The organism is Paenibacillus sp. LS1 (assembly GCF_026013365.1).
Lineage (GTDB): Bacteria > Bacillota > Bacilli > Paenibacillales > Paenibacillaceae > Paenibacillus.
This window is the reverse complement of the sequence record NZ_JAPDOE010000021.1, coordinates 1-52,852: the sequence shown is the minus strand read 5'-3', so window position 1 is coordinate 52,852 and position 52,852 is coordinate 1. Positions and strand designations below refer to the sequence as shown.

Below are 52,852 nucleotides of genomic sequence, written 5' to 3'. Positions count from 1 at the left end.
AATAGTTCAGGGTTATTTCAGGCTCTATTCCGGATAGCTCGCTTTCACCCAGCCATTGGAGAATGCCGTAGCCAATCCCACGGTTCGGTACACGGCGCAAGATTTCTTTGGTCTGCTGGATGTCTGCTCCCGGATCTTGACCGATGCCTGTTATTGCCACCGGATAGATACTTGTGAACCATCCCACCGTCCGGTCCATCACGTACTCTTCTCCAATCCGTTCCCGTCCGTGACCTTCCATCTGCAGGGCAGCTGTTCCTTGTCCTGTTACGGTCCACATGGCCTGGGCCAGCGCGGTCACCAGCAAATCATTGATCTCGGTATGGTATGCCCGGTTGGCCTGATACAACAGAGCTTCTGTCTGCTCCACATTCAGACTAATCTCCAGGTGTCCAACCCCTTCTCCGCTGCCTCGGCCGCTCCAATGCTTGCCGCTTTCTTCCATCTGTGTTTCTACGGTTTGCCAGTACCCGAGTTCCTGCTGAAGCTCAGCGCTCTTCCGGTACCGTTCCAAGGCTTGGCTCCATCCTGCATACGACCCGGTCTTCGGAGGTAAGGTTACTGCCAGCCCAGCCAGAATCGACGCATAAGCTTGCTGCAGATCTTCTAACAGAATCCGCCAGGATACCCCGTCAATCAACAGATGATGCACTATGAGCAACACATAATCCCGCTCATTGGTGTGAAACAATCCGAGCCTTACGAGAGGGCCGTTCGCCAGGTCCAGACTCCGTTGCATCTGATTGGCCTGCTGATGCATCGCTGTCCGCGCCTCTTCTTGATCCGTCATCGAGCGATAATCCAACACTGTCATTTCATAGGCCGCACCGGATGCAATAGGGCGAATGGTTTGCACACCGTCACGGTAAACTGCACGCAGCATGTCATGATGAGCAGTGATCGCATCCAGAGCTTGCCTCAATGCGGTCTCATGGATCGGTTCCACACTCTCCAGCAGGAAGGACTGATTGAAATGATGGGGTTCGCCCAACGATTCGGACCAGAATTGACATTGGATCGGCGTAGGGTTGACCTGGCCGGTTACTTCGCCTTGCTCTGCTGTACTGGCGACACTAGCCGTCACTTCTGAACTCATCCCGCGAATCGTCCGTCCTTGCATTATGGTTCTCACACCGAGATCATACCCCTGTTCCCTCATCTTGGACAGAATGCGGATGGCTTTGATTGAGTCTCCCCCCAAGGTGTAGAAGTCATCATCAATGCCGACCTGCTCCAGTCCCAGCACCTCACAGAATACAGTTGCAATGACTTCTTCCAGTGCGTTCCGCGGTGCAGTGTAGGTCTGCGTCGAAGTCCGGTCCGGTTCTGGCAGAGCTTTTTTGTCCAGTTTACCGTTCCTTGTCAGCGGTAGAACCTCCAGCTGTACCACGTAAGATGGCACCATGTATGAAGGCAGGCTGCTGCGCAGATTCTCCCGAATTTGCTCCCCGTCCAGCTCAGCTTCGCCCACGACATAAGCACACAGATAGTCATTACGAGTGTTATCCGTTTTAACAACTACAACAGCATCCTGAACGAATTCTATATTGCGTAAATGAGTCTCGATCTCACCTGGTTCTACACGGTACCCCCGGATTTTAACCTGATCTCCAATTCTGCCAAGATACTCAATCGTACCATCTGTCTTCCACCGGGCTAAATCTCCGGTTCGATATATGCGACCGCCAGAAACATAAGGATCGGGGACAAATTTTTCGTTAGTTAATTCTGTTCGATTAAGATACCCTCTGGCCACGCCCGCTCCACCGATACATAACTCGCCCGGTATTCCATACCCACATAACCAATCATCCTGTAAAATATAAATCTGCGTATTCCACAGTGGTCGCCCGATAGGGACGTTATTTTCATATTCTTCCTCAAGCTGCATATAAGTAGCACAAACCGTAGCCTCTGTAGGCCCATATAAATTCACAAGTCTGTCCGTTCCTCTACCTGTCAGTTGCGTATATTTATTTACCAAATCGGATGTAAGAGGTTCGGCACCCAAATAAATTTTCTGCAAAGACATCAACTGTTCAGCTAATTGATGCAGCTCTGCATATTCCAGAATCATTCTGAATGAAGATGGAACAATCAGAGCATGGGTTACCTGCGTTTTGGCTATCAACTCCAACAGCTCTTTCGGGTCCCTATTTTCCGATTCAGTTGCGATGACAAGTTTTCCTCCAGCAAGGAGGATTGAAAATATCTCCCATACAGCAGCATCAAAAATATAAGTGGATTTCTGTAGCATTACGCTGTCTTCATGAAGTTCGCCCGTTGCACGCTGCCATGAAACCAAATTGACCAAATTTCTATTTTCTACCAACACACCCTTGGGCTGACCCGTTGTACCGGAAGTGTATATAACATAGGCCAGATGTTCTGGCTTAGCTAAAGGCTGAGGATTTTCTTCAATTTCTTCCTGCACCTCTGCCACATTTAATAGTTGTATTGCCTGTTGTTCTTCCAGTGCAGCCGCAGTTTTTATCGTGTTCTCCTCAAAGACAATATGGCTTGTTCCACTATCTTCAATAATATATCGAATACGCTCTAACGGCTGCTCGGGATCGATTGGCAAATAGGCAGCCCCAGCTTTTAAAATGCCGTAGATTCCAATAATCATATCCAGAGAACGTGTTGCAATCAAAGCCACGATTTGATCAGGACCTACCCCTTTTTCTAGTAAAGCAGCACCAACAGCATTAGCTCTTGCATTCAGCTCACGATAAGTTAATACCCGTCCCTGAAATTCCACAGCGATATGCTCTGGAACACGCGCAACCTGCTCCTCAAACAGCATAATAGCTGTCTTTTCACAGTTTGATTCCCGAGCAGTGTTATTAAAATCGGTTAACACCCTTTTCCGTTCGTCCCAAGTAATCAGTCCAAGCTCGCTAAGTACAAGATCAGGCTGAGCCATGATCTCCCCTACAAGTTCTTTGAATTGCTGTGCCATATGCTGTAGCGTATCTGCAGCAAACAAAGCATCACAATATTCCCAATTCACGTTGTAACCCTCTTCGACCTCTTCCACACTCACGGTGAGATCAAACTTCGCTACGGTAAGACCTACATCCATAGATGTTAAGAGCGCATCGTCAAGTTTAAAGCTTCCTTGTTCATTCTTTTGCAGCACAAACATGATATCAAACAACGGGTTACGCGAGGGATCACGTTCTACACCAATTTTTTCTACCAATTCGTCAAATGGATATTCCTGATATTCATACGCTTTCAAGCATCGTTCTTTAATCTGACTCAACAACGTCCGAAACGTCATTCCGGTCCGGAATTCCCCACGTATGGCTAATGTGTTCACAAACATTCCCAACATATCTTCTGCCTCTGCATGCACACGGCCAGCTATAGGGCTTCCGATGACAATCTCGTCCTGACGAGTGTAACGATTCATCAGTACCATGAAACAAGCCAGTAAGATCATATATTCTGTCGCACCGCTATGCTGACTTAACTGTTTAACCCGCGCTTCAAGTTCCAGCGGTAATAACAGATCTATGCTTCGCCCTCCGTATTGCTGCTGCTGCGGTCTTGGATAATCGGTTTTTAAATCAAGCGTAGAGACTTCTCCAGCAAACTCTTCTATCCAGTAGCACTCCTGCTCACTCATATCCCTTGAATTTAACCACGCGCTGTAATCCTTATATTGTATACGCAGAGGAGGTATTTCCTCGTTATTATAGAAACGGCAAAGATCTGATAGGAGGACATGTTTAGATCCATCATCAAAAATAATATGGTGGATATCCAGCATCAGGATATGCTCATTGGATGAGATTCGAACTATTTTAGCTCGCATCAGAGGAGCTTCACCAAGATTAAACGGTCTTACATGTTCTTTGAATATCTGTTGTATGTGATCTTCGGATGCTTCTTCATAGTCAAGACAGATATCGCCCTCTTCCTTAACCACTTGTAAAAACTTATCTTTTTGATGCACAAAATAGGTTCTGAGAGGCTCGTGCCGTGCACAAAGCTGGAAGAAGGAGCGCTGTAAACGCTCCACATCAATCTCTCCATCAATTTTCCAAAGCATCGGGACATTATAGACAATATCGTTTCCATGCATCTCGGTAATGGCGAACATTCTTTTTTGTGCTGAACTCATTCGATACTTTTTACTCATGATTGTTAGTCCTCCTCTTCTAATGCCACTGCGATATATGAGTAGTTTGAGTCTGAAATATTCGAATCTTGAGTCTCTTTCTTAGAACTAACCAGTGCAGACAGGTTCTTTGCCGTGCGTTCCACTAAAATATCCCGTAGTGTAAGCCTGACGCCAAGAGCCTGATCTATCGCATTCACCAATTTGGTTGCCTTGAGAGAATGTCCCCCTAGTTCAAAAAAGTTATCTTCTATGCTAACCTGCTCCAAGCCTAATATTGTACCGATTGCATCGGTAATCACTGTCTCTATTGGATTGGTAGGTGCAATGTAGACCCTGCTAGATCTAAAATCAGGCGTAGGTAATGCTTTTTGATCCAGCTTACCGTTAGGTGTTAGAGGTAAACTATCCAGCTGTTCTAAATGCGATGGCACCATATAAGATGGCAGTTCCTCTTCCAAGCGTTTTCTTACATGTGACAAGTTCAGCTGATCATCACCCACAAGATAACCACATAGAAACTTTTCATCGTTATCCTGCCTTATCGTAACAACCGCATTCTGAACACCAGGACAGGATCGCAAATGGGCCACAATTTCATCCAGTTCAATTCGGAAGCCACGAATTTTGACCTGCTGATCCATTCTTCCAAGATATTCAATGTTACCATCTTCCCGCCATCTCCCAAGGTCACCTGTATGGTATAAACGCCCTCCCGAAAGCATTGGATGAGACCTGAACCGTTCCTTGGTTAGTTCTTCCAGGTTTAGATAACCTCTTGCAAGGCCATCCCCCCCTATGCAAATCTCCCCTGGTACACCTATACCGCATAGTTCTTCGTTTTCAAGAATATATACTTGGGTATTGGAAATCGGCTTACCAATCGGGATTGGCATCGTCATATCCTGACCGATATCAAAGGTAACTGCAAATGTGGTACTTTCAGTCGGACCATACCCGTTAACAATCCGAATGCTAGAGTTCGCCTCTCTTAAATGCTGAATATGCTGGAATGAAACCTGTTCCCCTCCTATGATCAATTGAGAGACAGGGTCAAATACATCCACTTGCTCAGCAACGATATGATTAAACAAGGATACCGTTAACCACATCGTATTAATTTGGTAGTGACTTACAGCCTGTTTTAGGCTTGCTGGATCAGTCAATATTTCCTCTTCAACCAGGAACAGCGCCCCCCCATGAAGCAGAGCTCCCCATATCTCAAACGTTGAGGCATCAAATGATAAAGAACCAGTTTGCAGGATTCGGGCGTCGGTAAAATCAGCATAGTTCGTCTCTTTGACCAGCCGATTAATGCTTCGGTGCTCGACCATGACCCCTTTCGGTTCACCCGTCGTTCCTGATGTGTACATCAGATAAGCAACGTCATCAGCATGAACAGGACAGTCTACACCCGTGACCTCTTCCTTTGCTTGCACCACGGTTTCAGGCAGAGAAGCGACTCTTTTCCGCGCTCCTTCGGATGTCAGCATGGACAAGGTTATAACTTCAGCGGCCTTCAGCGCTTGTGGTTTCTTTTCACCGATAAGCACTACTTTGGCTCTACTGTCCTTCAGCATGTAAGCTATTCGCTGATCTGGATATTTGGGATCAATCGGCATGTACGCTGCTCCGACCTTCAAAATCGCCAAAATCCCCGTGATCGTATGTGTATTCCGCTCTGCCATGATCCCCACATAATCTCCGCGCTCCACGCCCGCTCGCCGTAACTGTTCTGCCAGCTGAGTGGAACGCAGCTCCAGTTCACGGTATGTCAACTGCTCTTCGGCTGACACGACAGCTAGCTGATCAGGAGTCAATACAGCCTGAGAATGGAACAGATCTACCACGCTTCGGTCAGAGGGATATACCGTGTCCGTTGCATTAAATTGTTGCAAAATCCATTGATATTCTTGTTCTGACAGCATTGGAAGAAGCACTAACTCTTCTTCTGGCTGAGACAGTACTGCCTTTAGCATTACATGGTAATGATTAGCCATTCTTACTATTGTTTCTTCGACGAACAGATCAGTGCAATACTCCCAATGGAGATTGTAGCCGATATCCGTTTCGGCCATGCTTACAGTCAGATCGAATGTAGCAGACAAACTGTCCAACGTAACAGGTAACAACCGGGTCTCTTCCACGCTCAGCTCCGATTGCTTATCGTTAAATACAAATACAACATCAAAGATCGGATTGCGCGATGGATCTCGTTCGGAAGATACGTTATCCGCCAACTGGTCAAACGGATACTCCTGGTTCTCCCCTGCAGCAAGAAGCTTCTCCTGGACATGCTTCAGCAGCATGACAAAAGTATATTCAGGCTGTATTTCTCCTTTGATAGGCAAGGTGTTAACAAACATGCCCAACATATCCTCTGTTTCTGGATGCACTCTTCCTGACACTGGGCTACCTACCACTACCGTATTTTGTCTGCTGTATCTACTCAGGATAAGCATGAATACTGACATCAAGACTGCATATTCAGTCGTTCCGTGATGGCGGGCAAAACCTTTAATGAGCTCACTTGTTTCTTTGTCCAAAGAGAAATCAAGGCTATCGCCATTGTGACTTTGCTCACGCGGGCGAGGGAAGTCGGTTTGCAGATCCAGAACAGGACATTCTTCAGCAAACTCGTTCAGCCAGTATTGTTCCTGTCTATGCAAATCATGGCGTTGTTCCCAAACAGCATAATCTTTGTATTGAAGTTTGAGCTCTGGCAGAGTATCCCCATTATAAAGATGCAGCAGATCACTTATGAACGTATGCTTGGAACCTGCGTCAAAAATAATATGGTGAATATCGATCATCAGCAGACTTTCTTGCATCGACATTTCATGTACGCCGACTCTCCACAGCGGAGCTTCATTCAGATTAAAAGGCTGAACAAATTGGGCTAATAATCCTGGTACAGTTTCATGTTCTGTGTCGTCATGCCATAATTCCCAATCGACATGATCAGCGATGGTCTGACGGACATCCCCATCTTCAATAGAGAAAGATGTTCTCATTAGCTCGTATCGCTCGCATAACCTATCCAATGCCGTTTTCAGTCGATGCAAATTCAGTTTGTTTGCCCTGAACATCATAGGGATGTTATACGTAACGTTACTGCTCTGCATTTCATGAATCATATAAATTCTTTTCTGAGCAGCACTGACGGGATACCAATCTCTCTCTACCAAAGATTCAATCGGATCGTATACATCTGAATGTTTCACTGCCGAGAATAACCCTGCAATATTTCTAACGGTTCTGGCCATTAAAATCTCACGTATCGCTAATCGGTGACCTAAACTTTTATCCAGCTTGTTAATTAATCGCATAGCGCGAAGTGAGTGACCACCCAGATCAAAAAAACTATCATCCAGGCTAACCTTGTTGATACCTAAAACCTCCATGAAAGCTTGCTGAACAGTACTTTCTGTCTCGTTCAGGAACTCGTTTACCGAAATTGAATCCTCCAGGTAAGGTGTAGGTAGAGCACGTTTATCCAGTTTGCCATTTGACGTTAATGGGAGTCGCGCAATCACTTTGATATACGAAGGCACCATATAGGAAGGCAGCATTTTGCTTATCTCTTCACGAATATAAGTAGGTCCTTCGATTTCTTCACCCACAACATATCCGGCAAGAAAAAGCTCATCATTCACTTTGATTGGTATACAAGCTGCATCGAGGACATTTTCAATCTCTCTCAGCTTACTCTCTACTTCGCTGACTTCGATGCGGAATCCCCGGATTTTAACCTGTTCTCCGATCCTGCCTAAGAATTCGATATTGCCATCATCGGTCCAACGCGCCAAATCGCCCGATCGATACATTCGTCCATCTTCATGAAAAGGGTCCTTCACAAATTTCTCTTCCGTGAGTTCCGGCAAATTCATGTACCCTCTGGCCACGCCTGCCCCTGCGATGCAAAGCTCACCTGGAATACCTACTCCGCATAGCTGCAAGTCGTTCAGGATATATATGCGGGTATTAAAAATAGGTTTACCAATGGAAGCCAGGGCGCGGTTACCCCTTTTGAATGAATAGGAAGTTGCTGTAACCGTTGCTTCTGTAGGACCATAGAGATTGCTTAGACGATCCAATGCTCCTTCCGTTATTTCCTCAAATTTTTGAAGTAGCTCGGAAGTCACAGGCTCAGCTGCCAAATATATTTGTTTTACCGCTCGAAGTTTATCCGTTTTATTCTGTTCTTCTGCATATTCCATAATGATTCGCAGCATAGAAGGAATTAGTGCAATGTGACTACCCGGCATGATTTCAAGCAGTTGTTCCGGATCCTGATGCTGGGAATCATCGATAATCTTTAGTTTACTCCCTGCAATCAGACATGGGAATATCTCCCATACAGATCCATCAAATACATGTGTCGTTTTCTGGATGACCACACTATGCTCGTCATAATTGCCCACTGCCATTTGCCATATCGCTTGATTAACCACATGCAGATGCTCAATCATAACGCCTTTGGGTTTACCCGTTGTGCCCGAAGTATATATGACATACGCCAAGTGATTCGGCTTCGACACAGATGATAAATTTTTCTCTACCTTGTTCCGATAGTTTTCAAGTTGAATGGCATGCCTGTCATTTAGAATCTCTGTTATTTTCTCACTCCCTGGGCCTGTTACAACGCATGTGACGGAGCTGTCTTGAAGCATGTATTTCATGCGTTCAACCGGATAATTCGGATCGATAGGTAGATAAGCTCCTCCTGCCTTCAGAATGCCAAGCATGCCAACGATCATGTCCGTACATCTCTCCAGTGCAAGCCCAACAATCTGATCGGGCACCACCCCTGAAGTACGTAATTGTTTGGCTACCGCATTGGCTCTTTTATTCAAATCGGCATACGTAAGAAAATCGGAACCATATTCAACAGCAATTTGGTTTGGAGACTTTTCAACTCGATCTTCGAATAAAGAGATTAATGTTTCCTCCGTGGGCAAGGGAAAACCATTGTCATTAAAGGTGTTAAGTACGGTTTCTTTTTCTTCGGCACTTAACCAATCCATTGAGGATAATGGCATGTCTGGGTACTGCAGACACTGCTTTAGTACGCTTTCAAAATGGGCAGCCAAATGAGCAATAGATGACTGCTTAAAAATATCTTGGCAATATTCCCATTGAAGCTCGTACCCATTGGCTCCTTCCTCAATACTGAGCGTGAGATCAAAAGAAGATGCAACACTCTGTAAAGGAACAAAAGCAGATTTAAATCCACCTATGGATGCAGGTGCCTGGACATTGTCCTGAAGCACGAACATGACGTCAAATATGGGGTGACGTGAAGGATCACGTTCCACACCACTTTTCTCAACCAGCTGTTCAAAGGGATACTCTTGGTGTTCGTAAGCTTCCAAACATTTCTCCCGAACCTGCTGCAATAGTTCACGAAAGGTCTGTTTCTCCCTAAACTCTGCCTTGATGGCCAGCGTGTTCACAAACATGCCCAGCATGCGCTCAGTTTCCGGATGGATACGGCCAGCAATTGGGCTTCCAATGATTACTTCTTCTTGTCTGCTATACCGATTCAGCAAATACATAAAGCAGCTCATTAACAACATATATGGAGTCGTGTTGCTGTGTTGGCTCCACTGTTTCACCTGTTGGTGCAATTCAGCATCTACATAGGCCAGGATACTGCTACCACGATAACTTTGCTGCATCGGTCTAGGATAATCGGTCTTCAAATTTAAAACCGGAATCTCATCATTAAACTGAGCAAGCCAGTACTCTTCCTGTACTTGCAGGTCTCTTGAGTTTTGCCAAAGACTGTAGTCTTTGTATTGTGAATCTAACGGAGGCAATAGATTGCCGTTATATAATTGTTCAATATCATGTAATAGTAAAGCTTTGGAGCCGTCGTCAAAAATAATGTGATGAATGTCAAATAACAGCAATGTTACATCATCTGTTCCATACATCATCCCTGCTCGCATGAGCGGTGCTTTGCCTAGATCAAATGGACGGACAAAATTTTGGACTAGCTGCGGAAAATCTTTCATGCTGCCATCAAGCATAGTGAAAATTGGTTCAGCATCTTGATTAATGATCTGTCTAAACTCTCCTTCTTCGTAAGCAAAGTTCGTTCGGAGAATCTCATAACGCTGAAGCAGTATTTGAAGTACTTTTGCAAAATGTTGAGCGTCCAGCTTACCCTTCACTTTCAGTGCAAAGGGTACATTATAAGCCAGGCTTTCCGTATCCATTTGCTGAACAACAAACATACGCTTTTGGGCATAACTCATCGGGTATACATCCAATCGTTCCCTGATCAGTGATGGAAACACATCGGAAGATGCTTGTTTGCACTGAGAAATCACTTGAAGCAAATCCTGCACGACTGGGGCATTAAACACATCTTTTATACTAAGCTTTGAACTCATCCGTTTTTCTATAAGATTCACCAGCCTAGTTGCTCGCAGGGAATCACCACCAAGTTCGAAAAATTGATCCGTCATGCCAACTGCCTGTAATCCAAGCACTTCTTGCAGAATTTCAGTCAACAGTATTTCTGCTGGCTCAGCTGGCGGAACATAATTGGCCGACCTCACGAAATTCGGCTTCGGGAGTGCTCTTTTGTCCAGTTTCCCATTAGAAGTGACAGGTAATTTATCCATTTGGATAAGATGTGAAGGAATCATGTATTTAGGCAAAAATTCGGCCAATTTTTGTTTAATGCTATTACTCTCCATTTCCTCTTCAGCCACGAAGTATCCACATAAATAGGGGTAGCTACTATCTTCTCGTTTGATAACGACCGCGTTACTGATCTTTTCCAGACTACGCAGTTTGCTTGTAACTTCCGCAAGTTCGATACGGTACCCCCTAATTTTGACCTGATCATCAATTCTACCCAGATATTGGAGAGTCCCTCCCTCCATCCAGCAGGCAAGGTCACCAGTGCGGTAGATTTTTTCACCTGGAACATATGGATTATCCAAAAAACGTTCAGCCGTTAGATCAGGCTTGTTGATGTACCCTCTAGTTAGTCCTGCACCACCAATGTACAGTTCGCCTGCCATACCAACACCACAGATTCGATCCTCATTCATAATATAGATGGTCGTGTTGGAAATCGGATTGCCAATATGTACAGCACTTAACGGTTCATTCAGCGGAACGGCAAAAGATGTTGCAAATACCGTTGCTTCTGTAGGACCGTAACAGTTAACTAGCTGGGTCGTACCTTGTGAACCAGCGTAAAAGCGCTCTGCCAAAGCAAGTGGAAGTGCTTCTCCTGATAGTACAATTCGTGTCAACGAAGATAAGGCAGACCAATCCGCTGCAAGCGTAAATTCTTCTAATACGGAAGGGACGAATGAGGTACGGGTTACATTACACTTCTTAATAGCTTCCATGATACGAGAGGGTTCTTTTTCATCTTCCTTGGGTAAAAGTATGACCTTAGCACCAGCTAAAGGAGCAACAAACAATTCCCATATCGATAAATCAAAAGCATAGGTCGTCTTGGCTAAAACAATGTCATATTCTGTAAATTGATCCCGTAGCATCCATTGAGTAAAATTAACCAGGTTTCGATTTTCAACCATTACCCCTTTGGGAAGCCCAGTCGTACCAGAAGTATAAATAACGTAGGCTAAGCTCTCAGGCTCGCTTCTCCGTTCAAGATTGCTCTCATCTCCTTCATCACCAACAGAGAGGGGTAAAATCTCATGAGAAGTTATTGAGCGCATACGGTCAATGTAGGCATCCTCGGCTACTACGACCATAGTCCCACTATTTTCCAGTAAATATTTTATGCGCTGATCCGGCAGTTCTGGATCTAGCGGCATATATGCTGCTCCTGACTTCAGAATTCCATAAATCCCCACCATCATTGAAATGGAACGTTCTGTAATAATTCCAATGATGTGATCCGGTTTGGCTCCCATCTCTCGCAACTTTTGCCCCATACGATTGGCTCTTCCATTGAAGTCTTTGTAAGTGATCTTCTCCCCTTTGTATTCAAAAGCAATATAATCGGGGCTCTGGTCTACCTGGGACTCAAACAGCTCGATAAATGTAGAATTTTGATCGTACGGAATTTTGCTTTTATTGAAGGTAGTCACCATTTCCTGCTTTTCATTATCGCTAATGAGTTCTATGTCTCGTAGCAAACTAGACTTGCGGTTAATCATTTGTTCGGTGATGGTCAGTAATCGGCTATGCATTCTTTTGATCATATGATGAGTTATGTGCTCAGATTGCGTTTGGTATGTGACTAAAAACCGTTCTTGTTCTTCCACAATTCCCATCGTTATCGTGTTCCTGTAATCGGAACGATCCGAAATCATATGGTCTAGATTCAGCATAATGGTTATCCCAGATGTACAATGCTGCTGCCACAATGGGTCATTCAACCGTTGCTTCAAAAAATCATCAACCAGCAGTTGTTGGTCCGTTTGGACCTGTAGAGATATTGATTCTCCATCGGAAGTGTTCACTTCAATAAACGATGTATCACTTCCAGAAATGAGATTCTCATAATAACCACAAACAGAAGCCAGTAACAATGGTACATTTACTCCGTAATCTGAGATAAATTTCCGAATTGACTGCCCCAGTGACTTGTCTATCCCCATCTTGTACTCCTGACTCATGTCAATCATGTTAGCCTCCTACAATAATTGTAATTAAATTGAAATAAAGATAAAAAAATAAAAAACAAAACAAAAAATCTCTTTTAATGATAAATATGGATCTAAAGAACCATATTCTTCACTAAAAGAGAATATCCTTCACCGTTTTTAGCGTTCGACAAACAATCTGAAAGTTTGACAAAAAATAAGCCATTATTTTGACAAAATTGGCTGCCTCAATTCATTGGAAATGGACTGACTGACTTCCCAAGCCATACGCTTGGCTTCCTGATTAATAAAGAAGTGACTCGGCCCCATTCGATGATACATACAGAATTTTGAACAAAGGGGTGACCAATCAAAAATTTGTCTCTGCTGATTCTCCTCATCAGAATAAAGTACAGTGATATTAGCATCGATCCCCTGTCTACCTTGTTCATACGAATATTTTGAGTAGAGATCAAGATCTTTAAGATATTTCGGTACGATCCACTCCAACAAGGTTTGTTGTTCTGTGATAGGAAGATTTACTCCCATACTAGACAAGTTAGCTTTCACCCTCTTTTCCACATCTGTACGTGTTAAATTCTTCGCTGTATGTTGACTTGGGGGAACATGAGCTGCAAAGAACATGTGAATCGGTTTTCTATGGTACTTTTGTAAAATCTCATAATAAAGTTCGTACGCTACAAGGCTCCCCATGCTATAACCCATTATGGCAAAAGGTTTCTCGTCCCATAACTCCTGCACTTGAACCGCCAACTCCCGAACCATATGTTGGAAGCTTGAGTTCATATTCTTCTGCCCCAGCTCGGAATATTCAATGGGTATCATTTCAATCCATTCAGGAAGATTAGAGGCAAATTCATAATACATGGATGAACTTCCACCAGCATAAGGCAAACAGAATAATTGCATTCGCTTCATTTTTGTTCTTTCTCCTTTTTCGTAAAAGCTGTCTGATCAAACCTGCGTAGTTACTGTATCTTGCGTTGTGGAGTTTTCACTTGATGAGCTCAACAGCTTTTTCATAACGAGCGATATAATGATGGTGATCATACCAATCAAGATAACGAGAATGTACATATTATTCGTAAATTTATCAATCAATGTTCCTGTCACCACTTGACCAATAGGGACTGCACATGTCGATATAGCAAACAATATAGCCATCACTTTGCCCAACAAAGCATTAGGCGTTTTTTTCTGCAGGAGTGTAGTAAAAAAAATGTTAACAAGTGTAATGACAAACATAATTAACATGGCACAGAGAGAAAACACGAGATATGCAATAATGGGTTGTTGATCCCCGCCCAACCAGGAAGGGTAAATAGCGAAAGCCATAGGTAAAAATATAATTCCGCTGCCTAAAAAGTATAAATATAAGTTGTTAATTCTTATTTTCCCTGCAACAAAGCCTATGACCGCAGCAGCAACGATCATACTCAATGATATTCCTCCTTGTGTATACCCGAAGTATTGATCTTCCATATGCATTAGCACTTTAATAACATAAGGAATACCCACTAAAAAAAGAGGAGTTATAAACAAATTAATCAATGCGGCAATCATAATAATTTTAAGTAAGAAGGGATTCTCTTTATGAATGTAGCGAAATCCTATTGCTAGATCCGATCCAATCGTTTTGAGCATTCCCTGAACTCTGGCCTCTTTGAAAAAAGGAATCCGGATAAAAAGTTCAATGATCGCAGCAATCAAAAAACTGGCACACGTAACAGCGACGATAAATTCAATCCCTGCAAATCCGTAAATCAGTCCTCCGAGCACAGGACCTGCAAAGTTTGTGATGGCTCCGATGCCCGATACTGCACCGTTAGCCTTCATTAATTTATCCTCTTCAACCAACAAAGGTATACTCGCTTGCACAGTAGGGTGATAGAAGGTGCTGACCAGAGCTAATATTGTCATAACTGCTCCAATGATAATAACCATGTCACCTGATCCTGCATAAAGGAATGCAAGCAATCCACCCGTTACTACAAAACTGATGAAGTCGAAGGACACAATTAGATGTTTTCGATTTACCCGATCCGCGATCGCTCCTCCAATGGGGGATAGAAGTATGGTGGGTAACGTTGAAACAGCAAGCAACACAGCAAACGTCTCTGCAGAGCCTGTAAAATCAAGAATATACAATGACAGTGCAAAACGTAGGATAGCACTTCCAAATAAGGTAATGATCTGTCCTATCAGAATCAGGTTGAAATTTCGATTAAAACCTAATAAGATATGAACTCCCCCTTTGTTGCAGGATTAAAGCTATTTGAATTGATAATTAATCACTGCACTGACAAGCGCACAACAACCGAACAAAATGAACCACCAAGCCCATTTATTCCTGACATGCCTGCGTTTGCTATTTAATACACCATAGACTCCTATGATTAGTACAATAGAGGAAAAGGATATGCCCACAATCCAGCCTGCCATTTGCATGCCTCCTTCATTTTCATCGGATTACTCAGTTACCTTCTCTTTAAATGAAAGGATCCCCCACGAATATCGATTTGAAATTGCCTTTTTCCATTTTTGTATGAGAATCGTTTAGGTTGACCCTGTACAGGAGTCAGTTCAAAATCGCTTTTTAATGCGCCTGATCTTTCGTTCAGCTGCACTTCAAAGCCTTCTTGATCTGGAATGCAGACTACGGCCTTCATTCCAGTGGATATAGAATGGAAACTATTTGGAGTTTGAAGACAATCCATATGAAGCCCCCTCCCCGTAGTCTTCGATTCCACATGTTGAAATTCACCTGTAATCTCGATCTTGGATGAACTGGAGTGGAGAATGAATCTATTTGCTTTTACATTATTTGCGTAGAAATCTGATGCCGTTGCGTATACCTCAAGCTTTTCCATGTTTCCGGATATCGTTAAACTGCCCGAAGTGACTTTACATTGACAACGGCTAGCTTGAATTCCATTCATCGCAAGCTGACCACCTGTTGTTTTCACTAGAATGGAATTTAAAACACGACGAGGGACGTGCAGTTCCAAAGCGGTCCGGCCGAGATTAAGTCCAATGAAACCTGCTTTTTTTCGTCCATCCACAATACTTAATTTATTGCCGGTAATACTTGGCTGCATTAATTTTCGCTCGGAATAGCGCTTATCAGCATACTGCATGATCTGAATTAATTCATCGTCCCCCAAAAGTACATGAATATCGCCTGACAACCAATCCAACTCAATGTCATCTATGGGTTGATCTACATCTATCGTTTTACAGAGGCTAAGTTCACTGCTTTTCAACACTTTTCTTCTCCCCTTTCTTTGCCTTCATACCACAAGGTCATTCTGTCTCCATCGTATGGATGCGATTCATCAATTCCATGACGATAAACACCCCTAACGCAATCATTATTAATGCCAGGAAAATCAGAAGAAGCTGATTTTGGGCACTACCAATCACGAGATTCCCAATAAGTGCACATAGAAGCAAAGAAGATACGATAGCAGACGGCACAGATTTGCGAACGAACCCGATACGCATAGCGGCTAGACTACAAACGCTCGCACTAATGGATAGACTGACAATGGTTAATATCATCGATAACACCAGATTTAACGACATTTTGTCATTTACAATGGGAGCCACCGATTCCGTCATTGCAAAAATGAATAACGCCAGTAAGTTCCCTCCGATCATCGCAATCGTTGAGAAGCTTGAAACGAGAATCACTTTGGCGAGCAACATCTTTTTCCGATTTACAGGATACGTAAACAACAATGTCAAACGATTTCCAGAATACTCTTCGATCACTACTCGGGAATACATGACTGAAGCTAATACAGAAAAACAAATCATGCTAATAATCGAAGTAAACAAGAGAATGTTGGGGTACGTTTGAAAGTCTGCCTCATTCTCAACCTGGGCCACGTAAGCTATAAAATAAACAAAAGCGATTAAACCCAGGGACACCGCTACACTTGCTTTTAAGTACACGTTCATTCTGTGCCTTTTCAGCTCCAGACGGATAAGCTTACGCAATTTCTGTCCCTCCACTCGTCACTTCAAAAAAGTATTCCTCCAATCCATTTGGAAACTTTGCAAGGATTTCAGTCATATGCATCTCACGGATAATTGAGCCATTAACAATGACTCCAATAATATCAGCCACTTGTTCCAGTTCTGAAATAATGTGACTGGAGATCAAGATAGACATCCCATATTCGTTGACAAAACGTTTAAATAATGCCCTCATTTCCCGAATAGCTAAGGGATCAAGTCCGTTAATCGGCTCATCCAGTATCAAGAGCTTGGGTTTGTGAATGACGGCTCTGGCAATAGCAAGACGCTGGCGCATACCTAACGAAAATGTAGAAACCACTTGGCTACCTGTCTGTTCAAGCCCTACCATTTCCAAGAATTCCATCACATTGTTATCATCTTTATCCATATAAGCGAGATGAATCTGCAAATTCTCCTTTGCCGACAGATGTTCAAAAAAAATGGGTACTTCTATCAGACTCCCCACCTGTCCCAGCATCTCATCCCGGTGAGTCGAAACATCCATTCCAAGTACTTTGGCATGACCGCTGCTCTGCTTTAGTAAACCAGTTAATATTTTCATCACCGTGGTTTTCCCAGCTCCGTTCGGTCCCAAAAAGCCATAGATACTGCCCTCCGGCAAGTTCATCGTACAGTTTCGAATGACTTCTCTCTCGCCAAAAGACCTAGAGATACCTTCCATTTCTACAATTAAGCCCTTCCCACTCATCCCACATAGCCTCCTGTGCTAGCATGCCGATTCGTAATTCGCTGAATAAGCTGTTCACTTACGATATCCGCTCCCAAAAGCTTCATCATGTGCTGTAGAAACTTGAGTCTTTCCAATGTCTGTGCCTGATCTCGTCCAAAAAGAAGAGGGTTGATCCAGATATTAACGAGCAGCATGAAGATTTCAGCGCACTCCAGCGGGTATTCGACAGAAATCGATCCATCGCTCTTGCCTTGCTCCATGATATTGGCAATAATTCGTGCGTCTTTTAGAACACCCTTCCTGATTCCACCAAGTACAAACTGTGGATTCTTGATTTGAGTGCTTAGAACCTGATCAATTGAATTAGATTGTATCCCAGGATCAACGATAATATTTTCCAAAATACTGATGAGCTTCTGTCTGGCATTCGGAGCATGCGTGTTCTGGATGAGTTCCATAAACATGTCTTCTGCCCGCCCAAGCTCCTTCTCCATCACTGCACTAAGGATATCCTCCTTGGACTTGAAATGATGATATATTGCACCTTTGGACATGCCTAATTCATCTATAATGTCTTGAATACTGGTCTTTTCATATCCCTTTTCGGTAAACATTTGAGTTGAGACTGCCAGAATCAGGTCCAGTGTCTGCTCAGGGTATTTATTTCTGGCCATAAGTTCCTCCTTATACATACCAACGGTCGGTATCTATAATATAGAGTATGTTGGGTCTTACTGTCAATATGAGGAATTTAAAGAAAAAGAAATAGAAAAAGGATCTCCGTTGAAATACCTCATGGGTATTTATAACGGAGACCCTGCATTAATGGGAATTACTAATCATTTTGTACTGTAGCTGCATTTCCTTCCTGTGCCACAAACTGCTTCTGCGCTAATTCACGGTATACCGGATGATTGCTAATTAATTCTGTATGGGTTCCTGTTCCGGTAACATGTCCATGCTCCAGTACAACAATTTGATCGGAATCCACAACTGTGGACAGTCGGTGCGCGATCACGATCGTGGTTCTGCCTTCCATCAGGTTGGACAAAGCCTGTTGTACTTCATACTCCGAGGTACTGTCCAGACTAGATGTTGCTTCATCCAACATAAGAATATCCGGACTGCGCAGTAAGGCACGAGCAATAGCAATCCGCTGACGTTGGCCCCCGGATAACTTGATTCCCCTCTCACCCACTTCCGTGTCATAACCCTGTGGCAGCTTGTCGATAAAATCGGCAGAATAGGCCATCTCAGCAGCTCGCCTTATCTCATCCATCGTGACCTCACGGTCCAAACCGTACGTGATGTTGTCTTTGATCGTGCCCGCCATAAGAGGACTTTCCTGAGAAACATACCCGATCTTGCTGCGCCAGGAGGCCAACGAATAATCCGTTATGGCTTGTCCTCCATACGAAATGTGGCCTGAATCGGGCATATAGAACTGCTCCATCAAAGAGAACAGCGTTGATTTGCCGCTACCGCTTGGACCGACAATGGCCGTCACTTTTTGTGTAGGTACCGTCAGATTGATACCGTGCAGCACTTCCTCACCTGTAACATAGGAAAAGTGTACATCATGGAATGCAATCGTCTCATTTCCTTTTGGAGCTACCTTGGTACTGTCATGTGGCTCTTCCTCATCGGCAAGGATCGCTTGTATGCGCTCTGTTGCACCTACGACTTTTTGCAAACGAGAGTACAGTGTTGTGAATTGACCCATTGGCATAATGACCTGGAACAAAAGCAAAATGAATGCGACCAATTCACCAGGCGATAACATGCCAGACGCTACGCGCATTCCCCCCACACCCAGAATAACGACCAACACGGCAGTCATGACAAATGTAAACAAGGGACCGATCAGAGCAAGGATGCGTGCTTCCTGCAAGCCAAAAGCGAACATTTTACGAATTCGGGAATCCCCTGCTTCCACTTCCTGTTTCTCCGTGCCGTAGGCTTTAACCAAACGGATCTCGCCAATTACCTGACTGAGCACTGACGTAAGACCTGCCATCTCGTCCTGTTGTTTCTTGGAGATCTTGTACATTTTCTTACCGACTGGCAGAAGAATCAGAAGCGTAAGTGGCACCAGACTCAGAATAATGAGCGACATCACCCAATCCAAGTAAAATAGTAATGCCACGCCACCTACAACAGCAACGATGTTGGACACAAAGGAAACCAGATAATCTGCGATCAATGTCATGATCTGGCTTGTATCATTGGTAATCCGACTCATCGTATCGCCTGTCCGATTGCGATCAAAATACGGCATTCTCAGCGACAATACCTTGTTCCACAGCTTGGTACGAAGCGTTGCTACGACGCGTTGTCCGGCGTAATTTAACATATAAATGCTAATACCCGAGGCAATCGCCTGAATCACAAATGCCCCCAGCAACAATAAAATTACAGATTTGTTCAATGCCGAAGTGGTAAGTCCATCAATCAGACCTTTGGTCATCAATGGTACGATCAGTCCGGCTGTTGTTTGAATCAGGGTTAAGATGAGGGCCAGAATCAGGATCAGCTTTGGCGGATTCGTGGAAGCGATCAGCTTGACGAAATCCTTAAATCCCTTTTTTCCTACCTTCGGTTCATTCTGCCCTGCTTGTTGCTGCTCTTCCATTCCCGTTCCTCCCGTTCTCCATCTGCTCACCAGAGATCATACGTATGAACTTACATGACGTTGCCTTTTGTTATTACAAAACTCCATGCAACACAAAGTTGGCTAAAAAGAGGATGGAGATGCCATACATGACCACAGGTACCTGTTTACCTTGACCTGCTGCCAGCTTCGCTAGTGGATAGGCAATAAATCCAAACGCCATACCGTCCACGATGCTATATGTAAATGGAATCATGACCATGATCAGAAATGCCGGGAAGGCCTCTGTGAAGTCACCAAAATCCATATCTTTCACACCTTGTACCATCAGGCCACCAATAATGATCAAAATGGGAGCAATCGCACTGTCCGGAATGTAACCGAGCAGCGGGATGAAGAAGAAAGTAGCTCCGAATAACACGGCTGTAACGAGCGGAGTCAAACCTGTGCGTCCACCTACCGCAATTCCGGCTGTAGTCTCGGCTGCAGCAACTGGAGGACTACTTCCGAACACCCCTGCCAGCACGGTACTAATAGATAAGGCACGCAGACTTCCTTTGAATCGCTCTGGACGACCAATCATCTGTGTCTGAGCCGTAATTAATCCGATATTTTCGAACACTACAATCAACAGTAGCAAAAATACCGCGATCCAGAACGCCACATCAGCCAGCTTCATCAAAGACAATTCACCAAACAAGCCGCCGTATTGACGCAGCGCATCCATCGCTGATACGGATTCACCCGGGTTCACTGCACCAAGTACATAGGCAAGGCCAGTGCCGACCAGAATACTGATGAGAAGACCACCCTGTACGTTACGTATAAATAAAATCAAGGCAAGCACCAACGTAACGCAGGCTGTAATGACATTTGGATCATTGAAATGCCCAATCGCAACAAACGTGGTCTGATGCGCGATGACAATTCCACTTTTTTGTAAACCGATAAATGTCAGAAACAAACCAATTCCCACCGTAATGCCATGCTGCAGATTTTTCGGGATCGCTTCGCTAATCATTTTGTATAGTGACGTAAACGCAACAATGGCAAACAGTATACCTGTAACGGTTACAACGGCCAGCGCTTCTTGCCAGCTCAATTTCATGGAATGTACAAGTGTATACGTAAAAAATGCATTAATCCCCATTCCGGGTACCACGATAATCGGTGATTTTCCGCCAAATGCCATGAGCAAACAGCCTGCAATGGACGTCAGCAGGGTTCCAACCATGGCCGCCTGCAAGGGCATTCCGGCATCGGAAAGAATTGTAGCATTGACCATAACGATATAGACCACAGCAAAATAGGAAATGGCTCCCGCCACAACTTCCTTCTTCCACTGGTCTCCTGGCTCCATGCCAAGACTTCTGGTCATCCATCCGTGTTTCATTTCGTTCTATTCCCCTCTCTCTATTTATAAATTCAACTAAAGAATGTTTACACTTGCCACTCCGATGACAGAATAACCTTTCGATCGCTGTTATCCCCAGATTTTTTGCATTTCCTTCTCCAAGGGGAAAATCCGGTGATAGCGTATGCTTCCGATGTAGCTTTCTTTCAGAAAGCTTTTAGGCGAACGCTTCGCTTCTCCAGCTTTTTTCTGTCCTCTCCGTTCTCGTGTAAAAAGTTAAGTTGAACCTATATGGCCGCAAATTCATTATGTATGTATCATCATTTCGCGCAGCAGTGATTATCATACACGGTTTTGACTTTGAAGTACATGACGTAACTCTGACATTTATCTAGAGATGCAGTTCGGCTATCATAGATGATTGATGTCCCGTCGTTCTGTCTTTCGACGTATGACCTACACAAAAAAGCGCAGATGCCTTATCGGCATCCACGCTTTTTCTGTTGGCAGCATGTTACTGCTGTTTGTTCTCTGCAATTTCTAACAAATCCTTAACGGCAACACTGACCATAATCAGTCCAGCTACCGGAGGCACGAATGAGTTACTCGCAGGTGGCTGTTTGGCTTTGCGAATTTCCGGAGCATTCTCCGGAACGATTTTTTGTGTTACATCCTCGCGTGGTTTCATCGGCTTTTCAGTCGAGAAGACCACTTTCACGCCTTTTTTGATGCCGTCTTTACGAAGTGTCGTACGCACAACACGAGCAATCGGGTCCATGGTCGTTTTCGAAATATCCGCAACCTGGAATTTCGTAGGGTCCATTTTATTTGCCGCACCCATGCTGGAAATCATCGGAATTTTACGTTTCAGGCACTCTTTAATGAGATGGATTTTGTAGATAATCGTGTCGGATGCATCCAGCACATAATCCAGTTCATATTTGAACAATTCCTCATACGTTTCTTCCGTGTAAAACATATTCAGGGCAATCGCATCACATTCCGGATTGATCAGTTTCACACGTTCCACCATCAGATCCGCTTTTTTCTGCCCTACTGTCGTGGTCAGCGCATGAATCTGACGGTTAATGTTGGTGATGTCCACTACGTCTTTATCAATCAGGATGATGCGCCCAACGCCGCTGCGGGCAAGAGCTTCTACGGCAATACCACCTACACCGCCAATACCGAGCACAGCGACTGTACTATGCTTCAACGTATCCAGACCTTCAGGTCCGATCGCAAGTTCTGTTCTTGAAAATTGATGGAGCATTGAGAATCGATGCCTCCTTTATTTCTTTTCCGCTACCGGTTTACGGGCTACACGGATGTGAAGTTGTTCCAATTGAGAATCATCCACTTCAGAAGGTGCATTCATGAGCAGATCCGTTGCACTTGCCGTTTTCGGGAAGGCAATCGTTTCACGCAGATTTGTGCGGCCTGCCAGCAACATGACGAGACGGTCCAGACCAAAGGCAATACCACCATGCGGTGGAGTTCCATATTCGAAAGCTTCCAACAGATAGCCGAATTTCTCATTCGCTACTTCTGTAGAGAGTCCAAGGGCAGCAAACATTTTCTCCTGAACATCACGTTTGTAGATACGCATTGAACCGCCACCTACTTCATAACCATTGAGAACAAGGTCATAGGCTTGAGCGCGGATTGCACCCGGATCTGTGTCAAACAGATGTACATCTTCGTCTTTTGGACGAGTGAACGGATGGTGTTCTGCCACATAACGTTTTGCATCTTCATCATATCCGAGGAGTGGGAAGTCCACAACCCAAGCAAATTTGAATTTGCTGTCATCAATCAGTCCGAGTTGACGGCCGATTTTCAGACGCAATGCGCCAAGAACGTCAGCAACCACTTTTTTGGTGTCTGCGGAGAAGAGCAGCAAGTCACCATCTTCAGCACCAGTACGCTCTTTGACAGCTTCGATTTCTTCAGGCGTGAAGAACTTCACGATTGGCCCTTTGAACTCGCCGTCTTTCACTTGAATCCAAGCCAGACCTTTCGCACCGTAACGTGCAGCAAATGGTCCAAGATCATCAATCTCTTTACGACTCCATGTGCCACAGCCTTTAGCGTTCAATACTTTGACTTCTCCACCTTTTTCGATGACAGAAGCAAATACTTTCACACCACTGTTCGCTACGATATCGTTCATTTCAACCAGTTCCATACCGAAGCGCAGATCTGGTTTGTCTGAACCGTATTTGCCCATTGCATCTGCATACGTAATCCGTTGGAAAGGCAGTTCCAGCTCAATACCTTTCGTTTCACGCAGCAATTTGGCCATCAGTTCTTCCATCATTGGCAGCAGGTCATCCTGTTGCAAGAAGGAAGTTTCGATGTCGACTTGAGTGAATTCTGGTTGACGGTCTGCACGCAGATCCTCATCCCGGAAACAACGAGCGATCTGATAATAACGCTCAACGCCACCCACCATCAGCAACTGTTTGTAGATTTGTGGGGATTGTGGCAAGGCAAAGAATTCACCTTCATGCACGCGGCTCGGTACGAGATAATCACGCGCACCTTCCGGGGAGCTCTTGGTCAAGATCGGTGTTTCCACTTCAACGAACTCTTCTCCATCCAGGTAGTCACGGAACACTTTGGATGCTTTGGAACGCAGTTTCAATGTTTCGAACATTTCCGGACGACGCAGGTCCAGGTAACGATATTTCAGACGAAGAGATTCATCAACTTCGACACCATCTTCAATGAAGAATGGAGGTGTTTTAGCCGCGTTCAGCACTTCAATTTCTGTAATTTGAACTTCAATTTCGCCTGTAGGCAGGTTTTTGTTAACTGTTTCTGCATCACGTTTAACGACTTTACCTGTTACAGCGATAACATACTCACTACGTACGCGATCTGCGATTTGCAGAGCTTCACCGGAGTATGCCGGGTTAAAGACAACTTGTACAATCCCGCTGCGATCACGCAGGTCGATGAAGAGTACGCCCCCCAAGTCACGACGGGTCTGAACCCAACCGTTCAATGTTACTGTTTCACCGATGTGTGCGGGTGTTAATGCGCCGCAATGATGACTTCTTTTCATAACCAAACTCCTCATTATGTGAATTTCCGTTCTGTGTGGGCAGTTAGTGCCTGCTCCTCAACAGTCCGGTTACGTGTAGACCATGTATTCGAAAAGGCATGTTACCTCTGGCTCGCCAACTTCTGATTAGTCGGAAACGTTGGTGAACCTCAGTAATTTTGCCGGATCAATTGTTGCTATTTTACAGTTTCAAAAACTCTTGCTCATTTACCTTCGCGAATTGCCGCTACCAGATCATCGAGCTTCACAGTTTGTTGCTCACCCGTATTCATCGACTTGAGGGCAATCTCACCACGCTCCAGCTCGTCATCACCAAGGATGGCAGTATAGCGGGATTTGAAACGGTCAGCTGATTTCATCTGTGCTTTCATCTTGCGGCCCAGATAATCACGTTCCCCAGAGAGTCCAGACTGACGAAGTTTGAACAACAGTCGGTTCACTTCACGATCAGCTGCCTCTCCCAGAGCAACAAAGTACACATCCAGTGGAGCCAGCGTAGTAACCTCAATATTTTGGTGCTCCAGAATCAGTTGGATGCGCTCCAGACCAATACCGAAGCCGATACCCGGCTGATCAGGTCCGCCGATATCACCAACGAGACCATTGTATCGACCACCGCCGCCAACGGTATCAATTGCTCCAATACCTTGGGCTTTTAATTCAAAAGCAGTCAGCGTGTAATAGTCCAAGCCCCGAACCAGACGATTGTTCACCGCATAATCCACACCGAAATCATCCAGGTATGCTTGTAACTTGGCAAAGTGATTCAAAGACTCTTCATCCAGGCTATCCAGTATGGACGGTGCCCCAACGAATTTGTCCTGATCGACTTTACAGTCGAGTACACGCAGCGGATTGCGCTCCATGCGGGACTGGCAGTCCTTGCACAGACTATCTTTCATCGGTCTGAGGAACCCAAGTAACGTCTCACGGTATTCTGCACGGCTGGTTGAGTTACCAACGGAATTGATCTCCACTTTGACATCCTTCAAGCCGAGCTCGACGCACAACTGGTAACCTAGTGCGATTACTTCCGCATCAATCGCCGGGTCCAGCGCACCGATGGCTTCTACACCAAACTGGTGAAACTGACGCTGACGACCTGCCTGCGGACGCTCGTACCGGAACATCGGACCGATGTAATAGAGCTTGCTCACATCCGGTTCGCCATAGATTTTATTCTCTACATACGCACGGACAACACCCGCTGTTCCCTCCGGACGAAGAGTCATGCTGCGATTGCCTTTGTCATCAAAGGTATACATTTCTTTCTCAACGATATCGGTAGTCTCTCCTACACCGCGTACAAATAAAGAAGTCTGTTCGAAGATCGGTGTACGAATCTCGCGGTAATTAAACCGTCGACATAGATCCCGCGCTTTTTCTTCTACATACTGCCATTTCTCGACAACTCCAGGCAGTAAGTCCTGCGTTCCAGTCGGTTTTTGAAAAGCCATCTTGATCCCTCCAGCATTGATTTTTCTATATAACAAAAAAATCCCTCGCCCTGTCGCTGTATGCACAGCAAACAAAGGGACGAGAGATTGTGTAATATACATTCACCCGTGGTACCACCCACATTCCGGAAACCTGACACTTTAGCCGTTCAGGTGATCTCTGATGATTCAGGTTTGCCTAAGGCATTCTGATCAAGCAGATATTCCGCTCTACGTGTAACGCACGTCCTGCGCAGGCCAGCTACTGGTCAACAGATCATCTCTGCTGTGTTCGCCGTCTGTTCTCGGGGAAGTCATTCGTCCGCTCATCAAGAGAATCCTTACAGCCTTGGGATTCCTCTCTGGTCATGTGGGCACGGAGTACTTGGTCCCGTCATCAAATCAGTAATATAGTTCAAAAATCGACTTGTATTGACTATAGTCAACGTATTATTTTCTGATTGTAATGAACCGCAGTGCTAAAGTCAAGGGTTAACACGAAAAGATAGCTCTAAAAAATTTTGCTCACGCGCAACATGGTATGTGGATTCCACAGAAAATATGGCTAGTAGAAGCTGGATTCATCATATGAATTCCAACTTCTATTCGCTTCTTATTCCTCTATTGTTTCAGCATCCACTTCAACAGATCCGGCGCGCTCGCCCATAAACGGGAATGCATAATGACATATTCAATCGCTTCGTCGGAGTCGCCCATTCCGACAAAATCAGGGAGGTTATGCGGCAACCGCTTCAAACCCAACAGGTAATCAGGCACATGTTTGTTCACACCCCGCGCCACACGGTACAGCATTTTGAGCTGGGAGGTGATTCCGTTTTTCTTATACTCCAGAATAATCTTGTCATAGGCAAAGGCCGCTGCGGCGTCACCTCTTCCATACTCCTCCAGCAATTGCTCTGCCTGTTCCAATTGGTTGCTGTACAAATACACAGCAGCGAGCAGGTAACGTGCTCCGGTATTGTCTTCTGTATTAAGCTCTAGCATATGCTCCAGGATCTGTGCTGCTTCCTTCGTATCTCCACCAAACCAGCAGGATTCGGCATAACTTTTGCATATCCGGATATAGGGACGAGTCTCATGAAGCCCCCAGAAGTCTCCTTTGTTCTCCTCAAAGAACAGTTCGCCCAGTTCACGTTTGCCAGCAGCGATTCCTTCCTTAAGGTAAGATCGTGCATCATTCTCATTGTCCGATTCCTCAGCCAAAATGAGATACGCATCAGAGCTGTCAGGATACATCTCCAGCGCTGTTTCCGCCAGATGTACTCTCCGTTTGGAAGAGCTCGCTTCCATCGCCTTAGACAGCAGAGCCTGTGCTTTGTCTTTCGATGTGCCTGGACCGTTCAGCATCAATAGCTCGTCCGTTTCACCGCCCATGCCGTATTCTTCGATGTAACTATTCATCTCCTTAACCTTCCGGGAGATCGTGCCTGTCGTTACCTCATATTTATCAGCCAGCTCAGACTTTAAGACATTGAAGCCGTATTCCTCGGACAGCAAATACTCAATTGCAGCAGAGAACGAGCCTGTCTTCTTCACAGTAGGACGGGTTTGACGGGAGTAGCCGTTCCATAGCACCAGAGCTTCCAAAATTACCTCTGGCTCGTATTGGTTCCTCATGTTCTCAATAGTCTGCAGGGCCAGCTGTTCGTGAGCCGGATGCTCCCATTTCAAATCGCTTGCCACCATTTTTTTCAGCTTGGTCAAGGTCAGTTTGCTCTCAGGCTGAATGGAGGCTTCCCGAACCGGTTGCTCCGTTGATATTATCCCCAGTATGGATTCTACTGCAGAGGACTCCTTGTTCAGACAACATTTCTTATATTTTTTCCCACTACCGCATGGGCATAAATCATTTCTTCCAACCTTACTCAAAACTAATTCCCCCTTAAATCTGTCTCTAGCCATTCGCATGAGAACTCTGTTGCTTCAGCATTGTAGGTGTCATTTCTCAAACTAGGCATTCTATATAACTTTCAAATTCCATCGATCAAGCAGAAACGGCTGCCCCGTACTTATATAAAAAAGGTGGGGCCGTTTCAGCGAGTATATGTTCATTTGGAATATGACGGATCACTCTGGCGATGAGTTCCTCATACTCTCTGTCATAGGATTGGATTCGCCTGAACCCAATCAATGGAGCTAGATTTACCGTCCAATGTAGCCCAACTATGAAAACAATTCGCTGTAGAATATATAAACCCATCTCTCTATTCTAGCAAAAATTGAATAAAGGGGTAAGCTTTGCCCAAAACATACACATTCTCAGCTCAAAAAAAATAGCCTGCACACGGTGTGCAGGCTCAAAGGATATATAAAAAAAGGGGGTCATGTGTGTTATTATAAGCCCACTATGTTAAAGGCTTATGTAACTAATATTACAGTAATATTACAAAAATGATAGCGCTTTATAAATTTGTTTTTTTTAATATACTCATGATTAAAAAGCCCTTGCACATCACTCGACTGTGTGGTCGAGCAGTGCAAGGGCCAAGAGGTATCTATACGTTAATTCAAATCTTCCACATAGGCATGGTTGGAACGAAGCTTATGAACAATCTCGTCATAGTCCTCATCTCTTACTTTGGCAGACAGAACATAATGCAGATCATCATAATCGGCCGAAGACACGTCCGCTGCATTCAGCAGATCTCCATCCTCATTCACTCTGTCACGAGTATCCCGTTCTGCATCACGGTCCACATTGGCTACTACAGGGATCACATTTTCGCTAGCTGGAATACCAGGGGCTGCACCTACACCCATTGCTCCGTTGGTGCCTACGCCACCTGCTGTATTATAGGGCACCAGTGGCACCATAATACGCGTGTCTCTACCTACCGCACTGTCCAGTTGACCTACTTCCAAATGCTCTGTACGGAACGTCTGAAGTGAAGTTCTTGCTCCCTCTGCCTCGTCCTCGGTTCGAAAATACGCCTGAATATGTTTTGTCATGTCAAACCCTCCTTTTTCGGAATGAAATGCAACGTGAAGTTTGTAAGTTTCACGATGTAACGTAGGTAAGATACATCCATGTATGTCAGTTGAACCGAGTGAAGTTAAATGACTTTTAGCAGTTCACGGACAAACGCTGGCTCATCTTCAGGCGTGCGGGATGTAATATAGTTTCCATCCACCACAGCCTCATGATCCTTGAACTCTGCTCCTGCGTTTACCATGTCATCCTTAAGTGGCGGATAAGATGTAATCGTACGGCCTTTCAACAGACCGGCACTTGCCAAAATCTGCGGGCCATGACAGATCGCTGCGATTGGTTTCTTCGCACTGTTGATCTCGGTGACGAACTTCAAGATGTTCGCATCACTTCGCAAATTCTCAGGGGATGATCCACCAGGAATTACGACTGCATCATAATCTGAAGCGGATGCATCGGAGATCGCTTTATCTGCCGTATAGGAGGCCTTTCCTCCCTTACCTTTAAGGGTCTCACCGGCCTTTAACCCGATAATCTCCACTTCATGCCCAGCTTTTTTCACTTCGTCATACGGAACCTGCATCTCCGAATCTTCAAAGTCATTCGCCAATAAAAAAGCAACTTTACTCATAACGTATGTTCTCCTTTCCGTGTTCGAACTTTCTTTAGAAATCGGGACTTGCAGTACATCGGCACTTCGTTGTGCCTCGTTTTGTTATTACCCTCACCAGAGCAATTTATAACAACACACAACAAAAAGTCCTGATTCGAATACCACGAACCAGGACTTTTCAGAATCTGTATAATCCAAATTTCGGATGTTTTTATACCTGTGCAGACATTCAAGATCGCGGAAGATGAGTTTGCTTCCCTTTGTCCGAATCCTGAAGTGCCCAGATCGTTGCAACACATTCAGCAGCTGCACGGGCAAGATGCAATGATTCATTCAAGTTTCCAGGGAATACCAAAGGTTCCGTACGAGTACGTGTTTCTTTCGCAGATTGGCGCATAATGGGTTGGATACTCCTTTGATCATGAAATATTCATCAACGAATTATCCCTCATTATGGCCTGAACTCCATGAAATTATGCATTCGGTTCCTGACGAATCGGACTTTCTAACATCAAAGTCACCGGTCCCCAGTTGGTAAACGTCACATCCATCATCGCTCCGAAACGACCCGTTTCAACTTGAATGCCTTTATCACGTAGTAGCTGATTGAAAGTTTCATACAATAGTTCTGCAGCATCAGGTCGGGCCGCAGCCGCGAAGCTCGGGCGTTTTCCTTTGCGACAATCTCCGTACAAGGTGAACTGGGAAACAGACAATACAGCACCACCTACATCCAGTAGGCTGAGATTCATCTTCTCCTGATCATCCTCAAAAATCCGTAACCCACTAACTTTATCAGCCAGATACTGGGCATCCTTCTGGGTGTCCTCATGGGTGATGCCCACGAGCAACATTAGTCCGGATTGGATCTTACCTGTCAGCTCGTCACCAACGGTCACCTGAGCCTCTTTACAGCGTTGTACAAGCACCCTCATCTTACAGGCTCCTTACTGCATAATCCGATGCACAGAATAAACATCTTTCACCCGTTTGATCCGTTCTACAACGGAATGCAGATGATCCGTGTTGCGAATCAGAATGGTCACGTGCACCAATGCTAATTTATTTTTGTCTGTCCGTCCCGTAACGGCAGATATATTGGTTTTACTTTCGGAAACAGCCTGAAGTACCTCGTTGAGCAAGCCATTCCGATCATGGCCTGTGATCTCAATATCCACACTGTAGCTCGCTTCGATATTCTCTTCCCACTCAACCTCAATAACGCGCGCTGCTTCTTCTCCGTCTGCACTTGTCGGGATATTCGGACAGTCACTACGGTGTACGGAAACGCCGCGGCCCCGTGTAACGTATCCGATAATGTCATCCCCAGGTACAGGATTACAACATCGTGCGAATCGAACGAGCAGATTATCGATGCCTTTGACACGAATACCGTTGGTTGGTCGATTTCTGCGCTCAGGTGCAGGTTTCAGCTCCCGCATCTCGGAATTCAATTCCAGCAAACTGGATTCTTCCTGCTCTTTACGCAGTTTTTCCGTTGCTTTGGTCACGATCTGTGCAGCAGTAATGCCACCGAATCCAACAGCCGCAAGCATATCCTCAATATCGTTAAAAGCATATTTTTTGGCAGCTTCCATCAACTTGTCATCCGTCATCCACGCAGAAGGATCAAGCCCCATGCGTTTCAGTTCACGCTCACAGCTCTCCCGACCTTTTTCAACGTTTTCTTCACGGCGTTCCTTCTTGAACCATTGCTTGATCTTTGCACGTGCATGAGAAGATTTAGCAATTTTCATCCAGTCCTGGCTCGGTCCGTAAGAATGTTTGGACGTCAAAATTTCAATGATATCGCCTGTCTTCAGATGATAATCGAGCGGAACAATTCGACCGTTCACTTTGGCACCAATGGTGCGATTACCAACTTCCGTATGGATACGATAAGCAAAATCCAAAGGAACAGAGCCGATAGGGAGTTCGATAACTTCTCCTTTTGGCGTAAATACAAACACCAGATCCGAGAAGAAATCCATTTTGAGTGATTCTACGAATTCAGAAGCATCCTGTGCTTCGTTCTGAAGTTCAAGAATTTCACGGAAGAACGTAATTTTATCTTCAAAATGATTTCCATTCGCAGCGCCTTCTTTGTAAGCCCAGTGAGCAGCGATACCAAATTCAGCAGTCCGGTGCATATCCCATGTCCGAATCTGTACTTCCGTTGGTTCACCATTAGGACCGACTACCGTTGTATGCAGCGATTGATACATATTTGCCTTAGGCATTGCAATGTAGTCCTTAAAGCGTCCAGGCATCGGTTTCCATAGCGTGTGTATAATTCCCAGGGTAGCATAACAATCCTTGATATTATCCACAATAATACGAATAGCAAGCAGATCGTAAATTTCGTTAAACTGCTTGTTTTTGGTGGTCATTTTCTTGAACACGCTGTAGATATGTTTCGGGCGGCCCGAAAGGTCTGCCTGAATGCCCATCTCATCAAGCTTGTTCGTAATTCCATCCATAACCGTATCAATATATTGCTCACGTTCCGCACGCTTTTTGTGCATCAGGTTTGCAATTCTATAGTATTGCTGCGGATTCAAATAACGGAGGGCGATGTCCTCCATTTCCCATTTGATCGCTGAGATACCCAAACGGTTTGCAATCGGACAGAAAATTTCCAGCGTCTCATATGAGATCCGGCGCTGGCTTTCTTCCGACTGAAACTTGAGTGTCCGCATATTATGCAGACGGTCAGCCAATTTAATCACGATGACACGGATGTCCTGCGCCATGGCGATGAACATTTTGCGGTAGTTCTCGTTCTGCTGTTCTTCCTTGGAGCGAAACTGAATACGTTCCAGCTTCGTCAAGCCGTCAACAAGCATGGCACACGTATTGCCGAAATGATTGCGGATTTCTTCAAGTGAGACCGTAGTATCCTCTACTACATCATGAAGAAGCGCTGCTATTATGGAGATGGTGTCCATCTGCATGTTTACAACAATGTCGGCAACCGCAAGCGGATGCAGAATATACGGTTCTCCCGATTTTCGCGTCTGTCCATGGTGGGCCTGATCAGCAAATTCGTAAGCTTCTCGTATGCGCACCAGATCGGGTTCTTTGATATATGCCCCGGCCTTCTCGAGTAATTGCTCTATGCCCATTCTGATCTGTTCCGTGTCCTTTCTATACCAAATGGAACCCGTGACAATGCTGCAACACAGGTTCCCCGTAAAAGTAATTTCCTATAATTATGACGCTTCGCCCGTTTCCCGTCAACTGCTGACGAATAAGAGCGCTTATCCAATTTTTATATTGGTGATCTGAATTACTTCTATCCCGTTTCCCTATGACTCACAGGGGATTGGATGTATTTCTTATTTCTTATGTATTATTGCCGTTATTTGCTGAAATAGAAGGAAATTTCATGAAAATATAAATTCCATCGCTCTGCTGCGTCAAAAATGTTATTGCTTAATTAAGAGAAACTCTGTAATCTATTGAAAGTTTGTGTTTCGGAAAAGGAGATGAAATTCATTGCAACGCGAAATTCAGGTTAATCAAAAGATGCCACTTGGCTCAGGTTCACTGCTTAGCCTTCAGCATTTGTTCGCCATGTTTGGCAGCACGGTGCTTGTGCCGAACCTGTTCGGTGTCGATCCAAGTATGATCTTGCTGATGAACGGGGTTGGAACACTGTTGTACATACTCATGTGTAAAGGTAAGATTCCAGCATATCTCGGATCAAGCTTTGCCTTTATTGCACCTGTCACAATGGTATTAAAACAACATCCAGAGAATGGCTACTCCATGGCACTTGGAGCTTTTATCATAACAGGACTTGTTTTCTGTCTCGTGGCCCTCATTATTAAATTTGCGGGTACCGGATGGATCAACGTTGTATTCCCACCAGCGGTTATGGGTGCCATCGTTGCTCTGATCGGTCTGGAGCTTGTACCTGTTGCAGCGCAAATGGCCGGATTGATTAATTCTGATCCTGTAGCTAACCCCAACTGGGTTCCTCAGGCCAAACCCATTATTTTATCCATGGCAACGCTAGGTATCACTGTTATTGGAGCCGTAACGTTCCGTGGATTCCCCAAAATCATTCATATTCTAATCGGAATAGTAGTGGGTTATATCCTTGGTTATTCTATGGGTCTGGTTGATAAACAGGCTATAGGAAACGCTGATTTCATCTCGCTTCCTACCGTAACAACACCTACATTTGACTGGTCCGTTATTTTCACCATTTTACCTGTAGCGCTTGTGGTTATCGTTGAACATATTGGACATTTGCTTGTAACGAGCAGCATCGTAGGCAAAGATCTGTCGAAAGACCCTGGCCTTCATCGTTCCCTGCTTGGTAACGGGGTATCCACTATTCTGTCCGGGTTTGTAGGATCAACTCCCAATACAACCTATGGTGAGAACATCGGTGTTATGGCCCTGACTCGCGTATACTCCACATATGTCATTGGTGGCGCAGCAGTCATTGCAATCGTACTCTCCTTCTCAGGAACATTCTCGGCGCTTGTAGCCAACATTCCTGTGCCAGTTATGGGCGGTGTGTCCCTGCTCCTGTTCGGGGTTATTGCAGCATCCGGTCTGCGTATTCTGGTTGAACAGAAAGTCGATTTTGCCAAACCGACCAATCTACTGCTTACTACACTTGTATTGGTCATTGGACTGAGTGGTACAGAAGTTACCTTCTACGGCATTCATTTGAAAGGGATGGCACTGGCAACTATCGTCGGAATCCTGATGAGCTTGTTGTTCAAACTGTTTGAAGTGCTGGGTTGGTTGAATGATGATTCAAAAAAACAGCCTATCACTGAAAAGACGCCCCATTAATTCCAACGTTTAAACATCAAAAGCCTGTTCTTTCCAACCCTAACGGATGGAGAGAACAGGCTTTTTCACAATCATTAATGCTGTATATTATTTCCCGGGAAAAGGGAAAAGCAATTCAGGTTTTAATCACAACACTCCAAGTGGAGATTTTAAACTTAGTAGTTCATCAATGTGAATACATCGATTTTCTCAGGCAATTTAGCACGACCATTCAGATCAGACAGCTCGATCAGGAATGCAGCACCGACAACGTTCCCACCCAATTGTTCAATCAAGTTGATGGAAGTGGCAATCGTTCCACCCGTTGCGAGCAGATCATCTGCGATCAGGACATTTTGACCTTTTTCAATCGCATCTGTGTGCATCGCGAGTGTATCCTTGCCATACTCGAGATCATAACCAACTTCAATCGTCTCTCCAGGCAGTTTTCCACTTTTACGAATCGGAGCAAAACCGACACCTAGAGCGTATGCCAGAGGGGCGCCCACAACGAAACCACGTGCTTCAGGTCCAGCAATGACGTCAATTTTCAGATCAGAAACCATCACTTTCAGTTCATTGATCGCCTTGCGGTACATTTCTCCATCTTTCAACAATGTTGTAATGTCCTTAAAGCTGATTCCCGGTTGTGGAAAGTCAGGGATGACACGAATATAATCTTTAAAATCCAAAATAATCTCCTCCTAAAATAAATACACAAACTTCCATCTAAGATACGCCCTTCATCCGGGATATCATCCATTGTGTCAGTTGCGGTGTGGCCGCATCCAGCATCACCTGTTCTATCTCGGCCATGTTTTCGAGCGCCTGATAGTGACGTGAAGCGGTTAGTTCACGCTTAGGCGGGTTATCCACAAACGCAATTTTGCCGTTATCACGGGTAATGAAGGATAACTCTTCGAATACATCCAACATCATCGTAATCATGCGCGGCGAACATCCACACTGACGACTGAGCACAGGAGTAATCTCTTGTTCCTCCACGGGTTCAGCTTTCCATTTCAACACCTGCATATAAATACGCTTAAAGAGATCTCTGGAAGGCATCTGAAGGCGATCTCGGCGGTTGCCTGATCCGTGTAGAAGGATGATATTTTCAGCTCCACTGAACAAAGCCAGCATGGCATCAAGTTGTTCCGGGGTTTCCGGCGTATCAAACACAAATAACGTCCGGACTTGTTCCTGTCCATAATGCTGTGCAGCAGCATTACACGGAAATAACCCGACCTTTCTATCATATACCCAAAGGCAAGGTTCATACAATGAATTTCCCTCTGAAACGTCTGTTTCTTTCCGAACAATAGCTCCAACGGAACCTGATTTGTATCGCAGATGCACCTCAAGTGAGCTCAAGAAATGTTTCATTGCACTCAATGGCTCGGCATTACCACGCAAATCAAACACTTGGACCTGAGGAACATGAATGTCCTGAAGCATCAATTGAGGTTTTCTCATCCCATTCCATTCATTGATGGACAGTTCTCCCATCACATCAATAACGGAACCTGGGAGAAGGAACTCTGCTAACGATCCCTTACCAAAAGCCACCGTTTCCAGTTGCTGACCATCTTGCTCCAGAACCAGTTTCAGATGGCGTTTCTCTCGTCCCATCGTTCTGGTTTCCCTCACAGTCACACTTCTCAATACAAACCGTGGCGAAGGATTGCTCATCCCGAAAGGCTGCAATCTGTCAATCTCCTGGATCACTTTCAGCGGAACATCACTGATTCTGCATTCATCATCCGCAAGACGCTGAGGTACAAAGTCCTCATCGGTCAGTACGGTTGCAGCAAACTCATTTAAGCCAGCCTCAAGTTCTTCCAGTTGATCCCGATGCAGGGTCATACCTGCTGCAGCTGGATGTCCCCCGTAATGGTCCATGGTGTGTTTATTGACTGTGAGTGCCTCATAGATATCCAAGCCCTCAATGGAGCGTGCAGAGCCCTTGCATACACCGCTCTCTGGATCGATCCCAAGAATGAGTGTAGGTCGGTAATAGCGGTCCAGCAATTTGGAAGCCACAATACCAACTACTCCAACATTCCAGCCCTCCCCAGCCAATACGATTACATCTGGAACGGATCCTGAACGAAGCTGTATCTTTTGTTCCAACTGTGCCGTTGCTTCTTGTAATATGCCCTCTACGACTTGCTGACGCTCCCGATTCAATAGGTCTAGCTGGCCGGCAAGCGTATGAGCTTCATCCAGATTCTCGGTTGTGAGAAGTGACACTGCTCTCCCGGCATGATCCAACCGTCCACTCGCATTAATACGCGGTGCCATGGCAAAGGCAATATTAATCGAGGTCACCTGACTCTGATCCACACCACTGATTTCAAGCAATGCACTTACACCGGGAAGACGTGAACCGCGCATGGATTCAATTCCATAACTGACGATAACCCGATTCTCACCTTCCAGAGGCATCAGATCGGCAACGGTGCCAATAGCGGCAATCTCCATCCATTCACCGGGCACTTCCCCGATCAATGCCTGAGCCAGCTTCAAGGCTACCCCCGCTCCTGCCAAACCTTTAAAAGGATACGGACATCCCGGAAGTTTTGGATTGATAAGTGTATAGGCTTCGGGCAAAACTTCAGGCGGTTCGTGGTGGTCTGTCACAATGACTTCGATGCCCAGCGTTGCCGCATAGGCAATCTGTTCAACAGCACTGATTCCGGTGTCCACGGTAATAATTAATGTAACGCCTTGTTGATGGGCCCAATCCAACGCATGGTTGTGTAACCCATACCCTTCATTCGAGCGATGAGGAATATATATATCGTACGAAGCCCCAAGATGACGCATCAAATGGATCATCAGCGATGTACTGGATACGCCATCAGCGTCATAATCCCCGTAGATTAAAATGTGTTCTTCCCGCTCCAAAGCCAGCTTGATGCGAGGCACAGCTTCATTCATGCCGAGTAGCAGATAAGGATCATGCATCTGATTCAGATCAGGATGCAAAAAACGCTCTGCCTCCTTCTCATTGTGCACTCCTCGACTCACAAGCAAACGTCCAACAAGGGGTGAAACGGAAAGCGCCTGCGAGAGTCCCGCAGCCGCCTCCAAATCGATATTCGGTGTATTCCACCGGTATTGCGAATAAAGCAATGATAACGCTCCTTTCCTGATCTACTGGACCCGCGCTTCACTACTGAATTAATGTCGCTTCGTGATCGGGCAGTTCATGATTGGATTTATAAGGATAACCTGGATCATAAGGTATCGCTTGAATCTGTACTTCTTTCACATGACTGAACCGAGTTAGCAATAGTGTCTTGGCTCGATTTGCAATCTCCTGTGCTTCCAGTATTGAGATTCTCGGATTCACACTAATGACCAGCTCGATCGTAACGTCATGTTCCTGTTCACGTGCGACCAAATGTTCAATGGTAATGATGCCATATACCCGCTGTACAGTCTCTTTGAAATCGGACGCTTCTTCCTGTTCCAGTTCCTGAACAAGTGAACCATACACCGTGTCTACAATCATTCGGTAACCCTTGTGAAGTACAAAACAGGAAGCAATCAACGCAGCCGTGGGGTCCAGGTAGAGCAATATGCTCAAGCCCGTCTCTTCACCAGCCATCGAACCGATAATACCGATTAATACGGTGAGCGAGCAGTAGAGTGCACGGCGATGTTGCTGTGCATAGGCCAGCGCCTGAGACTGATTTCGTTTACGGAAATATCTGTACTGAAATTGAAAAATTGCTTCCTTCACAGCCAGAGCCGCAACAGCCACCAAAAGTACAGACTTGCCAGGTGCTTCCGGTTCACTCCCGGAGAGACTACCCAACGCAGAGATAGCAAGCTGCAATCCACCCATGAGGATCAGGACAGATAACAATACTGAAATTCCCGGTCTAGCAACACGTGAATGTTCTCTAAACCGTTCCCTGCGAGCCTTGCTCTTATGGCGTACAGACTTTGAGGGAAAGAGACCAGCCAGGGCAGAACCAGCTTCAGAAGCAGAATACAAGCCGTCAGCGAGCAATGATTTGCTGTTTGCCATATAACCGACTCCCGCCTTGATCACCGCAAGTCCCATATTACCAGCAATACCGCTCCATGTGGCAGCCTGAGCAGATGGGATATGTTCTCTGGTCATGAATATTCCCCCTTAATTCTGTACATAAAGTTGCAAAACCGCGCCTGGCAGACGCGGCTTCACAATAAGATGTTTAGTTAGATTCTTTAGCTACTGTTTTTGGTTTATCCACTTGTTTACCTTTGAGCATCAACCATAGTGGAGCAGCGATATAGATTGAAGAATATGCGCCGAACAGTGTTCCGATAACCATCGCAAGCGAGAACATGCGAATGGATTCTCCACCAAATATGAACAAACAGATTGAAGCTGCAAACACGGTGAATGTTGTATTCAGGGAACGTGTCATCGTTTGAGCCAAACTGCGATTGACTACCTCACGCAAGTCGGCTTTGGTTGTCTTTTTGGCAAAACGCAGATTCTCACGAATCCGGTCAAAGATAACGATGGTATCGTTGATTGAGAAGCCGACAATGGTCAATACTGCGGTAATAAAGGTCAGATCCACTTCCAAACGGAAGATGGAGAACACACTTATTACGACAAATGCGTCATGGAAGAGTGCGATAACCGCAGCCAAACCAAAGCGCCACTCGAATCGGATCGCAACATAGATCATGATACCGATACTCGCAATGAGTACCGCGTAAATCGCGTTGCGTTCCAATTCTTTGGCCATCTCCGGATCGACGGTATTTACTTCATAGGAAGCTGATGCATCCAGTTTGGTAAATTCCTGTTTAAATTTGCTCTCTTGGGTCTCATCCAATTCATTGGAGAAACGAACATTTACACGGTCAGCCCCCGATGTAATGGTAACATCACCCTCATCAACGCCGATGTCCTTAACGATAGGTTTAATCTGCTCCGCTGTGATTGCTTTGGATACCGAGATATCCACATTCGATCCAGCACGGAAATCAACGGCGTAATTCAAACCCAAAGCCAGAATGCTGATGATCCCCGTAATCGTCAGAATAATCGAGAAGATATAGGCAATCTTACTACCTTTAATATAATCAAAATTCCAATTAAAGCGCACGAATTTCACTCTCCTTCACTCCGAAGTACTTAGGCTTCTTCAACACGTTACCCCGTACAAGCAGGGTCAACAGGAAGCGGGAGAAGAAAATATTCGTGATAATACTGGTGACAATGTCAAAAATCAGCACGAGTGCAAACCCTTTAACCGCACCTGTACCCAAGAAGAACATAACAGCCGCAGCAATAATGGTTGTGATATTGGAGTCAATGATTGTCCGGAAGGAGTGTTTACCACCCGCTTTAACAGAAGACAAGATCGACTTACCACTGCGCATTTCTTCTTTAATCCGTTCGTACGTGATGATATTGGCATCGACCGCCATCCCTATACCCAGGATAAACGCTGCAATCCCCGGAAGGGTAAGTACGAATTCCCCCATATAGAAGATTGCAAGTACCAGCCACGTATGTGTGATCAAAGCAAAACTCGCAATAATACCAGGAATGCGATAAAGCCCAATCATGAACACGAGAATAATAATGGAACCAATCAATCCCGCTTTAATGGTCTGATCCAGAGAAAGCTTACCGAGTGTTGCACCAACACTTTGTGAATACTTCTCTGTAAGTTTCAGTGGCAATGCACCCAGGTTAATGGTGTCACGAAGCTGATTTGCTTCGTCACGTGTGTAGGCACCCGAAATCTGAGCGGAACCATCTGTCAACTGTTGTCTAACGGTCGGAGCAGAGAGCAACTCATCGTCCAAATAGATAGCGAGAGGCTGTCCGATCAAACGTTTGGTAATCTCGGAAAATTTAGCTTTGTCTTTCACTTGAATGTCAATCATAGGCTCATTCAATTGAGTGAACACAACTTTGGCTGCATTCTCAACAAATTCATTTCCGCGAAGCTCAATTTTAGTGTATTCGCCTTCTTTGTCATTCTCAGCTTTACTACGGAAGGTCAGAACTGCTGGTTCTTTCATTTTGGCTCTAACTTCAGCCTCGTCCGTAACCCCTGCCAACTTCAATCGAATCCGGTTGCTTCCTTCAGTGGTTACCTCCGGTTCGCTTGTTCCGAGCGCATTGGCGCGGCTTTCAAGACTTTTGGCCGTTTGCACCAAAGATGCTTTGGTGACTTGTTGACCTGCTTCGAGCGGCTCTGCTTCATATAAGATCTCGTAGCCTCCCTTTAAATCAAGGCCCAAGCGTATATTTTTGAGCAGCTCCGGGCTTGTTCCCACCATTACCCCTGTGGTGACAAGCACGACCAGAATGAAACTGATAATTCTTTTCATGCCGTTCCTAGATCCCCTTTCGTTCTCAATATTCCTATTATAGCGATGCCGTAAAAAGCAGTCAATTTTCAACAAAAAAGATCCCTTTCGTCTAGAAAGAGGACCCCCGGTATGCAGACACGGTCATAAAGTTCATAAAGCTTGTTGCTTTCAGTGACAAAATGTCGTTCACCAGCTGGTGAAGCGGTGGAATGCCCTGTTTTTCATATTTATGACTGACGCAATTCCAGACATCTTTGCTGGTGACATATTCGTAACCGACAAGCCTTAATTCTTCCGCCTTGCTACGGCAGAGCATCTCTATTGACCGTTCCAACTCCACATCATTCATTTCTTCCAACGGGGAGCCTCCCTTCGTACATCCAAGCCTTTATGCGGCATCAATATTACATGATTCGACTTCGCCTGATCATATTCCTTCTTGCTGATTATGGTTCTTTTTGTTAATCGTGTCCAAGTTGTCATGAGAAGATAAAGGACTGGCATAGGATGAAGAACAACGGCTTTGTCCCGTTTATGTTGATAGCCTGTACTTTCAACCGGGAAAGAGGGATAGTCTTGAAGAAACAGACATTTATCCAGGGGGCCATGATCCTGCTCGCGGCAGGCATAATTAATCGAATACTTGGTTTCATCCCGCGCATTGCGCTGCCCCGAGTCATTGGTGCAGAAGGTGTTGGCATCTACCAATTGAGCTATCCCTTTTTTATCGTACTGGTGACATTGATTACGGGTGGTATTCCGCTCGCCGTAGCCAAGCTCGTAGCCGAAGCTGATACCGGTGCCAATCGGTATTCTCCCCAGCGAATCCTGCAAGTAAGCTTAAGCTTTACGTTGACCCTGGGTGTTGTATTCATGTTTTTGTGCATCCTATTTGCACCCTGGGTTACCAAGTACGTGCTCACTGATGAGCGGGTGTACCATACGTTCGTTAGTATGAGCCCCATGATTGCCATTATCGCCGTATCTGCTGTCTACAGAGGGTACTTCCAAGGCAAGCAAAATATGATGCCTACTGCCATTTCATCCATTGTTGAAACCATCATTCGCATCGTCTGTGTCATCTGGTTTGCCTGGCTTCTCCTCCCCCACGGTATTGCACAGGCTGCTGCTGGTGCCATGCTGGGCGCACTCGTTGGAGAATTCGGCGGTATGCTTGTACTCTTGTGGAAGTATAACAGACAGAAGAAAGAGTTGCCGTTAGGTAATCACCAGAACATGTCCAATCTCTCAGCCAAGCCTTTAACCACAGTAACCCCAGTTCTGAAAGACACAGGTACTCCACAGCCCGGATTAATCCGGCGTCTGCTTGCAATTTCCGTTCCCGTTACAGCAGGTAGATTGGTTGGCTCCTTATCCTATCTGGCTGAAACCATTGTTACTGCGCAGAGTCTGGCTCTGGCAGGCATATCCAAAGGGCTCGCTACAGCACAATATGGTGCATTACAAGGTATGATTATTCCTTTGCTGCTGCTGCCGGGGGCACTAACCTCATCGCTCGCGACATCACTTGTGCCTTCACTGTCTGAAGCTTCTGCTCAGGGAGATCGCGCACTGATTCACAAAAGAATGCATCAGGCCTTACGTTTGGCACTTGTGACAGGTGCTCCGTTTTCTGTGTTTATGTATGTGCTTGCCGAACCGATGTGTCTTGTTCTGTATAATGATGCATCGATCGGAAGCATGCTGAAGCTAATGGCTCCTTTTGCTTTGTTCATTTATATTCAAGCCCCTCTTCAAGCTGCATTACAAGCTCTCGACCGTCCAGGTAAAGCACTGCTGAATACATTTATTGGTGCTGTTATCAAAATCACGTTGATTTTAATGCTCGCATCCCGGCCTGAATATGGCATCTTCGGTGCAGTCATCGCCATCTGTGTGAATTCTACGGTGGTTACTCTATTACATGCCCAAAGCGTACGCAGCCTGCTACAATTCCGCTTCAAGATCATGGATTGGGTCAAAACGGGGGCGGGAATGTTTATTATGGGAGCAGCCACTCTGCTTGTATACGAAGAGACTGCCATATTATTGCCTTTCTGGGTCCGGATGCTTCTCGCTCCTTTCGTTGGCCTCATCGTATATTTCATCGTTATGGGCTGGACCAAAATGATTGACTTCCACGATCTGTCCCGTGCTCCTTTTATAGGTTCATGGTTTAAGCGTCGGTCAGGCAAATGATTTTCATTTTTTATCATCTTTTGGACTTACATAAATCTTACCGTTATGGTCGATGGAGCATATAAATACATCTTTGAAATCCATGATACCATTATGCTGAATTTGATTTTTTAGCCAAAATCTCGTTTTCTGAATGAGTTCCAGATTCTGATCCTGGACCTTGCCGTCCATAATTAAGGGCAGTGGCAGACCTTCATATTTAATATTGGGGAATCCATCAATTTGATTTTTTCCTGTTTTGGATTTACTGGAAGAAGACTCTTCTGAGTCAGATCCGGAAGAACTGCTGTCGTTAGAAGCATTCTGATCTTTGGGAAAAACGGTCAGCTTGCCTGTGGTCTCCAAAATGGCGAAATCCACCTCACCAATACTGTCTACATTCTGTTCACGGAGTTGTAGCAACAGATCATCCAGATTATATCGCTGTTTACGCATCTCATCCCGATGAAGAACGCCTTTGGAGATCAATACCGTAGGTTTGCCATCAATCATCAAACGAAGTCTTCGACTCTTCAAACCGACAAAGGCCATTCCGATTTGCACGATGATGACCGTCAGCATGGGTGCAATCCCATGAGACAAAGGTTTATTTATATCTTCAATGACAAAGGCAGCCATCTCTGCGAGCATAATCGACACGACCAGATCAAACATGGATAGCTTACCGATCTCACGTTTACCCATAACCCGAATAGCACAATACACCAGAAAGTACATGAGAATGGTTCGAAAGATATGTGCTCCGACATCTGGGAAGTTCACAATAGGGGTCCTCCTTCGAAACTAAGTTTTTGACAGTTAGCTGTAGTGCAATCCCTATTTTGACCTGAAGCTTACATGCTCATGCAGAAATAATCCGTTCATTTAATGGAAATCAGTTCATAAGTCCGAAGGCTTGACCATACACTGTATTAACTTCAAACTTGTACAAGGGGGTTGCTTCATGCAATTGATCCGCCGCTTGGTTTCGTTTCGAGTGTCCAATCCGATTCTGTCAGGCCTCTGTCAGGCTTTTGTATGGATGTTTATCGGAGCATTAATTCTCTCCTTCTTTCTCTGGATGAGCGGAATGCGGGAACAGGACCTCTCGTTGTATACCTATGTTGTTCATGGGTTGTCGTTATTGGTTGGTGGATTTGTGGCAGGCAAACGTTCTGGTGAAAAAGGATGGTACTACGGAGGAATTACCGGAATCGTATATGGACTCCTCGTGCTCTTAATCGGATTTCTCGCGTTGGATGCTTCGTTTAATTGGAAAGATAGTTTACAACTGCTCAGCGCCTTCTTCATTTCAGCTCTTGGTGGCATGTTCGGCGTTAATACACATCGTTCCTAGCTGACTAATGAAGAACATCGACCTTACCTCATAAAACAAAAAAGAGAACCGGGTCTCCATGGAGATCCGGTTCTCTGCTAGGGAATACGCCACAAACGTACCCTCGTTATTCTATGTTACAGTGACTATTCAACAGCCGTTTCACGAGCTACAGCCGTGCTAATTGCATTACGGTCAAACGTAAGCTTAGTCACATCGTTTACACGCAATACAACCACATCGTCCGTAATCTCAGCGATCGTTCCGTGAAGGCCACCAATCGTTACAATTTTATCGCCTTTTTTCAACTGGCTCAGCATGGAATTCCGTTGCTTTTGCTTTTTGTTCTGTGGACGAATCATTAAGAAGTAGAAAATCGCAACCATGAGTACTAAAGGTACAATCAAAGATACGATTCCACCGCCTTGCGCTCCTGCTAGAGGCATTCCTTGAAACATTCAAAACTCCCCCTTATCGACTATACGTACAGATATTGCTTGTTACGCCGGCTTCCGCAAAACTTGAATCAGAAACCTTTGTCATTGTCATGAAGACCATATTGATCGAAAAATTCATCCCGGAAATCAAGCAAACGATCTTCCATAATGGCTTTACGTACATTACGCATCAAATTCTGCAAGAAATGAAGATTATGGATTGTCGTCAAACGCAGGCCAAATGTTTCATCTGCTTTGATCAAATGACGCAGGTAAGCTCTGGAATAGTTGCGACAAGTGTAGCAATCACATTCAGGGTCAAGTGGCCCAAAATCAGTTGCAAACTTGGCATTGCGAACTACCAGACGTCCTTGGCTGGTCATTGTTGTTCCGTTACGGGCAATCCGAGTTGGCAGAACACAGTCGAACATGTCCACTCCACGAATTGATCCCTCAATCAACGCATCGGGCGAACCTACCCCCATCAAGTAACGTGGTTTATTGGATGGCAACAAAGGTAACGTATAATCCAATACACCATACATCAAATGTTTCGGTTCTCCAACACTCAGTCCACCAATAGCATACCCCGGGAAATCCATGGAAGTCAAATCTGCGGCGCTCTGACGGCGAAGATCTTCATGCATGCCTCCCTGTACGATGGCAAACAAACCTTGATCATGCGGACGAGCGTGACTTTCGAGACAACGTTCCGCCCAGCGGCTCGTTCTTTCGAGAGATTTTTTGACATATTCATATTCAGCCGGATACGGTGGGCATTCATCAAAAGCCATCATAATATCGGAGCCAAGTGCGTTCTGGATTTCCATGGCCACTTCAGGTGAAAGGAACTTCTTGTCTCCATTCAAGTGGGAGCGGAAGTTAACGCCTTCTTCCGTAATTTTGCGCATCTCGCTGAGAGAAAATACTTGAAATCCGCCGCTGTCCGTCAGAATTGGACGATCCCAGTTCATGAACTTGTGCAATCCGCCAGCTTCGCGAATGATCTCATGTCCTGGTCTCAGAAACAGATGATACGTATTACTCAAAATAATCTGAGCATCCATTTCTTTCAATTCTTCAGGGCTCATTGTTTTGACAGTCGCCTGTGTACCTACAGGCATAAAGGTCGGTGTCTCAATAATGCCGTGAGGTGTATGCACACGCCCCAGACGTGCACCGGATTGTTTACAAGTTTTGATATGTTCATACGTAATTGCTGCCATTGGTTTTAATCATCCTCTAAAAGTTAATCGTTATTCTAATGAAGCAATTTCATAATACCTTTATTAGTGAGTTATGAAATTGCTTCTAATATATCAACATGGCATCGCCGAAGCTGAAGAAGCGATATTGCTCTTGGATGGCTTCCTCATATGCCTGCATAATGTGTTCTCTGCCTGCAAGTGCACTAACCAACATAACTAACGTGGATTTCGGGAGATGAAAATTCGTAAGCATCCCATCGATCACTTTAAAGGAATAGCCTGGATAGATGAAAATGCTCGTCCATCCGCTGCTCGCTTGCAGTAATCCATCTTCGAATTTGCTCCCTACCGTTTCCAAAGTCCGGCAGCTCGTTGTACCAACCGCAAAAACGCGGTGTCCATTCTCTTTGGTCTGGTTAATCAGATCTGCTGTTTCTTGTGATAAGGAGTAATACTCCTCATGCATGACATGATCTTCCACAACGTCTACCGACATCGGTCTGAATGTTCCCAGTCCTACGTGAAGTGTGATGAAGGCGACATTAACGCCTTTGGCACGAATCTGATCCAACAATTCATCCGTAAAATGCAATCCCGCTGTGGGTGCAGCCGCTGATCCCTCATGCTTGGCATACACGGTCTGATACCGTTCGCGGTCATCCAATGTCTCTTTGATATAAGGTGGCAACGGCATCTCGCCCAGACGGTCCAGAATCTCCTGGAAGATTCCATCATAAGTAAACGTAAGTATACGTGCCCCCATCTCGCCTTCTTCTTCAATGATCGCCTTAAGTTCATCACCGAATACGATGACCGAACCGGCTTTCAGCTTTTTACCCGGCTTAACCAGTGCTTCCCACTTGTCGCCTTCCACATTTTTAAGCAATAACACTTCTGCTTTTGCTCCAGTATCTTCTTTTGTACCAAACAAACGAGCTGGCAGAACACGTGTGTCATTCAAAATCAATGTATCGCCAGAATTCAGAAAGTCGATAATATCAGGAAACGTTTGATGATTAATCTCACCACTATCTTTGTTCAAGGTAAGCAACCGGGATGCCGTGCGATCAAGCAGCGGCGTCTGTGCTATCAATTGCTCTGGTAATTCAAAATCATATAAGTTCACATTCATTTTAGTTTCATTCCTTAACAATAGTCGCATTTTGATAATAGTGTTTCAATATTGCCTGGTAATCATACCCTTCATCTGCCATGCCTTTGGCTCCCCATTGGGACAAGCCCAATCCGTGGCCATTACCCTGACCGATGAACATGTAGGTCTGACCCTGCGTTACCGCTCTTGCTTGACCATCACCACTCATAACCACAAGTGCATTACCGGATGACGTTCCTGTACCAGAAGAAGACAATACAGCGGCACCATTTGAGCCGGTTTTACTGGCTGTTTTGCCGTCAGCGCCTAATACAGTATAACTTCCGGTCCCTGCAATATCAAATAAAGTGCTCGGTAATCCACCCAGCGCAGAGCGGTAGGTATCGGCATATTTCACCGTCATAGCCTGTCCGTTGGCAGTGACTTCAAGTGCTCTTCCGGAAGGTCCACGCTTGGTTACTTCCAAGGTTGAGATTGAAGCCGGAACAGATGCTGTCGTTTTACCCTGAAGAGATTTAACCAACTGAGCTGACGTGAAAGGTCCTCTCACCCAGGCATAGTCGTTGGATTGAGCTACTTTTGCCAGTACAACAGCTTCGTTACCTGGATTCATTTTGGCTACAGGTTCAACGGTGGATTGAATTAACGGAATGGCACGCACATTGGTATTCTGAGCCGTTACCGTCACTTTTGCCAGTCCCGCATTAGTCTTGGTCGTTAATTCTTTGATGTTATCCTCACGAATGTACCCGCTAACGCCTGAACTCAGCAGCACATGGTACCACGTATGTAATCCTGCCTGAGCTGATGTATCCCCTGAGCTAACCACATTGGTGAACACACCTGCTCCGCCGTTCCATACCTCAGAAGGATGAGCAGTCTGTCCACCCGCATTGGAGGAGAACACAGCTTCGATGATTTTACCACCGCTCTTGACCACTTCTCCAGCCGTCGCATCCACTGCGCTGGTTACTTTATCGTTTTCCGAACCAATCCCGTTATAGGCTTGGCTGAGAGTTGTATCCACGACATTGGCAATTTTGAAACGATCACCTTGTTGAAGCGCGTAGGATCGAGCGGCTACGGCTTGAACTTTCAGAGCCTCAGCAGGCCAAGAGGAATACACTTCTGCCCCTACAACGGAGTACAGGTATTGTTCCAGTGGAACGACATTGACCAACGCCAGATCACCGCTCACGATGCTGATTTCCATATCTCCGCGATACGTCCGCTGGGAACGCTCCACTACTTTGATACCATTGCCATTCCCTTGTACCACTGCTTTGGAATCAGTACCCGCAATGGTGTAATGCGGAGCAGTTTTAAGTGCATCCGTACTTAACCCTGCATCCTGGCGAATGATAAGCCCTGCGCTATTGTTGACAGGTGAAAGACTTACCCCTGGAACTTTGGCTTCCACACTTTTCTTCAATGTGGATAATTCCGCATCCGTTGAAGCTTCACCCACCCATACTGCATATGCTTGACTTCCCCCACTCAGTTGAAGGACTGGATAAGCACTAACTCCTGTTGATAAAAGGTTGGCTTGAGCTGCCTCTGCTTCCTGAATCGAACCATAGGTTCCAGCAGACAGGCGTTTACTTCCCGTTACAGCTGGCTTTTGACCAGCCAATTGAGCTGCTGCTACCTTTTGTACCCGTGTAACAGCTTGTCCAGCAAGTGCCTCCGTTGCATAGTTGCCTGTGTATAGCTGGTAGATCGCATTTCCATTTAAAGTGGTTGTGAACAGCAACGGCTTATCCGCGGTTGCCTGCAACAATTTTGCTGCTGCAGATGCTGCCTTAAAGTCCGCTGTTTCCAACACCTTCACTCGGAATCCATCTGCACTGAAACGGACTTGTCCTGCCGGAAGGCTTACATTTGCGCCACTCTCCGATTGGATGCTCCATTGTCCCGTCGATTCAAGCGTAATGAGTGGTGTAGTTGATTTATACGTACTACCCAGATTCGCAAACATGGCTACCCGGATCGTCTGTCCATCATTTCCTGCTGCATACGCAGGCACTTGAAAACAACCCACTGTCAAAAGAGCTGCCGCCAGTACCTTCAATCGACGACTCCACTTCTTCGTTCGTATTGCTTTTCCCACAATCAGACTCCTCTCCATGCATTTCTTTCATTTTATATCGGATTAACACGTGATTATTTCAATGTTTATGATGAACCTTCAAATGAGTATGTTCAACAGGTTCGATTATTTCCCGTCTCTTGGTGGAACAGGCAGACCCAAGTGATGATAAGCGAGATCTGTTACGATCCTGCCCCTTGGTGTACGCTGAATCATACCAATCTGAAGCAGATACGGTTCATAGACATCCTCTATCGTCTGACTTTCTTCACCAATCGTAGCAGCAATGGTATCCAACCCTACCGGGCCTCCCCGGAAGCTGTTGATCATAGATTTGAGCATCTTATGGTCAATGTCATCCAAGCCACGTGGATCGATCTGGAGACGTTGCAGCGCTTCTTCCGCCAGTGTCTGCGTTATAATCCCATCACCACGTACCTGTGCAAAGTCGCGTACTCGTTTGAGCAAACGGTTAGCGATCCTTGGTGTCCCACGTGAGCGCAATGCAATCTCTTGCGCAGCATCTCCCACAATCTCCACACCCAAAATTTCGGTAGAGCGTGAGACGATATAAGCCAGCTCATCAACTGTATAGAATTCCAAGCGACTAATAACACCAAATCGGTCTCGAAGTGGCGCAGACAGCAAACCAGCACGCGTTGTAGCGCCAATCAGAGTGAATGGCGGCAGATCCAGCCGAACGGAACGTGCACTTGGACCTTTACCAATCATAATATCCAATGCCGAATCTTCCATAGCGGGGTACATGACTTCTTCAACCGTACGATGCAAACGATGAATCTCATCAATAAACAGGACGTCGCCTTCCTGCAGATTGGTTAACAATGCTGCCAGATCACCCGGGCGTTCAATGGCCGGGCCCGACGTCGTTCGTAAGTTAACGCCCAATTCGTTGGCAATAATATTGGCAAGTGTTGTTTTACCAAGTCCAGGTGGTCCATATAACAAAACGTGATCCAATGCCTCATTACGAAATTTGGCAGCTTCAATATATATCTTTAAATTTTCCTTCACCTGATTCTGCCCGATATATTCATTCAGATACCGTGGACGAAGGCTCAACTCAACATTCTGGTCCTCCATCATCAGGTTCGCGGAAATAATCCGATCATCCATGTTCATCCCTACCTTTTTTTGCAGGCTACAGCTATATTATAATATGCAATTTGTGTTATCCCGTAAACAGCATTTGCAGCGCCTTTTTCATCAACACATCAACGGAATCCGCTGTAGTAACATCCTTTTTCAATTTGAGCCATACTTTATCAAGCTCACTGTCAGTATACCCAAGTGCCTTGAGACCTTCACGTGCCTCATCCCAGGCTGAACCACTTCCCGACTCTTCCGATGGAGGAGCGAACAAACCTGTTGCATACGCTGCCGCGCCAAAACTATCCAGCTTATCCTTGAGATCCAGGATCATGCGTTGTGCAGTCTTCTTGCCGATGCCTGGAAGTTTGGTCAAGAACGTAAGATTCTCCTGGTAAATCGCCGTAACCACATGTTCTGGTGTACCTCCAGCGAGTATGCCCAGCGCCACTTTGGGACCGATACCAGATACTTCAATCAGTTTACGGAATAAACGCTGTTCATCTCGTGTAACAAATCCAAATAGCAACATCGCATCCTCACGCACATGATGGTGAGTGTACACCGTAATTTCGCCTTCTTGCTTTGCAAACGCAAATGGGTTCGGACAGAATACGCGATACCCCACACCATGAACATCCAGCACAATATAATCATTCTCTACATGAATGAACTGTCCTCTTAGAAAATCAATCATTTTCGCAATACCTCATTCAACTTGGAATTTAATGTATAAGAATGTGCGTGGCACACGGCTACAGCCAATGCATCCGCTACGTCATCCGGCTTAGGAACGACTTGAAGTCGCAAGAACATTTTGACCATCTCCTGCACTTGCTTCTTCTCCGCTTTACCGTACCCAACGACGGCCTGCTTGATCTGCATTGGCGTATACTCTGCAATAGGCAAACCCTTCTGTGCCGCAGCGAGAACCATGACGCCTCTAGCCTGACTGACAGACATCGCTGTTGTAACGTTCCGATTGAAAAAAAGTTTCTCCAACGCTACTGCGTCCGGTTTGTATTTATCAATCAATTGCACCATACCTTCATATACGTGAAGCAACCGCTCCTCTTCAGGTGTATGAGCTTCCGTCTGAATACATCCATATTGTACGGGTACTACCTTACTGCCGATTTTATCCACAAAACCAAAACCAACAATCGCAATCCCCGGGTCAATTCCCAAAAAACGCAAAACCATCTCTCCCTCACAAAAGCGAACATATGTATCGTTCATTTCATTATAACAAAAGATAGACCCTGCGGCAGGAAAAACTTTGTCTAACCTATTCCTCGTCTTTATTCGTGAATTTTTTACATGTTTATGCGTATTTTTATGTATTTCAGTTCAAACGACAAAAAGGACATCTCTTCGATGTCCTTCATCACATTCCACATATTTTTGGGTCTATAGCTTGGTTTCCTAAACTACCAATGTTACTGCTATTGCCACCATCTTTTCAGTACTTCAGCATCTTAATGCTGTAGGTGAGGACTATTGACTATTGGATTACCCTCCATTGCGGATTAGATGATGGTCTTCATCCACTGCGTAGTCACTGAACGTAGAGATTACGCTATCATATTCATCCTTGTCCTGAATCCGAATGCCCTGCTGCAATTGCTCCAGTACGCCTTCAGGCAAAGAACTCTCCAACGTTCCAACATCCAACTGAAAGAACGTACGAATGACCTTCTCTTCTGCTGGCTTACCCTCATACAGATTAAGATTACCAACAGCATCTATGCTGATATACGCCTGCTGTTTACAGAGCGGTGAAAGGTCATCTACACGTTGCTTCAGATGCAGCTCATCGGATGCACCAACGCTAGCATCCCATTCCGGATGTTGAGCCAGCAGCATCTTCAACTGTGGTCTAGCCATCTTGCCTAACTGCTCTGTCTCCACTCCGCAGATGTACTGTGTTTCCAAAACTACACTCGTTAAATGATCCGGATCAGCATCAAGTTGCTCTACTAGCGCCCGAATTTCCTGTTCAGATCTTGTTTCCTGCGTAACAGGTCCCATCACACTAGTTGCCTCACTGAAATTAGTCGTGAGCAAACGTTCAATCGTAGATGAGATAGGCAACCCGCTATAAGCCAATATGGTAACTGCAAGTAAAGCCGCGGTCATCCATACCGTTCGTTTCCACCGTCGCCAGCGTCTCTTGAATTGTTTTCTGAAGTTAAACGTGTTCACATGAACCCCTTCTATCACTTTTTAAACCTATTGTGACCTAAAGAACGAGGCTTTATGCAAAACTAACTCGTTGTCTGGAGAGGGAACCCGCATGTACTATGTTAGAACGCTTATCATCATAGCATCTGACTTGTAATGATCGTAACTTATAAAGATAAACATAAAAAAAGTACTATCCAATTATAGATAGTACTTTTTCGAGATCGGGATGACACGATTTGAACATGCGACCCCCTGGTCCCAAACCAGGTGCTCTACCAAGCTGAGCTACATCCCGTTATATATACCGGCGAGAGGACTCGAACCTCCACGGTTTCCCACTCGATTTTGAGTCGAGCGCGTCTGCCATTCCGCCACGCCGGCAAATTTAAAGTTATAATGGCGCGCCCTGAGAGATTCGAACTCCCGGCCTTTTGATTCGTAGTCAAACGCTCTATCCAGCTGAGCTAAGGGCGCAAATATTGGAGCGGAAGACGGGAATCGAACCCGCGACCCTCGCCTTGGCAAGGCGATGCTCTACCGCTGAGCCACTTCCGCATGCGGTACTAATAAATAT

The 52,852-nt window shown here is 45.3% G+C and carries 38 protein-coding genes and 4 tRNA genes; 3 read left to right on the top strand and 39 right to left on the bottom strand.

Annotated elements, in window-relative coordinates:
* The 20 genes from OM416_RS30890 to OM416_RS30795 form a co-directional block, all read right to left on the bottom strand.
* The coding region (locus OM416_RS30890; RefSeq protein WP_264936018.1) for an amino acid adenylation domain-containing protein at window positions 1-4,150 on the bottom strand (4,150 nt) is incomplete at its 3' end.
* 5 nt (window positions 4,151-4,155) lie between these two features.
* Window positions 4,156-12,756, bottom strand: a complete 8,601-nt coding sequence (locus OM416_RS30885) for a non-ribosomal peptide synthetase (protein WP_264936016.1) — start codon at window positions 12,754-12,756, stop codon at window positions 4,156-4,158.
* A 183-nt stretch (window positions 12,757-12,939) separates the two neighbouring features.
* Window positions 12,940-13,653, bottom strand: coding sequence for a thioesterase II family protein (locus OM416_RS30880; RefSeq protein ID WP_264936014.1), 714 nt, complete (start codon window positions 13,651-13,653; stop codon window positions 12,940-12,942).
* A gap of 36 nt (window positions 13,654-13,689) precedes the next feature.
* Window positions 13,690-14,943, bottom strand: coding sequence for an MFS transporter (locus tag OM416_RS30875; RefSeq protein WP_264936022.1), 1,254 nt, complete (start codon window positions 14,941-14,943; stop codon window positions 13,690-13,692).
* Between the two features lie 63 nt (window positions 14,944-15,006).
* A complete protein-coding gene (locus tag OM416_RS30870; protein WP_264936012.1) occupies window positions 15,007-15,177 on the bottom strand; it encodes a hypothetical protein in 171 nt (56 codons plus the stop codon).
* A 35-nt stretch (window positions 15,178-15,212) separates the two neighbouring features.
* The gene (locus tag OM416_RS30865) at window positions 15,213-15,998 is read right to left on the bottom strand and encodes a DUF4097 domain-containing protein (protein WP_264936010.1); all 786 of its coding nucleotides are present in this window, start codon (window positions 15,996-15,998) and stop codon (window positions 15,213-15,215) included.
* Window positions 15,999-16,038: 40 nt separating this feature from the next.
* The gene (locus tag OM416_RS30860; protein ID WP_264936008.1) at window positions 16,039-16,737 is read right to left on the bottom strand and encodes an ABC transporter permease; all 699 of its coding nucleotides are present in this window, start codon (window positions 16,735-16,737) and stop codon (window positions 16,039-16,041) included.
* Window positions 16,730-17,467: an ABC transporter ATP-binding protein gene (locus OM416_RS30855; protein ID WP_264936006.1), complete on the bottom strand. Its 738-nt coding sequence runs from the start codon at window positions 17,465-17,467 to the stop codon at window positions 16,730-16,732. Before OM416_RS30855 ends, OM416_RS30860 begins: the two co-directional genes overlap by 8 nt.
* Window positions 17,464-18,123: a TetR/AcrR family transcriptional regulator gene (locus OM416_RS30850; protein ID WP_264936004.1), complete on the bottom strand. Its 660-nt coding sequence runs from the start codon at window positions 18,121-18,123 to the stop codon at window positions 17,464-17,466. Before OM416_RS30850 ends, OM416_RS30855 begins: the two co-directional genes overlap by 4 nt.
* Window positions 18,124-18,284: 161 nt before the next feature.
* The gene (locus tag OM416_RS30845) at window positions 18,285-20,081 is read right to left on the bottom strand and encodes an ABC transporter ATP-binding protein (protein ID WP_264936002.1); all 1,797 of its coding nucleotides are present in this window, start codon (window positions 20,079-20,081) and stop codon (window positions 18,285-18,287) included.
* Window positions 20,082-20,154: 73 nt separating this feature from the next.
* Window positions 20,155-21,453 (bottom strand): NCS2 family permease, encoded by a 1,299-nt coding sequence (locus tag OM416_RS30840; RefSeq protein WP_264936000.1) that lies wholly within the window; start codon window positions 21,451-21,453, stop codon window positions 20,155-20,157.
* A 475-nt stretch (window positions 21,454-21,928) separates the two neighbouring features.
* A complete protein-coding gene (locus OM416_RS30835; RefSeq protein ID WP_264935999.1) occupies window positions 21,929-22,687 on the bottom strand; it encodes a tRNA threonylcarbamoyladenosine dehydratase in 759 nt (252 codons plus the stop codon).
* A gap of 18 nt (window positions 22,688-22,705) precedes the next feature.
* Window positions 22,706-24,484 (bottom strand): aspartate--tRNA ligase, encoded by a 1,779-nt coding sequence (gene aspS / locus OM416_RS30830; RefSeq protein WP_036616911.1) that lies wholly within the window; start codon window positions 24,482-24,484, stop codon window positions 22,706-22,708.
* A 203-nt stretch (window positions 24,485-24,687) separates the two neighbouring features.
* Window positions 24,688-25,941, bottom strand: a complete 1,254-nt coding sequence (gene hisS, locus OM416_RS30825) for a histidine--tRNA ligase (protein WP_169481821.1) — start codon at window positions 25,939-25,941, stop codon at window positions 24,688-24,690.
* A 600-nt stretch (window positions 25,942-26,541) separates the two neighbouring features.
* A complete protein-coding gene (locus OM416_RS30820; RefSeq protein WP_264935995.1) occupies window positions 26,542-27,810 on the bottom strand; it encodes an SEC-C metal-binding domain-containing protein in 1,269 nt (422 codons plus the stop codon).
* Between the two features lie 633 nt (window positions 27,811-28,443).
* Complete coding sequence (locus tag OM416_RS30815) at window positions 28,444-28,890, bottom strand: hypothetical protein (protein WP_264935993.1); 447 nt, start codon at window positions 28,888-28,890, stop codon at window positions 28,444-28,446.
* A 104-nt stretch (window positions 28,891-28,994) separates the two neighbouring features.
* Window positions 28,995-29,501, bottom strand: a complete 507-nt coding sequence (locus OM416_RS30810) for a type 1 glutamine amidotransferase domain-containing protein (RefSeq protein ID WP_264935990.1) — start codon at window positions 29,499-29,501, stop codon at window positions 28,995-28,997.
* 211 nt (window positions 29,502-29,712) lie between these two features.
* The gene (locus tag OM416_RS30805; protein ID WP_264935988.1) at window positions 29,713-29,880 is read right to left on the bottom strand and encodes a hypothetical protein; all 168 of its coding nucleotides are present in this window, start codon (window positions 29,878-29,880) and stop codon (window positions 29,713-29,715) included.
* A gap of 76 nt (window positions 29,881-29,956) precedes the next feature.
* Complete coding sequence (gene dtd / locus OM416_RS30800; protein ID WP_264935986.1) at window positions 29,957-30,418, bottom strand: D-aminoacyl-tRNA deacylase; 462 nt, start codon at window positions 30,416-30,418, stop codon at window positions 29,957-29,959.
* 12 nt (window positions 30,419-30,430) lie between these two features.
* The gene (locus tag OM416_RS30795) at window positions 30,431-32,608 is read right to left on the bottom strand and encodes a RelA/SpoT family protein (protein WP_264935984.1); all 2,178 of its coding nucleotides are present in this window, start codon (window positions 32,606-32,608) and stop codon (window positions 30,431-30,433) included.
* Window positions 32,609-32,981: 373 nt separating this feature from the next.
* Here OM416_RS30795 and uraA point away from each other — a divergent pair, with 373 nt between their 5' ends.
* Window positions 32,982-34,298 carry a uracil permease gene (gene uraA, locus OM416_RS30790; RefSeq protein WP_264935982.1) on the top strand — a complete coding sequence of 439 codons (1,317 nt, stop codon included), beginning with the start codon at window positions 32,982-32,984 and terminating at the stop codon, window positions 34,296-34,298.
* Between the two features lie 155 nt (window positions 34,299-34,453).
* On the opposite strand, the gene OM416_RS30785 is transcribed toward uraA, so the two are convergent.
* The 6 genes from OM416_RS30785 to OM416_RS30760 form a co-directional block, all read right to left on the bottom strand.
* A complete protein-coding gene (locus OM416_RS30785; protein ID WP_047844084.1) occupies window positions 34,454-34,969 on the bottom strand; it encodes an adenine phosphoribosyltransferase in 516 nt (171 codons plus the stop codon).
* A 37-nt stretch (window positions 34,970-35,006) separates the two neighbouring features.
* Window positions 35,007-37,415 carry a single-stranded-DNA-specific exonuclease RecJ gene (gene recJ / locus OM416_RS30780; protein ID WP_264935979.1) on the bottom strand — a complete coding sequence of 803 codons (2,409 nt, stop codon included), beginning with the start codon at window positions 37,413-37,415 and terminating at the stop codon, window positions 35,007-35,009.
* 40 nt (window positions 37,416-37,455) lie between these two features.
* Window positions 37,456-38,415: a cation diffusion facilitator family transporter gene (locus OM416_RS30775; protein ID WP_264935977.1), complete on the bottom strand. Its 960-nt coding sequence runs from the start codon at window positions 38,413-38,415 to the stop codon at window positions 37,456-37,458.
* A 73-nt stretch (window positions 38,416-38,488) separates the two neighbouring features.
* Complete coding sequence (secF, locus tag OM416_RS30770; RefSeq protein WP_264935975.1) at window positions 38,489-39,397, bottom strand: protein translocase subunit SecF; 909 nt, start codon at window positions 39,395-39,397, stop codon at window positions 38,489-38,491.
* Window positions 39,387-40,637, bottom strand: a complete 1,251-nt coding sequence (gene secD, locus OM416_RS30765) for a protein translocase subunit SecD (RefSeq protein WP_264935973.1) — start codon at window positions 40,635-40,637, stop codon at window positions 39,387-39,389. The genes secF and secD overlap by 11 nt, the downstream gene beginning before the upstream one ends.
* Before the next feature lie 91 nt (window positions 40,638-40,728).
* The gene (locus tag OM416_RS30760; protein WP_264936020.1) at window positions 40,729-40,968 is read right to left on the bottom strand and encodes a post-transcriptional regulator; all 240 of its coding nucleotides are present in this window, start codon (window positions 40,966-40,968) and stop codon (window positions 40,729-40,731) included.
* Between the two features lie 227 nt (window positions 40,969-41,195).
* Between OM416_RS30760 and spoVB the strand changes: the two genes are divergently transcribed.
* Window positions 41,196-42,818 carry a stage V sporulation protein B gene (gene spoVB, locus OM416_RS30755; protein ID WP_264935971.1) on the top strand — a complete coding sequence of 541 codons (1,623 nt, stop codon included), beginning with the start codon at window positions 41,196-41,198 and terminating at the stop codon, window positions 42,816-42,818.
* A 3-nt stretch (window positions 42,819-42,821) separates the two neighbouring features.
* On the opposite strand, the gene OM416_RS30750 is transcribed toward spoVB, so the two are convergent.
* On the bottom strand, window positions 42,822-43,535 hold the full coding sequence (locus OM416_RS30750; RefSeq protein WP_413775849.1) for a YetF domain-containing protein: 714 nt from the start codon (window positions 43,533-43,535) through the stop codon (window positions 42,822-42,824).
* Window positions 43,536-43,761: 226 nt separating this feature from the next.
* Here OM416_RS30750 and OM416_RS30745 point away from each other — a divergent pair, with 226 nt between their 5' ends.
* The gene (locus OM416_RS30745; protein WP_264935967.1) at window positions 43,762-44,154 is read left to right on the top strand and encodes a TIGR04086 family membrane protein; all 393 of its coding nucleotides are present in this window, start codon (window positions 43,762-43,764) and stop codon (window positions 44,152-44,154) included.
* A gap of 125 nt (window positions 44,155-44,279) precedes the next feature.
* On the opposite strand, the gene yajC is transcribed toward OM416_RS30745, so the two are convergent.
* From yajC to OM416_RS30685, 12 genes are all read right to left on the bottom strand, one after another.
* Entirely contained in the window at window positions 44,280-44,591 is a 312-nt protein-coding gene (gene yajC, locus OM416_RS30740) for a preprotein translocase subunit YajC (RefSeq protein ID WP_264935965.1), read from the bottom strand.
* Between the two features lie 68 nt (window positions 44,592-44,659).
* The gene (tgt, locus tag OM416_RS30735) at window positions 44,660-45,796 is read right to left on the bottom strand and encodes a tRNA guanosine(34) transglycosylase Tgt (RefSeq protein WP_036616872.1); all 1,137 of its coding nucleotides are present in this window, start codon (window positions 45,794-45,796) and stop codon (window positions 44,660-44,662) included.
* An 85-nt stretch (window positions 45,797-45,881) separates the two neighbouring features.
* Window positions 45,882-46,910, bottom strand: a complete 1,029-nt coding sequence (gene queA, locus OM416_RS30730) for a tRNA preQ1(34) S-adenosylmethionine ribosyltransferase-isomerase QueA (protein ID WP_264935963.1) — start codon at window positions 46,908-46,910, stop codon at window positions 45,882-45,884.
* 7 nt (window positions 46,911-46,917) lie between these two features.
* Window positions 46,918-49,020 carry a SpoIID/LytB domain-containing protein gene (locus OM416_RS30725; protein WP_413775848.1) on the bottom strand — a complete coding sequence of 701 codons (2,103 nt, stop codon included), beginning with the start codon at window positions 49,018-49,020 and terminating at the stop codon, window positions 46,918-46,920.
* A gap of 87 nt (window positions 49,021-49,107) precedes the next feature.
* Window positions 49,108-50,118, bottom strand: a complete 1,011-nt coding sequence (gene ruvB, locus OM416_RS30720; RefSeq protein WP_036616868.1) for a Holliday junction branch migration DNA helicase RuvB — start codon at window positions 50,116-50,118, stop codon at window positions 49,108-49,110.
* Window positions 50,119-50,173: 55 nt separating this feature from the next.
* A complete protein-coding gene (gene ruvA, locus OM416_RS30715; RefSeq protein WP_036616866.1) occupies window positions 50,174-50,788 on the bottom strand; it encodes a Holliday junction branch migration protein RuvA in 615 nt (204 codons plus the stop codon).
* A complete protein-coding gene (gene ruvC / locus OM416_RS30710; RefSeq protein WP_017686765.1) occupies window positions 50,785-51,288 on the bottom strand; it encodes a crossover junction endodeoxyribonuclease RuvC in 504 nt (167 codons plus the stop codon). Before ruvC ends, ruvA begins: the two co-directional genes overlap by 4 nt.
* A 315-nt stretch (window positions 51,289-51,603) precedes the next feature.
* Complete coding sequence (locus tag OM416_RS30705; RefSeq protein WP_264935955.1) at window positions 51,604-52,296, bottom strand: BofC C-terminal domain-containing protein; 693 nt, start codon at window positions 52,294-52,296, stop codon at window positions 51,604-51,606.
* A gap of 203 nt (window positions 52,297-52,499) precedes the next feature.
* Window positions 52,500-52,573: transfer RNA gene (locus OM416_RS30700), tRNA-Pro, on the bottom strand.
* 7 nt (window positions 52,574-52,580) lie between these two features.
* Window positions 52,581-52,659: transfer RNA gene (locus tag OM416_RS30695), tRNA-Leu, on the bottom strand.
* Window positions 52,660-52,675: 16 nt separating this feature from the next.
* Window positions 52,676-52,752: transfer RNA gene (locus OM416_RS30690), tRNA-Arg, on the bottom strand.
* A 6-nt stretch (window positions 52,753-52,758) separates the two neighbouring features.
* Window positions 52,759-52,833: transfer RNA gene (locus OM416_RS30685), tRNA-Gly, on the bottom strand.
* Window positions 52,834-52,852 lie beyond the last annotated feature (19 nt).

What these genes read in the sequence shown, in the direction of transcription:
- OM416_RS30885 (WP_264936016.1), bottom strand. Translation starts at nt 12,756, where the DNA reads ATGATTGACATGAGTCAGGAGTACAAGATGGGGATAGACAAGTCACTG.
- OM416_RS30880 (WP_264936014.1), bottom strand. Translation starts at nt 13,653, where the DNA reads ATGAAGCGAATGCAATTATTCTGTTTGCCTTATGCTGGTGGAAGTTCA.
- OM416_RS30870 (WP_264936012.1), bottom strand. Translation starts at nt 15,177, where the DNA reads ATGGCAGGCTGGATTGTGGGCATATCCTTTTCCTCTATTGTACTAATC.
- OM416_RS30855 (WP_264936006.1), bottom strand. Translation starts at nt 17,467, where the DNA reads ATGAGTGGGAAGGGCTTAATTGTAGAAATGGAAGGTATCTCTAGGTCT.
- OM416_RS30850 (WP_264936004.1), bottom strand. Translation starts at nt 18,123, where the DNA reads ATGGCCAGAAATAAATACCCTGAGCAGACACTGGACCTGATTCTGGCA.
- OM416_RS30845 (WP_264936002.1), bottom strand. Translation starts at nt 20,081, where the DNA reads ATGGAAGAGCAGCAACAAGCAGGGCAGAATGAACCGAAGGTAGGAAAA.
- OM416_RS30840 (WP_264936000.1), bottom strand. Translation starts at nt 21,453, where the DNA reads ATGAAACACGGATGGATGACCAGAAGTCTTGGCATGGAGCCAGGAGAC.
- OM416_RS30835 (WP_264935999.1), bottom strand. Translation starts at nt 22,687, where the DNA reads ATGCTCCATCAATTTTCAAGAACAGAACTTGCGATCGGACCTGAAGGT.
- aspS (WP_036616911.1), bottom strand. Translation starts at nt 24,484, where the DNA reads ATGAAAAGAAGTCATCATTGCGGCGCATTAACACCCGCACACATCGGT.
- hisS (WP_169481821.1), bottom strand. Translation starts at nt 25,941, where the DNA reads ATGGCTTTTCAAAAACCGACTGGAACGCAGGACTTACTGCCTGGAGTT.
- OM416_RS30815 (WP_264935993.1), bottom strand. Translation starts at nt 28,890, where the DNA reads ATGACAAAACATATTCAGGCGTATTTTCGAACCGAGGACGAGGCAGAG.
- OM416_RS30810 (WP_264935990.1), bottom strand. Translation starts at nt 29,501, where the DNA reads ATGAGTAAAGTTGCTTTTTTATTGGCGAATGACTTTGAAGATTCGGAG.
- OM416_RS30805 (WP_264935988.1), bottom strand. Translation starts at nt 29,880, where the DNA reads ATGCGCCAATCTGCGAAAGAAACACGTACTCGTACGGAACCTTTGGTA.
- dtd (WP_264935986.1), bottom strand. Translation starts at nt 30,418, where the DNA reads ATGAGGGTGCTTGTACAACGCTGTAAAGAGGCTCAGGTGACCGTTGGT.
- OM416_RS30795 (WP_264935984.1), bottom strand. Translation starts at nt 32,608, where the DNA reads ATGGGCATAGAGCAATTACTCGAGAAGGCCGGGGCATATATCAAAGAA.
- OM416_RS30775 (WP_264935977.1), bottom strand. Translation starts at nt 38,415, where the DNA reads ATGACCAGAGAACATATCCCATCTGCTCAGGCTGCCACATGGAGCGGT.
- secD (WP_264935973.1), bottom strand. Translation starts at nt 40,637, where the DNA reads ATGAAAAGAATTATCAGTTTCATTCTGGTCGTGCTTGTCACCACAGGG.
- OM416_RS30760 (WP_264936020.1), bottom strand. Translation starts at nt 40,968, where the DNA reads ATGAATGATGTGGAGTTGGAACGGTCAATAGAGATGCTCTGCCGTAGC.
- OM416_RS30750 (WP_413775849.1), bottom strand. Translation starts at nt 43,535, where the DNA reads ATGTACTTTCTGGTGTATTGTGCTATTCGGGTTATGGGTAAACGTGAG.
- OM416_RS30745 (WP_264935967.1), top strand. Translation starts at nt 43,762, where the DNA reads ATGCAATTGATCCGCCGCTTGGTTTCGTTTCGAGTGTCCAATCCGATT.
- yajC (WP_264935965.1), bottom strand. Translation starts at nt 44,591, where the DNA reads ATGTTTCAAGGAATGCCTCTAGCAGGAGCGCAAGGCGGTGGAATCGTA.
- tgt (WP_036616872.1), bottom strand. Translation starts at nt 45,796, where the DNA reads ATGGCAGCAATTACGTATGAACATATCAAAACTTGTAAACAATCCGGT.
- queA (WP_264935963.1), bottom strand. Translation starts at nt 46,910, where the DNA reads ATGAATGTGAACTTATATGATTTTGAATTACCAGAGCAATTGATAGCA.
- OM416_RS30725 (WP_413775848.1), bottom strand. Translation starts at nt 49,020, where the DNA reads ATGGAGAGGAGTCTGATTGTGGGAAAAGCAATACGAACGAAGAAGTGG.
- ruvB (WP_036616868.1), bottom strand. Translation starts at nt 50,118, where the DNA reads ATGGATGATCGGATTATTTCCGCGAACCTGATGATGGAGGACCAGAAT.
- ruvA (WP_036616866.1), bottom strand. Translation starts at nt 50,788, where the DNA reads ATGATTGATTTTCTAAGAGGACAGTTCATTCATGTAGAGAATGATTAT.